At 64.4% G+C, this 57,671-nt stretch carries 48 protein-coding genes, 3 tRNA genes and 1 pseudogene (1 of these 52 running past the window's edge); 28 read left to right on the forward strand and 24 right to left on the reverse strand.

Features of this window, described 5'->3' with window-relative positions:
• Nucleotides 1-180: 180 nt before the first annotated feature.
• From ABS45_RS10725 to ABS45_RS10755, 7 genes are all read right to left on the reverse strand, one after another.
• Nucleotides 181-256: transfer RNA gene (locus tag ABS45_RS10725), tRNA-His, on the reverse strand.
• Nucleotides 257-302: 46 nt separating this feature from the next.
• Entirely contained in the window at nt 303-2,225 is a 1,923-nt protein-coding gene (locus ABS45_RS10730; protein WP_291555531.1) for a SurA N-terminal domain-containing protein, read from the reverse strand.
• A gap of 63 nt (nt 2,226-2,288) precedes the next feature.
• Nucleotides 2,289-2,364: transfer RNA gene (locus tag ABS45_RS10735), tRNA-Val, on the reverse strand.
• Nucleotides 2,365-2,379: 15 nt separating this feature from the next.
• Nucleotides 2,380-2,733: an HU family DNA-binding protein gene (locus ABS45_RS10740; protein WP_291555610.1), complete on the reverse strand. Its 354-nt coding sequence runs from the start codon at nt 2,731-2,733 to the stop codon at nt 2,380-2,382.
• Between the two features lie 146 nt (nt 2,734-2,879).
• A complete protein-coding gene (gene pgsA / locus ABS45_RS10745) occupies nt 2,880-3,446 on the reverse strand; it encodes a CDP-diacylglycerol--glycerol-3-phosphate 3-phosphatidyltransferase (protein WP_291555532.1) in 567 nt (188 codons plus the stop codon).
• 49 nt (nt 3,447-3,495) lie between these two features.
• Nucleotides 3,496-4,419, reverse strand: coding sequence for a stomatin-like protein (locus ABS45_RS10750; protein ID WP_291555533.1), 924 nt, complete (start codon nt 4,417-4,419; stop codon nt 3,496-3,498).
• Between the two features lie 32 nt (nt 4,420-4,451).
• Nucleotides 4,452-4,889: an NfeD family protein gene (locus tag ABS45_RS10755; RefSeq protein WP_291555534.1), complete on the reverse strand. Its 438-nt coding sequence runs from the start codon at nt 4,887-4,889 to the stop codon at nt 4,452-4,454.
• A gap of 142 nt (nt 4,890-5,031) precedes the next feature.
• Here ABS45_RS10755 and ABS45_RS10760 point away from each other — a divergent pair, with 142 nt between their 5' ends.
• The 14 genes from ABS45_RS10760 to ABS45_RS10825 all read left to right on the forward strand — a co-directional run bounded on the left by ABS45_RS10760 (nt 5,032) and on the right by ABS45_RS10825 (nt 20,534).
• On the forward strand, nt 5,032-7,308 hold the full coding sequence (locus ABS45_RS10760) for an arginine/lysine/ornithine decarboxylase (protein WP_291555535.1): 2,277 nt from the start codon (nt 5,032-5,034) through the stop codon (nt 7,306-7,308).
• 224 nt (nt 7,309-7,532) lie between these two features.
• A complete protein-coding gene (gene thrS / locus ABS45_RS10765) occupies nt 7,533-9,452 on the forward strand; it encodes a threonine--tRNA ligase (RefSeq protein ID WP_291555536.1) in 1,920 nt (639 codons plus the stop codon).
• Nucleotides 9,453-9,530: 78 nt separating this feature from the next.
• Complete coding sequence (gene infC, locus ABS45_RS10770) at nt 9,531-10,139, forward strand: translation initiation factor IF-3 (protein ID WP_291555537.1); 609 nt, start codon at nt 9,531-9,533, stop codon at nt 10,137-10,139.
• 180 nt (nt 10,140-10,319) lie between these two features.
• On the forward strand, nt 10,320-10,517 hold the full coding sequence (rpmI, locus tag ABS45_RS10775; protein WP_291555611.1) for a 50S ribosomal protein L35: 198 nt from the start codon (nt 10,320-10,322) through the stop codon (nt 10,515-10,517).
• An 18-nt stretch (nt 10,518-10,535) separates the two neighbouring features.
• Complete coding sequence (gene rplT, locus ABS45_RS10780; RefSeq protein ID WP_291555538.1) at nt 10,536-10,895, forward strand: 50S ribosomal protein L20; 360 nt, start codon at nt 10,536-10,538, stop codon at nt 10,893-10,895.
• Nucleotides 10,896-10,997: 102 nt separating this feature from the next.
• Nucleotides 10,998-12,071, forward strand: coding sequence for a phenylalanine--tRNA ligase subunit alpha (pheS, locus tag ABS45_RS10785; protein ID WP_291555539.1), 1,074 nt, complete (start codon nt 10,998-11,000; stop codon nt 12,069-12,071).
• 113 nt (nt 12,072-12,184) lie between these two features.
• Complete coding sequence (gene pheT, locus ABS45_RS10790; protein WP_291555540.1) at nt 12,185-14,614, forward strand: phenylalanine--tRNA ligase subunit beta; 2,430 nt, start codon at nt 12,185-12,187, stop codon at nt 14,612-14,614.
• Nucleotides 14,611-14,949 carry an integration host factor subunit alpha gene (locus ABS45_RS10795; protein ID WP_291555541.1) on the forward strand — a complete coding sequence of 113 codons (339 nt, stop codon included), beginning with the start codon at nt 14,611-14,613 and terminating at the stop codon, nt 14,947-14,949. Before pheT ends, ABS45_RS10795 begins: the two co-directional genes overlap by 4 nt.
• A gap of 85 nt (nt 14,950-15,034) precedes the next feature.
• Complete coding sequence (locus ABS45_RS10800) at nt 15,035-15,415, forward strand: MerR family transcriptional regulator (protein WP_291555542.1); 381 nt, start codon at nt 15,035-15,037, stop codon at nt 15,413-15,415.
• Between the two features lie 24 nt (nt 15,416-15,439).
• Nucleotides 15,440-15,516 (forward strand) — tRNA-Pro (locus ABS45_RS10805).
• Between the two features lie 222 nt (nt 15,517-15,738).
• The gene (phaR, locus tag ABS45_RS10810; protein WP_291555543.1) at nt 15,739-16,278 is read left to right on the forward strand and encodes a polyhydroxyalkanoate synthesis repressor PhaR; all 540 of its coding nucleotides are present in this window, start codon (nt 15,739-15,741) and stop codon (nt 16,276-16,278) included.
• Between the two features lie 104 nt (nt 16,279-16,382).
• Nucleotides 16,383-18,527: a 5-histidylcysteine sulfoxide synthase gene (gene ovoA, locus ABS45_RS10815; RefSeq protein ID WP_291555544.1), complete on the forward strand. Its 2,145-nt coding sequence runs from the start codon at nt 16,383-16,385 to the stop codon at nt 18,525-18,527.
• Nucleotides 18,528-18,780: 253 nt separating this feature from the next.
• Nucleotides 18,781-19,818: an ADP-ribosylglycohydrolase family protein gene (locus tag ABS45_RS10820; RefSeq protein WP_291555545.1), complete on the forward strand. Its 1,038-nt coding sequence runs from the start codon at nt 18,781-18,783 to the stop codon at nt 19,816-19,818.
• A gap of 17 nt (nt 19,819-19,835) precedes the next feature.
• Nucleotides 19,836-20,534 carry an FAD-dependent oxidoreductase gene (locus ABS45_RS10825; RefSeq protein WP_291555546.1) on the forward strand — a complete coding sequence of 233 codons (699 nt, stop codon included), beginning with the start codon at nt 19,836-19,838 and terminating at the stop codon, nt 20,532-20,534.
• On the opposite strand, the gene ABS45_RS10830 is transcribed toward ABS45_RS10825, so the two are convergent.
• Genes ABS45_RS10830 through ABS45_RS10860 form a run of 7 tightly spaced genes read right to left on the reverse strand, consistent with a single transcriptional unit; the run spans nt 20,528 to nt 26,652 of the window.
• Nucleotides 20,528-21,067 carry a TPM domain-containing protein gene (locus tag ABS45_RS10830; protein WP_291555547.1) on the reverse strand — a complete coding sequence of 180 codons (540 nt, stop codon included), beginning with the start codon at nt 21,065-21,067 and terminating at the stop codon, nt 20,528-20,530. The two genes, ABS45_RS10825 and ABS45_RS10830, sit on opposite strands and share 7 nt — an antisense overlap.
• A 15-nt stretch (nt 21,068-21,082) precedes the next feature.
• Entirely contained in the window at nt 21,083-21,961 is an 879-nt protein-coding gene (locus ABS45_RS10835) for a TPM domain-containing protein (RefSeq protein WP_291555548.1), read from the reverse strand.
• Between the two features lie 20 nt (nt 21,962-21,981).
• Complete coding sequence (locus tag ABS45_RS10840; RefSeq protein ID WP_291555549.1) at nt 21,982-22,587, reverse strand: LemA family protein; 606 nt, start codon at nt 22,585-22,587, stop codon at nt 21,982-21,984.
• Nucleotides 22,588-22,612: 25 nt separating this feature from the next.
• Nucleotides 22,613-23,122, reverse strand: coding sequence for an ecotin family protein (locus ABS45_RS10845; protein ID WP_291555550.1), 510 nt, complete (start codon nt 23,120-23,122; stop codon nt 22,613-22,615).
• Nucleotides 23,123-23,148: 26 nt separating this feature from the next.
• Nucleotides 23,149-23,628 (reverse strand): 2-C-methyl-D-erythritol 2,4-cyclodiphosphate synthase, encoded by a 480-nt coding sequence (ispF, locus tag ABS45_RS10850; RefSeq protein ID WP_291555612.1) that lies wholly within the window; start codon nt 23,626-23,628, stop codon nt 23,149-23,151.
• A gap of 8 nt (nt 23,629-23,636) precedes the next feature.
• Nucleotides 23,637-24,332 (reverse strand): 2-C-methyl-D-erythritol 4-phosphate cytidylyltransferase, encoded by a 696-nt coding sequence (gene ispD, locus ABS45_RS10855; RefSeq protein WP_291555551.1) that lies wholly within the window; start codon nt 24,330-24,332, stop codon nt 23,637-23,639.
• Nucleotides 24,325-26,652, reverse strand: coding sequence for a xanthine dehydrogenase family protein molybdopterin-binding subunit (locus ABS45_RS10860; RefSeq protein WP_291555552.1), 2,328 nt, complete (start codon nt 26,650-26,652; stop codon nt 24,325-24,327). Before ABS45_RS10860 ends, ispD begins: the two co-directional genes overlap by 8 nt.
• A 264-nt stretch (nt 26,653-26,916) precedes the next feature.
• Here ABS45_RS10860 and mfd point away from each other — a divergent pair, with 264 nt between their 5' ends.
• A complete protein-coding gene (mfd, locus tag ABS45_RS10865; RefSeq protein WP_291555553.1) occupies nt 26,917-30,492 on the forward strand; it encodes a transcription-repair coupling factor in 3,576 nt (1,191 codons plus the stop codon).
• A 25-nt stretch (nt 30,493-30,517) separates the two neighbouring features.
• On the opposite strand, the gene ABS45_RS10870 is transcribed toward mfd, so the two are convergent.
• The 3 genes from ABS45_RS10870 to ABS45_RS10880 all read right to left on the reverse strand — a co-directional run bounded on the left by ABS45_RS10870 (nt 30,518) and on the right by ABS45_RS10880 (nt 33,242).
• Complete coding sequence (locus tag ABS45_RS10870) at nt 30,518-31,585, reverse strand: lipocalin-like domain-containing protein (RefSeq protein WP_291555554.1); 1,068 nt, start codon at nt 31,583-31,585, stop codon at nt 30,518-30,520.
• On the reverse strand, nt 31,564-32,238 hold the full coding sequence (locus ABS45_RS10875) for a hypothetical protein (protein ID WP_291555555.1): 675 nt from the start codon (nt 32,236-32,238) through the stop codon (nt 31,564-31,566). The genes ABS45_RS10870 and ABS45_RS10875 overlap by 22 nt, the downstream gene beginning before the upstream one ends.
• 65 nt (nt 32,239-32,303) lie before the next feature.
• Nucleotides 32,304-33,242 (reverse strand): LysR family transcriptional regulator, encoded by a 939-nt coding sequence (locus ABS45_RS10880; protein WP_291555556.1) that lies wholly within the window; start codon nt 33,240-33,242, stop codon nt 32,304-32,306.
• Nucleotides 33,243-33,385: 143 nt separating this feature from the next.
• Here ABS45_RS10880 and ABS45_RS10885 point away from each other — a divergent pair, with 143 nt between their 5' ends.
• Nucleotides 33,386-33,979: an NAD(P)H-dependent oxidoreductase gene (locus ABS45_RS10885; RefSeq protein WP_291555557.1), complete on the forward strand. Its 594-nt coding sequence runs from the start codon at nt 33,386-33,388 to the stop codon at nt 33,977-33,979.
• A gap of 36 nt (nt 33,980-34,015) precedes the next feature.
• On the opposite strand, the gene ABS45_RS10890 is transcribed toward ABS45_RS10885, so the two are convergent.
• The gene (locus tag ABS45_RS10890) at nt 34,016-35,428 is read right to left on the reverse strand and encodes an MFS transporter (RefSeq protein WP_291555558.1); all 1,413 of its coding nucleotides are present in this window, start codon (nt 35,426-35,428) and stop codon (nt 34,016-34,018) included.
• Nucleotides 35,429-35,521: 93 nt separating this feature from the next.
• Between ABS45_RS10890 and ABS45_RS10895 the strand changes: the two genes are divergently transcribed.
• Nucleotides 35,522-37,978 (forward strand): Tex family protein, encoded by a 2,457-nt coding sequence (locus tag ABS45_RS10895; protein WP_291555559.1) that lies wholly within the window; start codon nt 35,522-35,524, stop codon nt 37,976-37,978.
• 16 nt (nt 37,979-37,994) lie between these two features.
• Here the strand turns inward: ABS45_RS10895 and ABS45_RS10900 are convergent.
• Together ABS45_RS10900 and ABS45_RS10905 are read right to left on the reverse strand one after the other, a co-directional pair.
• Nucleotides 37,995-38,192, reverse strand: a pseudogene (locus ABS45_RS10900) (type II toxin-antitoxin system RelE/ParE family toxin); the annotation flags it as partial.
• Nucleotides 38,193-38,294: 102 nt separating this feature from the next.
• Nucleotides 38,295-38,519 (reverse strand): addiction module protein, encoded by a 225-nt coding sequence (locus ABS45_RS10905; RefSeq protein ID WP_291555560.1) that lies wholly within the window; start codon nt 38,517-38,519, stop codon nt 38,295-38,297.
• Nucleotides 38,520-38,703: 184 nt separating this feature from the next.
• On the opposite strand from ABS45_RS10905, the gene ABS45_RS10910 reads away from it, so the two are divergent.
• Both ABS45_RS10910 and ABS45_RS10915 read left to right on the forward strand, forming a co-directional pair.
• Complete coding sequence (locus tag ABS45_RS10910; protein ID WP_291555561.1) at nt 38,704-39,813, forward strand: hypothetical protein; 1,110 nt, start codon at nt 38,704-38,706, stop codon at nt 39,811-39,813.
• Between the two features lie 11 nt (nt 39,814-39,824).
• Nucleotides 39,825-41,534 (forward strand): multicopper oxidase domain-containing protein, encoded by a 1,710-nt coding sequence (locus ABS45_RS10915; RefSeq protein WP_291555562.1) that lies wholly within the window; start codon nt 39,825-39,827, stop codon nt 41,532-41,534.
• A gap of 100 nt (nt 41,535-41,634) precedes the next feature.
• Here the strand turns inward: ABS45_RS10915 and ABS45_RS10920 are convergent, their stop codons facing one another.
• Together ABS45_RS10920 and ABS45_RS10925 are read right to left on the reverse strand one after the other, a co-directional pair.
• Nucleotides 41,635-41,802, reverse strand: a complete 168-nt coding sequence (locus tag ABS45_RS10920; protein WP_291555563.1) for a hypothetical protein — start codon at nt 41,800-41,802, stop codon at nt 41,635-41,637.
• Nucleotides 41,803-42,032: 230 nt separating this feature from the next.
• Nucleotides 42,033-43,646 (reverse strand): 4-hydroxyphenylacetate 3-hydroxylase N-terminal domain-containing protein, encoded by a 1,614-nt coding sequence (locus ABS45_RS10925; protein ID WP_291555564.1) that lies wholly within the window; start codon nt 43,644-43,646, stop codon nt 42,033-42,035.
• Nucleotides 43,647-43,717: 71 nt separating this feature from the next.
• Here ABS45_RS10925 and ABS45_RS10930 point away from each other — a divergent pair, with 71 nt between their 5' ends.
• Both ABS45_RS10930 and ABS45_RS10935 read left to right on the forward strand, forming a co-directional pair.
• A complete protein-coding gene (locus tag ABS45_RS10930) occupies nt 43,718-44,410 on the forward strand; it encodes a TetR/AcrR family transcriptional regulator (RefSeq protein ID WP_291555565.1) in 693 nt (230 codons plus the stop codon).
• Nucleotides 44,400-45,161: a class I SAM-dependent methyltransferase gene (locus tag ABS45_RS10935; protein ID WP_291555566.1), complete on the forward strand. Its 762-nt coding sequence runs from the start codon at nt 44,400-44,402 to the stop codon at nt 45,159-45,161. Before ABS45_RS10930 ends, ABS45_RS10935 begins: the two co-directional genes overlap by 11 nt.
• A 222-nt stretch (nt 45,162-45,383) precedes the next feature.
• Here the strand turns inward: ABS45_RS10935 and ABS45_RS10940 are convergent, their stop codons facing one another.
• Nucleotides 45,384-46,559 carry an acetyl-CoA C-acyltransferase gene (locus tag ABS45_RS10940; RefSeq protein WP_291555567.1) on the reverse strand — a complete coding sequence of 392 codons (1,176 nt, stop codon included), beginning with the start codon at nt 46,557-46,559 and terminating at the stop codon, nt 45,384-45,386.
• A 29-nt stretch (nt 46,560-46,588) separates the two neighbouring features.
• Nucleotides 46,589-48,688 (reverse strand): 3-hydroxyacyl-CoA dehydrogenase NAD-binding domain-containing protein, encoded by a 2,100-nt coding sequence (locus ABS45_RS10945; RefSeq protein WP_291555568.1) that lies wholly within the window; start codon nt 48,686-48,688, stop codon nt 46,589-46,591.
• A gap of 334 nt (nt 48,689-49,022) precedes the next feature.
• Between ABS45_RS10945 and glnA the strand changes: the two genes are divergently transcribed.
• The 7 genes from glnA to ABS45_RS10980 form a co-directional block, all read left to right on the forward strand.
• Nucleotides 49,023-50,438 carry a type I glutamate--ammonia ligase gene (gene glnA, locus ABS45_RS10950; RefSeq protein WP_291555569.1) on the forward strand — a complete coding sequence of 472 codons (1,416 nt, stop codon included), beginning with the start codon at nt 49,023-49,025 and terminating at the stop codon, nt 50,436-50,438.
• A 13-nt stretch (nt 50,439-50,451) separates the two neighbouring features.
• Nucleotides 50,452-51,288 carry a diaminopimelate epimerase gene (dapF, locus tag ABS45_RS10955; protein WP_291555570.1) on the forward strand — a complete coding sequence of 279 codons (837 nt, stop codon included), beginning with the start codon at nt 50,452-50,454 and terminating at the stop codon, nt 51,286-51,288.
• Between the two features lies 1 nt (nt 51,289).
• Complete coding sequence (locus tag ABS45_RS10960) at nt 51,290-52,507, forward strand: LL-diaminopimelate aminotransferase (RefSeq protein ID WP_291555571.1); 1,218 nt, start codon at nt 51,290-51,292, stop codon at nt 52,505-52,507.
• 80 nt (nt 52,508-52,587) lie between these two features.
• Nucleotides 52,588-53,676 carry a nitrogen regulation protein NR(II) gene (gene glnL / locus ABS45_RS10965; RefSeq protein WP_291555572.1) on the forward strand — a complete coding sequence of 363 codons (1,089 nt, stop codon included), beginning with the start codon at nt 52,588-52,590 and terminating at the stop codon, nt 53,674-53,676.
• Nucleotides 53,677-53,828: 152 nt separating this feature from the next.
• Nucleotides 53,829-55,256 (forward strand): nitrogen regulation protein NR(I), encoded by a 1,428-nt coding sequence (ntrC, locus tag ABS45_RS10970; protein WP_291555573.1) that lies wholly within the window; start codon nt 53,829-53,831, stop codon nt 55,254-55,256.
• Nucleotides 55,257-55,301: 45 nt separating this feature from the next.
• Nucleotides 55,302-55,970, forward strand: coding sequence for a transposase (locus tag ABS45_RS10975; protein ID WP_291555574.1), 669 nt, complete (start codon nt 55,302-55,304; stop codon nt 55,968-55,970).
• 229 nt (nt 55,971-56,199) lie between these two features.
• Nucleotides 56,200-57,671: the 5' end (the start) of a glutamate synthase-related protein gene (locus tag ABS45_RS10980; protein ID WP_291555613.1), read on the forward strand. 3,289 nt of this gene lie beyond the right edge of the window; 1,472 of the gene's 4,761 nt are visible here — the first part of the coding sequence; its start codon is at nt 56,200-56,202; its stop codon lies off the right edge, out of view.

A 57,671-nucleotide genomic window follows, 5' to 3' on the forward strand; every position in this document is an offset into this window, starting at 1 on the left:
ACCGTCCAGAAAAAAGCTAACCGAAGCCCCCACCGTGGGGCTTTTTTGTTGCTGGGGCTGGGTGGCTACACGCTGGCTACATGGTGCAAAACCCTGTACTGCTGGCTACATGGTGGCTACATGAGCCGGTAAAGAAAAAACCCCGCTACCGTTTAGATAGCAGGGTTTCCTTTGTTTGCTTGGGGTGGCTGATGGGGCTCGAACCCACGACAACAGGAATCACAATCCTGGACTCTACCAACTGAGCTACAGCCACCGTAGCCGCCGATTATATCTGGCAATTGCTGGCGAAAAACGCAGCGTTACTCCTGTTCGGATGGATTGACAGACGGCCGCGGCACCTTGATCTGCGCCTTGTAGCGTTGCTTGAGCAGATCATAGTATGCAAGGGCTTCGGCTTGGGTCCATGCTTGGGAGTACTGCTGCTGCAGCGCCTTTTGCTGGGCTTCGCCTTCAGCCTCGCGGGGCACGATGCGCTCCAGCTTCACGACGGCGTAGCCCTGCGCTCCGAGATCAACCCCAACCCAGGCCGGGAGTTTGTCCGCCGGGGCGCGCAGGACAGCATCCAGCAAACGCTGCGGCTGCTGCTGCGGCTGATCTCTTGAAACTGTGACGGCGGGTGCAAGACCGGTAGCGCTGGTTGGCGCTTGCTGCCAGGCAGCCAGCTTGGCGACACCATCCGCCTGAGCCATCTCGGCCGATTTCTGCGCCACATAGGCACTGCGCACACGATCCCTGGCCTTGTCGAACGGCAAGGTTTCCGCCGGTTGGTAAGCGGTGATTCGCCCGGCGGCAATCTCATTGCTCCCCACTTCAACGGCTTCGGTGTTGCGCTTGGCCTGCAGCGATTCGGGTGTGAAAAGTGCATCCAGAAAGCGTGGATTTGCCAGCACACCTTTGGCATCCACAGCGGGTGTACGCGTGACGCCAGTGGCGGCCTGAATCTTGAGCTTGAGTTTGTCGGCCACCGGCTGCAGGCTGTCGGGCTGCTCGTACACGATGTTGGAGAAGGTTTCAGCCACTTCGGCAAACTTGCGCTGCGCCTGCTGCTGACGCAGCTCCGCTTCCAGTTTGGGACGCACCTCATCAAAGCTTGGAATCTTGGAAGGCTTGATGTCGGTCAGCATGATGATGTGGTAGCCGAAATCGGTTTCAACCACGTCGCTGATATCGCCTTTCTTCATCGAGAACACGGCCTCTTCAAATGGCTTGACCATGGCATCGCGGGTAAAAAACCCCAAATCCCCGCCTTGCGCGGCCGAGCCCGGATCCTGCGAACTTTTCTTCGCCACCTCGGCAAAGCTGGCCGGGTCCTTGCGCACCTGCGCCAGCAGTTCCTCGGCCTTCTTCCTGGCCTTTTCGCGCTCAGCGGCAGGCGCATCCTTGGGTGCGTTGATCAGGATATGACTTGCACGTCGCTCCTCCTTGGTGCCCAGACGATTCTGGTTCTCCTTGTAGTAGGTGCGCAGGTCGTCCTCGCTGACGGTCAACCCATCCTTGATGGCGTCAATATCCAGCACCACATACTCGACAGTCGCCTCTTCTGCCTGTCGGAAAAGCGTCGGATGGTCGTTGTAGAACGTCTGCAGGTCTGCCTCATTGACGGTGACTTTGGATGCATAGCTGGCCGCATCAAAACGGGCCACCTGAATCTCACGACGCTGCAGCAAGGCATCCATGCCCAGGCTGCTTTCGGCCGGCGTGGCAAAGGCGGTGGAAGCCACGCCGCCCATCACCTGGGCCACGGCCAGATCGTTGCGCATCTGCGCTTCAAAGCCTTCTGGAGTCAGGCCCTGTGCACCCACCAGGGCGCGATAGGCCTGCGTGTCCAGGCTGCCATCGGGCTTGCGCAGCTGTGCAATCACCGGAATGCCTTGCAGCTCGCGTGCCAGCTGGGCGTCGCTCACCGTCAGATGCAGTTGGCGCGCCGCAGTAGCGAGTACGCGGTCGCGCACCAGGCGCTCAAGCATGGCATAGCGTGCCTGCGGCGAATCAAGCAGCTTGCTGTCCACGCCTGGCTGCTGGGCGCGCAAGCGATCGGCTTGTTCCCTATGGGCGTTGTCCCAATCGGTCTGTGTGATGGCCTTCCCATCCACGCTCGCAACCGTCGGGCTTTTCTCGGAAAAGTAGTTGCCGTCAATGCCAAAGAGCACAAAGGAAGGAATGATCAGCAGAAACAGCACCCCCATGACGATCTTGGAGTGCTTGCGGATGGATTCAAACATGAACTGGTCTCTTAACGGCAACAAAACAAAAGGCGAACAAGGTGTTCGCCTTCGGGTTGTGAATGGTGGGTGCTGACGGTCTCGAACCGCCGACCTACGCCGTGTAAAGGCGCCGCTCTACCAACTGAGCTAAGCACCCTTTCTCAATCGTCCATCAATTCAAAGCATCCTTCAACGCCTTGCCGGGACGGAACTTCGGCACTTTCGCGGCCTTGATTTTAATCGTTGCACCCGTGCGTGGGTTGCGACCGGTGCGTGCCGCACGCTTGCCCACGGCAAAGGTGCCAAAACCGACGAGCGAGACCGTACCGCCTTTTTTTAGCGTCTTCTTGACTGCGTCAATCGTCGACTCCAGCGCCCGCGTGGCGGCAGCCTTGGAAATGTCAGCGTGGTTTGCAATGTGCTCGATCAGTTCGGTCTTGTTCACAAGGTGCCTCTCATGGATAGAAGAAATGAAATGTCGTGTTCTGTACAGTGGCTGCAATTTGCCGCGAACTGCTCGCGGCATTTGCACGGCGCAAGGGCAACTGCGCATTGCAGCCGCTCCATTAAAGCCGCGGTGATTTCAGGTGTCAATCCGTCCCATCCCGATGCACGGCCGCGCGAATTCTAGTCGCATTTTTTCCCGTTCCGCATACCTGCGCGACACCGGCTTCATCGCGTGCGCGCGCGGATTTCCGGCAGCGCGCGCTGCAGGTAGTAGACCATCGACCACACGGTCAGTACCGCCGCGAGCCAGATCAGCCACGTACCCCAGACACCTGTATCGAACACCTCAAAAAAACGCCCGTCGTACAACAGCAAAGGAATCGCCAGCATCTGCACGGTGGTCTTGAGCTTGCCCAGCATGTGCACCGCCACGCTGCTGCTGGCGCCGATATGGGCCATCCACTCGCGCAGTGCACTGATGGCAATCTCCCGACCAATGATGATCAGCGCGACAAACACATCCACACGCCCCAGGTGCACCAACACCAGCAGCGACGCGCTGACCAGGAATTTGTCGGCCACCGGGTCCAGAAATGCGCCAAAGGCGGAAGACTGGTTGAGTTTGCGCGCCAGATAACCGTCAAGCCAGTCGGTTGCTGCAAACACCACGAACAGCACCGTTGCCGCGAGGTTGCGTTCGGCACCGCTCAACGGCATGTAGAACACCCCGACGATCAAGGGGATTGCGACGATACGCGCCCACGTCAGGAGCGTTGGAATAGTCAGAAACATCGGCCTGAACGCAGCAACGCGCAGTTAGTCACCTCTGGTGCGCATGGTGTCAGGCCCCGCCCGGGTGCTGCCCGGTCTGGATCATCTTCATGGCTGACGTGATCAAGGCAGAGACCTCGGTCATGGTGCTGGGCACGACCAGCGTCGTCGTGGCGTCCGAGGCAAGACGGCCATAGGCATCCACCGCCTTCTCAGCCACCTTGAGCTGCACCGCCTGCTCTCCGCCCGGCTGGCGAATGGCTGCCGCCACTTGCCCGATCGCTTCGGCCGTAGCAGTGGCGACGGCCATGATGGCCGCGGCCTCCCCCTCGGCATTGTTGATCTGCGACTGCTTTTCGCCTTCGGATTTGGCGATGGCCGCCTGTTTCTGTCCATCCGCCAGATTGATTTCCTCCTGGCGCTTGCCTTCGGACGTGGCAATCACCGCGCGCTTTTCGCGCTCGGCGGTAATCTGGGCCTGCATGGCCCGCAGGATCTCCGCCGGCGGCGTGAGGTCCTTGATTTCATAGCGCAGCACTTTCACGCCCCAATTGAGCGCTGCCTCGTCGATCGCCGCCACCACCTGCCCGTTGATGATGTCGCGCTCCTCAAAGGTTTTGTCCAGTTCCAGCTTGCCGATCACGCTGCGCAATGTGGTCTGCGCAAGCTGGGTGATGGCCACGACGTAATTGCTCGATCCATAGCTCGCACGCATAGGGTCGGTCACCTGGAAGTACAACACTCCATCGACCTGCAGCTGGGTGTTGTCGCGCGTGATGCAGACCTGGCTGGGCACATCCAGCGGTATCTCCTTGAGGCTGTGCTTGTAGGCCACCCTGTCGACGAAAGGAATGATGAACTTTGGCCCGGGGGCGAGCGTACCAGCGTACTTCCCCAGTCGTTCTATGACCCACGCGTTCTGCTGCGGCACGATCTTGACGGCGCGGACGATGAAGATGACGGCAATGACAAAAATGGCGATGGCGACGTACATGATTGGCTCCTCTCTTCCCTTGTTGCATTCACTCAAGCAGTGAGCGACTCCAGCAGCAGACGGCTGCCCACCAGCTCCACAACCCTGTGCGGGCCCGTCACGGGAACGGCGCCGTCGCGGTGTATTGCCGTCCAGTTGGCGCCGCGGTATTTCACCACGGCCGTTCCGTCCGCGGCCCATTCGTTCACCTGAACGGTTTCTCCCACATCCAGATTGACGCTGCGATCGGCGCGCGCAGGTGGATCTCCCGGGCGGCGGCGCTTGACCCAGTATGCCGCGAACACCGCGCCCGCGCCCACGATGGCACAGGCCACGATCTGCGTGACGCCGGACAGGCCAAGGTGGGCGGCGATGGCTCCCGCCGCAAGGCCGATGGCCAGCATCAACAGATAAAACGTTCCGCTGAGCAGTTCAATTACCACTGCCACTGCCGTCACCAGCCACCACAAGGTGGATGCACCCAAATCCATTGGACACTCCCTTTCATTGCTCGACGTGCAATGTTGTTTGCGCCACTCGATTGTGGGTCAAACAGCCGACGATCTTCGAGGCCGGCCGATTTTTCATACACTTCGCGCCGTTTTGTGGTCCCGAGCTTGCCGGAGGCAGCGCATGAAATTTCGTTTTCCGATTGTCATCATCGACGAAGATTACCGTTCCGACAACACCTCGGGACTGGGCATACGCGCGCTCGCGCAGGCCATTGAGGAAGAAGGCTTCGAGGTGCTCGGCGTCACCAGCTACGGCGATCTGACCCAGTTCGCGCAGCAGCAAAGCCGCGCCAGCGCCTTCATTCTGTCGATCGACGACGAGGAGTTCACGCTGGGCGCGGGGCAGGATCCAATCATTCACAGCCTGCGTGCCTTCATCGAGGAAGTTCGGCGCAAAAACCCGGATGTGCCGATCTACATCTACGGCGAGACCAAGACCAGCCGCCACCTGCCCAACGACATCCTGCGCGAGCTGCACGGCTTCATCCACATGTTCGAGGACACGCCGGAGTTCGTGGCGCGCCACATCATTCGCGAGGCCAAGAGCTATCTGGAAACCATCCAGCCACCGTTTTTCAAGGCGCTGCTCGACTACGCCGAGGATGGCTCGTATTCATGGCACTGCCCAGGGCATTCGGGTGGCGTCGCGTTTTTGAAGAGCCCGATCGGGCAGATGTACCACCAGTTCTACGGCGAGAACATGCTGCGCGCCGACGTGTGCAACGCGGTGGAAGAACTGGGGCAATTGCTTGATCACAACGGCGCGATCGGCGAGAGCGAGCGCAATGCGGCGCGCATCTTCAATGCCGACCATTGCTTTTTCGTGACCAACGGCACGTCCACCAGCAACAAGATCGTCTGGCACCACACCGTGGCCCCGGGCGATGTGGTCGTCGTGGATCGCAACTGTCACAAATCCATCCTGCACGCCATCATCATGACGGGCGCTGTGCCGGTGTTTTTGAAGCCCACGCGCAACCACTTCGGCATCATCGGCCCGATTCCGCAAAGCGAATTCGAGCCCGCCACCATCCAGGCCAAGATTCGCGCCAACCCGCTGCTCAAGGGCGTGGACGCGAAAAAGGTGAAACCGCGCGTGCTGACGCTCACGCAATCCACCTACGACGGCGTGCTCTACAACACCGAGACCATCAAGCAGATGCTCGACGGCTACGTGGACAACCTGCACTTCGATGAAGCATGGCTGCCGCACGCCGCGTTTCATCCGTTTTATGGCTCCTACCACGCGATGGGCAAGAAGCGCGCACGGCCGAAAAAATCCGTGGTGTATTCCACGCAGTCCATACACAAACTGCTCGCGGGCATCAGCCAGGCGAGCCACGTGCTGGTGCAAGACAGCCAGACGGCCAAGCTCGATCGGCACCTCTTCAACGAGGCCTATCTGATGCACACCTCAACCAGCCCGCAGTACAGCATCATCGCCAGCTGTGACGTGGCAGCGGCGATGATGGAGCCCCCGGGCGGCACCGCACTGGTGGAGGAGTCCATCCTGGAGGCGCTGAACTTTCGCCGCGCGATGCGCAAGGTGGAGCAGGAGTTCGGCAAGGGCGACTGGTGGTTCAAGGTCTGGGGGCCGGAGAAAATTGCCGAAGAAGGCGTGGGGCGCGCGGAGGACTGGATCATCCGCAGCGACGGCAAGGGCCGCAAGAACGGGCACCGCTGGCACGGCTTCGGTGATCTGGCAGACGGCTTCAACATGCTCGACCCGATCAAGTCGACCATCGTCACGCCGGGGCTTGACCTGGACGGAAAATTCCACAAGGTCGGCATTCCCGCGAGCATCGTCACCAAGTACCTCGCCGAGCATGGCGTGGTGGTCGAGAAAACCGGGCTCTACAGCTTCTTCATCATGTTCACCATCGGCATCACCAAGGGCCGCTGGAACACGATGCTCACCGCGCTGCAGCAGTTCAAGGACGATTACGAGAAAAACCACCCGATGTGGCGCATCCTGCCGGAGTTCTGCCAGCAGCACAAACGCTACGAGCACATGGGCCTCAAAGACCTGTGCCAGCACGTGCACGAGCTCTACGCCCGCTACAACGTGGCGCGGCTGACGACCGAGATGTACCTCTCGCCGCTCACGCCCGCGATGAAGCCCAGCGACGCGTTCGCGCACATCGCGGCGCGCAAGACAGAGCGTGTGGAGATCGATCACCTGGAAGGGCGCGTGACGACAAGCCTGATCACCCCCTACCCGCCCGGCATTCCGCTCTTGATTCCGGGCGAAGTGTTCAACCGAAAAATCGTGGATTACCTCAAATTCGCGCGCGAGTTTTCACGCTTGTGTCCGGGCTTTGAGACCGATATTCACGGCCTGGTCGAGATGGAGGATGCCGAAGGAACGATGCGCTATTACGCCGATTGCGTGGCGTAAATTCGTGACACCGGTAGAATTGGGCTCTTTACGGATTACAAGGGCGAGAAAGGCAATGTCGGTTATGACACCGCGAACTAGCACGGAGACCACCACCCGTCCTTGACGGTCATCGTTCGCGCCTGCCCGAAATCTCTCTCCCACACGAAAAGCGCGGACACCAGGTTCGCGCTTTTTTCTTTTCAAGCGCGCCCATCGCACCATAACGCCACGAAAGATTTCTCATGATCGCCATCACGCTTCCCGACGGTTCACTACGCGAATTCCCCGGCCCGGTCACCGTCGCCGAAGTGGCCGCTTCGATCGGCACGGGCCTGGCCAAGGCCGCGATCGCGGGCAAGGTGAACGACAAGGTTGTCGATACCGCGTACTCCATCGCGCAAGACAGCCGCCTGGCCATCCTCACGGCCAAGGACGCCGAGGGGCTGGAGGTGATCCGCCACTCTGCCGCCCACCTGCTGGCCTATGCAGTGAAAGAATTGTTCCCCGACGCGCAGGTGACGATAGGCCCGGTGATCGAAAACGGCTTTTATTACGACTTTTCGTACAAGCGCCCGTTCACGCCCGAAGACCTCGCGGCGATCGAAAAGCGCATGACCGAACTCGCCGCCAAGGACGAACCGGTGGTGCGCCGCGTGCTGCCGCGCGATGCGGCCGTTGAGTACTTCAAGGGCCTGGGCGAGCACTACAAGGCCGAAATCATCGCCAGCATCCCGCAGGATCAGGATGTGAGCCTGTACCGCGAGGGCGGCTTCGAAGACCTGTGCCGCGGCCCGCACGTGCCCTCGACGGGCAAGCTGAAATTCTTCAAGCTGATGAAGGTGGCTGGCGCCTATTGGCGGGGCGATCACCGCAACGAGATGCTGCAGCGCATCTACGGCACGGCCTGGGCCAGCAAGGAAGACTTGCAGCAGTACCTGACCATGCTGGAGGAAGCCGAAAAACGCGACCACCGCCGCTTGGGGCGTGAGCTCGATCTGTTTCACATCGACGAGCACTCACCCGGCACGGTGTTCTGGCATCCGCGCGGCTGGGCGATCTGGCAAGAAGTCGAGCAGTACATGCGGCGCGTCTACCGCGACAACGGCTACCAGGAGGTCAAGGGCCCACAAATTCTGGACAAGGGCCTGTGGGAGAAAACCGGCCACTGGGAAAAATACCGCGAAAACATGTTCACGACGGAGTCAGAAAAGCGCGACTACGCCTTGAAACCGATGAACTGCCCGGGCCACATCCTGATCTTCAAGCAGGGCGTGAAAAGCTACCGCGACCTGCCACTGCGCTATGGCGAATTCGGCGCTTGTCACAGAAACGAGCCGACAGGCGGGCTGCACGGCATCATGCGCGTGCGCGCCTTCACGCAGGACGATGGCCACATCTTCTGCACCGAAGATCAGATCCAGGACGAGGTGCTGGCATTCACGCGCGTGCTGCAAAAGGTCTACGCCGATTTCGGCTTCAAGGACATCATCTACAAGATCGCGACGCGCCCCGAGGCGCGCATCGGCTCTGACGAGGTCTGGGACAAGGCCGAGGCGGCGCTGATCGAAAGCCTGAAGGCCTCGGGTTGCGGCTATGAGCTCTCACCCGGCGAAGGGGCGTTTTACGGCCCGAAGATCGAATACACGCTCAAGGACGCGATCGGGCGCCAGTGGCAGTGCGGCACGATCCAGGTGGATTTTTCCATGCCTGAACGGCTGGACGCCGAATACGTCGGGGAGGACGGTGCGCGCCATCGCCCGGTGATGCTGCACCGCGCCATCGTCGGTTCGCTGGAGCGCTTCATCGGCATCCTGATCGAGCAGCACGCGGGCGCACTGCCCGTGTGGCTGGCGCCGGTACAGGTGGCAGTGCTCAACATCACCGACGCGCAAGCCGACTACTGTCGCGAAATTGCCGCAAAGCTGCAAAAAGCGTTGCCGAATCAAGGCCTTAGGGTAGTGACCGGCCTGGGTAACCAAAAGATTACGTATAAAATACGCGAGTTTGCGCTGCAAAAGCCGCCCTACATCCTCGTCGCTGGCGACAAGGAAAAGGCGGCAGGTGCAGTTGCAGTGCGCGCCCGGGGCAATGTCGATCTGGGCGTGATGTCTCTCGACGCTTTCGTCGAACGAATCGCACGGGACATCGCCGCCAAGGCCTGAATTTCATAGCCGAATCATGCTTTGACGCGCGCCAGCAGTGCGCAAGCGGCTACGCTTTTCGTAGTCAACTGAACAGAGGTGAAAACCATCGCTACTGAATACCGTGATCGCCGTCACCGCGAGGAACGCAAGCACAGGCTCAACCGTGAAATCATGGCTCCCGAGGTTCGCCTCTCGGGGCCGGACAACGAAGCCATAGGCATCGTGAGCCTGCAGGAAGCCCTGCGCATGGCCGGCGACCTGGACGTGGATCTGGTGGAGATTGCCGCCACCGCCAATCCGCCGGTCTGCCGCCTGATGGATTACGGCAAGTTCAAGTACCAGGAACAGAAGAAGGCGGCGGAGGCCAAAGCCAAGCAGACCGTCATCGACATCAAGGAAGTGAAATTCCGCCCTGGCACGGACGATGGCGACTACAACATCAAGCTGCGCAACATCCGCCGCTTTCTGGCCGATGGCGACAAGGTCAAGGTCACGCTGCGTTTTCGCGGCCGCGAGATCACGCACCAGAACCTGGGGCTGGCCCTGCTCAATCGCATCCGCGATGAGCTGGCCGACACCATCCTGGTCGAGCAGTTTCCCAAGCTTGAAGGCCGTCAGATGATCATGATGATCGCCCCGGCGCGCAAAAAACCCGCCGCCCCGGTAAAGGCACTGACTGCCAGCAGCACGACGGCTGCCGCATAAAGTTGGCAATGGAATTGAATGTGGTGCGGCAGCCTGCTGCCACGCCAACAGGCAGTGCGGTGAACGCACTGCCGCACGAGCAGCGCCGCAAGGCCTGATCGTCAAAAGTGGCTCGGGGCCTGCAAGGGTGCACAAGGTTGTGCACACGCCTCACGAGCACAAATGAAGAGGAGCATGCAAATGCCCAAAATGAAGACCAAGAGCGGCGCGAAAAAGCGTTTCCGCGTTCGTCCGGGTGGCACCGTGAAGCGGGGCCAGGCGTTCAAGCGCCACATCCTGACCAAGAAGAGCACCAAGAACAAGCGCCAGTTGCGTGGCATGGTCGGGGTGCATGACGGTGACATGGGCTCCATCGCCAAGATGTCTGTAATTCACTGACGAACAAGGAGAAAACACATGCCTCGCGTCAAACGTGGTGTTACGGCTCGCGCCCGCCATAAAAAGGTTCTCGCCCTTGCCAAGGGTTTTCGCGGTCGTCGCGGCAACGTCTTTCGCATCGCCAAACAGGCGGTGATGAAGGCGGGCCAATACGCCTACCGTGACCGCCGCAACAAGAAGCGCGTGTTCCGCCGTCTGTGGATCACCCGCATCAATGCGGCCGTGCGTGTGCAAGGGTTGACCTACAGCCAGTTCACCAACGGACTGAAGAAGGCCATGATCGAGATCGACCGCAAGATGCTGGCCGACCTCGCAGTGCACGACGAAGCTGCGTTCAGCGGCATCGTGGAGCAGGTCAAGGCCAAGCTGGCAGCCTGAGTCGGCACGCAATTGCTATTTCAAACGTAGCAATTCGCGCACTCCCCACGAGGGCCAGAGCTTGCAAAGGCACTGGCCCTCGTTTTTATTTGCGAAGTTGTCATGAACGATTTGGATACCCTGGTTGAAAGCGCCCGCACGCAATTTGCCGCCGCCAGTGCGCCCCACGATCTGGAGAACGCCAAGGCGCAATTCATCGGCAAGTCCGGTCGACTGACCGAGCTGATGAAGGGGATGGCACAGCTATCGCCCGAGGAAAAACGCACACGCGGCGCCGCCATCAACACCGCCAAACAGGCCATAGAGGCTGCCTTGAACGCACGCCGCCAGACGCTGCAGGATGCCGAGCTTGAAGCCCATCTCAAGGCCGAGGCGCTGGACGTGACGCTGCCAGGGCGTCAGCGCGGGCACGGCGGCCTGCACCCGGTGACACTCACCATGGAGCGCATCGAGGGCATCTTCGGCTCCATGGGGTTCGACGTGGCCGACGGCCCGGAGATCGAGACCGACTGGTTCAGCTTCACCTCGCTCAACAACCCGCCCAACCACCCGGCGCGCTCGATGCAGGACACCTTCTACATCGACGGCAACGGCAGCGACGGCCTGCCGCTGAACCTGCGCCCGCACACCAGCCCGATGCAGGTGCGCTATGCCCACGCCCACGTGCGCAAATACGGCAACGGCTTTGATCCGCGCTCGGGGCAGCTCTACAGTGGCCCCATGCCCGACATCCGCGTGATTGCGCCCGGGCGCACCTACCGCGTCGATTCGGACGCCACGCATTCGCCGATGTTTCACCAATGCGAAGGCCTGTGGCTGGGCGAGAACGTGAGCTTCAGTGACCTCAAAACCATTTTCACGGGTTTTTGCCGCACGTTCTTTGAGAACGACGATCTAGTGCTGCGCTTTCGCCCCAGCTTCTTCCCCTTCACTGAGCCAAGCGCCGAGATCGACATCCAGTTCCCCTCGGGGCCGCTGGCCGGCAAGTGGCTGGAAGTGGCCGGCTCGGGCCAGGTGCATCCCAACGTGGTACGCCACATGGGGCTCGATCCCGAGCGCTACATCGGTTTCGCCTTCGGCATGGGCCCGGACCGCCTGACCATGCTGCGTTACGGCGTGAATGACCTGCGGCTGTTCTTTGATGGCGATATCCGCTTTCTGTCGCAATTTCAGTAAAAAGAGAGCTGTCAGCGCCTGTCTGGCATGGATATAAAACCGTTTTGTTATTGAAAGCGTTTCACAGCAAGCGCGAAAAGCTACTCAAACAAGAGCATTCCCGAGAAAACCCCATGCAATTTCCTGAATCGTGGCTACGTGAATTCTGCAACCCGCCGCTGGACACGCAGGCGCTGGCCGATCTGCTGACCATGGCCGGCCTCGAAGTGGAAGACACCCGGCCGGTTGCCCCGCCCTTTTCCGGGATCGTCGTGGGCGAGATCAAGGATGCGCAACCACACCCCAACGCCGACCGCCTGCGCGTGTGCCAGGTGGACGTGGGCGCCGCGCAGTTGCTCAGCATCGTCTGCGGCGCGCCCAACGCGCGCGCGGGCATCCGCGTGCCCTGCGCGCTGGTTGGCGCCGAGCTGCCGCCGGGCGACGACGGCAAGCCGTTTCACATCAAGACAGGCAAGCTGCGTGGCGTGGAGAGCCACGGCATGCTGTGCTCGGCGCGTGAGCTCAAGCTCTCGGAAGACCATGCCGGCTTGCTGGAACTACCTGCCGACGCGCCGCTGGGTCAGGACATCCGCGCATACCTCCAGCTCGACGACACCCTGTTCACGCTGAAGCTCACGCCCAACCTCGGCCATGCCCTGAGCGTGCATGGCGTCGCGCGCGAAGTGGCGGCGCTGACCGGCGCGCCGCTCAAGGCGCCGCCACTGCCAACGATCGCGCCCACCAACGCCGATCGCCTTGCCGTCACGATTGAGGCTGCCGACCTCTGCGGCCGCTTCTCCGGCCGCGTGGTGCGCCACATCAACCCGCGCGCGCAAACGCCGCGGTGGATGGTCGAGCGCCTGGCGCGCTGCGGCCAGCGCAGCGTCTCGCCACTGGTGGACATCTCCAACTACGTGATGTTCGAGCTGGGGCGCCCCTCGCACATCTTCGATCTCGAAAAGATCGCAGGAGGCCTCACGGTGCGCTGGGGCAAAGCAGGAGAGCAACTCAAGCTGCTCAACGGCAACACCGTCACCGTAGATGAAAAAGTAGGCGTGATTGCCGACCGCAACGGGCTGGAGTCGCTCGCCGGCATCATGGGCGGCGACACCACCGCAGTGAGCGACGACACGCGGCATGTTTTCATCGAGGCTGCCTTTTGGTGGCCCGACGCCATTGCCGGGCGCTCGCGCCGCTTCAATTTCTCGACCGATGCGGGACACCGCTTCGAACGTGGCGTTGACCCCGCGCTGACCGTGGAGCATATCGAGCACATCACCGCGCTCGTCCTGCAAATTTGCGGCACACCGGAGACCACCTGCGGCCCCATCGTGGATGACCAGCCCGCCATGCCCCAGCCCACGCCGGTGCGCCTGCGCGTGGCGCGCGCCGCCAAGGTGATTGGCATGCCACTGACCCAGCCGCAGTGCGCCGACGCGCTCAAGCGCCTGGATCTGGCAGTCACCCAGGAAGACGGCGCCGTGAAGGTGGTGCCACCAAGCTATCGGTTTGATCTGCGCATGGAGGAAGACCTCATCGAAGAGGTTGCCCGCATCATCGGCTACCAGAACCTGCCTGCCGACGCCCCCCTGGGCCGCATCGCGCCACGGCTGCAGGCCGAAAGCCAGCGTGGCCGCTATGTGGTGCGCCGCGAAATGGCGGCACTGGACTACCAGGAAACCATCAATTTCAGCTTCGTCGAAGAACGCTGGGAGCACGAGCTCGCAGGCAACGACGCGCCGATCCGTCTGCTCAACCCCATCGCCAGCCAGATGAGCGTGATGCGCTCCACGCTGCTCGGTTCGCTGCTGCAGGCACTCAAGTTCAACCTGGACCGCAAGGCGGCACGCGTGCGCCTGTTTGAAGTCGGCCGCGTGTACCGGCGCGATGCCCGGGTGAAAGATACCGACGCCACCGTGCAAGGCTACGCCCAGCCTGTGCATATCGCCGCACTGGCCTACGGCAGCGCCAGCGCGCTTCAGTGGGGAACGAAAGAGCGCGCGGTGGATTTTTACGATGCCAAAGGCGATGTGGAGGCACTGCTGTCGCCTCTGAAGCCCAGCTTTGAAGCCACCGAACACTCGGCGATGCACCCCGGGCGCTGCGCCTGCGTACGGCTGGACGGCAAGGTCATTGGCCACGTCGGCGAGTTGCATCCGCGCTGGCGCCAATCGTGGAGCCTGGCCCAGGCCCCGATGTTGTTCGAGCTCGACTTCAACGCCGTGCTGCAGCGCAAGGTGCCCGCCTTCGCATCGGTCGCGCGACTGCAGCATGTGGAACGCGACATTGCCATCGTCGTGGCCGAGAGCATCACCCACCAGCAAGTCCTGCAGGCAGCGCAAGGCGCGCTCGCTGCCGATCTGCTGCGTTCCTGCGTGTTGTTCGATGTCTTTCGCCCACAGGCAGGCGCCTCCTCCGGCAGCCTTGCAAGTGGCGAGAAAAGTTTGGCCATCCGCCTGACGCTGGAAAGTGGCAATGCAACCCTGACCGACACCGACATCGACGCCGCCGTCCAGCAGGTAGTGCAGGCGCTGGCACAACAAACGGGAGCCCGACTGCGATGAACCAACCCGCCGCACCGTTCGAGATTGAACTCGCCGTCGAGAGCCTGGAGACACCGGCGCTCACGAAAGCGCAGCTGGCGGAATTGCTCTTCGAGCAGATCGGCCTGAACAAGCGCGAAGCCAAGGACATGGTAGACGCGTTTTTCGACCTGATCGTCGAAAGCCTGGCACGCGGCGAAGACATCAAGCTGTCCAACTTCGGCAACTTCCAGATACGCACCAAGGCTCCGCGTCCGGGGCGCAATCCGCGTACCGGCGAAGTGATCCCCATCGAAGCGCGGCGCGTGGTGACGTTTCACGCAAGCAACAAACTCAAGGAGCAGCTGCAGGAGTAAGGCAGCGTCTCATCCCGGCACTGCCCATCGATGACGGTCTGCAGTACCCTACGCAGTTTGTGGCGCATTCTTTGATCTGACCGACATGAGCTCCGTGCTGCCCGCGATCCCTGCCAAACGCTATTTCACCATTGGCGAAGTGGCCGAGCTATGCAACGTCAAAGCCCATGTGCTGCGCTATTGGGAGCAGGAGTTTTCACAGCTGCGCCCCATGAAACGCCGCGGCAACCGGCGCTACTACCAGCATCACGAGGTGCTGATGATCCGGCGTATCCGCGATTTGCTGTACGAGCAGGGTTTCACCATCAGCGGCGCGCGCAATCGGCTGCAAGAGCTGGCCCATGGTTCCACGTCAACCCAGGCTTGCGCGACGCCCGAAGCGGTTGCTTCTGCCCTGCCGCCACTAACGCCGGAGCAGATGCGCATGGAGCTCGAAGAAATCCGCAGATTGCTGCTGGAGCAGTGACAGTCACGCTACAATCCCACTCTTCGGCGTGTAGCGCAGCCTGGTAGCGCACTTGCATGGGGTGCAAGGGGTCGCGAGTTCGAATCCCGCCACGCCGACCATTTAAATCAAGGACTTGGCTTCGAAAGGGGCTAAGTCCTTTCTTCATCGCCCCTTCGAAACCTACCGTTGTTCCAACCATTGTCCCAACTCCAAACCCGGAGGGGGTTTTACAGTCTCCGCCGGGGATGGCAGTAAAACGCGATACACGGGGCTCGCCCTTAAAATCTGCTGCACTGCAATACAGCCCGCCTCCGCAGGCCATTGCATCAAGGAGACAAACGGTGCCAGACCATACCGCCCCCCAAGAATCCAAAGCCGCGCCGCGGATCATCAAAAAATACCCGAACCGGCGGCTCTACGACACATCCACGTCCACCTACATCACGCTGGCCGAAGTACGTCAGCTGGTGATTGACGGTACGCAGGTCGCGGTGCGCGACGCCAAATCGGGCGAGGACCTCACGCGTTCCATCCTGCTGCAGATCATTCTGGAGGAAGAAGCCGGCGGCGCCCCGATGTTCAGCGAAGCGGCACTCGCCAATATCATCCGCTTCTATGGCCATGCGATGCAGGGCTTCATGGGCGCCTACCTGGAAAAGAACGTGCAGATGTTCACCGAGGTCCAGGCCAAGCTCGCCGAACAGACCAAGACCATCACACCCGAGATGTGGAGCCACTTCATGAATCTGCAGTCGCCGATGATGCAGAGTCTGATGGGCAGCTACGTGGAACAGTCGCAGACGGTGTTTCAGCACATGCAGGAGCAGATGAACAAGCAGACCGAGCAAATGCTGGGGGCCTTCGGGATCAAGCAGCGTTGATGCGCCGCGGGCCGCGGGCGAATGGGAGCGAATAACCGGCCTCGGGCATCCAGCGGGCGTTGGTGTTAACCTTTTTGGCTCGCGCCACCCCTGCATGCATACCCATGAACCGAATCGACCCAGCCCTGCTCACTACGCCGCAAAGCCCCTTTTCCCTGGCCCGGCGCTTTGACCTGCGGGCCGACAGCCCTGAAGATTTCCGCCAGCGGCTGCGCCACTATTTCACCCAGACTTTTGATTGCACCGAATCGCTTTTTCGCACGCTGGCCTGCGAAGACGCGTGGTACCAGCGGCCGATCACGCTGCGCCATCCGCTGATTTTTTATTACGGTCATGTGGCGACCTTCTTCACCAACAAGCTGCTGCTCACGCGCATGATCAGCGAGCGCATCGATCCGCAGCTCGAATCCGTCTTCGCCGTCGGCGTGGACGAGATGAGCTGGGACGATCTGAACGACGCACATTACGACTGGCCCAGCATCGCCCGGGTGCAGGACTACCGCGACAAGGTACGGGCGATGGTGCTTGGCCTCATCGACCACGCGCCGCTCACGCTCCCCGTGAACTGGGACCATCCCTGGTGGGCCATCGTCATGGGGGTGGAGCATGAACGCATTCACATTGAAACCTCATCGGTACTGATGCGCCAGCACCGCCTGGATTGGGTGAAAGCGCAGCCCGACTGGCCCGCCTGCAGCGATACCGGGAAGGCGCCGCACAACACGCTGATCGATATCGCCCAGGGGCAGGTGCAGCTCGGCAAGCCGTTGGACAGCCCGCGCTATGGCTGGGACAACGAGTACGGCCACCACGAGGTGGATGTGCCGGCGTTTCAGGCCAGCCGCCTGCTGGTGAGCAACGGCGAGTTTCTGACCTTCGTGCAGGCGGGTGGCTACGCCAACAACGCGTACTGGGACGACGAAGGGCAGCGCTGGCGCGACTTTGCCAAGGCCAGCCAGCCGACCTTCTGGGTGAAGGCGGGTGCGCAGTGGCGGCTGCGCCTGCTGGCGCAGGAAATCCCCATGCCGTGGAACTGGCCGGTGGAAGTCAACTGCCTGGAGGCGCGCGCCTTTTGCCGCTGGAAGGCAGCCGAAAGCGGCCAGAGCGTGCGCCTGCCCACCGAAGACGAATGGCATCGCATCCTGTCGGCAAGCGGTTGGGAGCTGTCCCCGGCACCACCGGCGAATGCCAACCTCTACCTCGAGCACTGGGCGTCTTCGTGCCCCGTGGACCGTTTCGAGCATGGGCCGCTCTGTGATGCCGTCGGCAACGTCTGGCAGTGGACCGAAACACCAACCTACCCCTTCGAGGGCTTCAAGACCCACCCGATCTACGACGATTTCACCACGCCCACGTTTGACGACCGGCATAACCTGATCAAGGGCGGCTCCTGGATCTCCGCTGGCAACGAAGCCGAACCCGAATCACGTTACGCCTTCAGGCGTCACTTCTTCCAGCACGCCGGTTTTCGCTATGTGGTGGCGCAGGCGCCCGTCGTCCCGCTGGCCTCGCAGTATGAAACCGATGATCTGGTGACCCAGTACATGGAATTCCATTTTGGCGCCGAGTACTGGGGCGTGCCCAATTTCCCCAAGGCACTGGCGCAGATCGCCATCGAGGCCACAGGTCAGGGAGCGCACCGCCGCGCCCTGGACTTGGGTTGCGCCGTAGGGCGCGCCACCTTCGAGCTGGCCCGGCATTTCGACGAAGTCACGGGCATGGATTTTTCCGCCCGCTTCATCGACCAGGGTGTGGCTCTGGCACGCGGCGACACCGTGCGCTACACCGCAACGGAGGAAGGCGAGCTGGTGGAATACAAGGCAATCAGGCTTGCCGACCTGAGCCTTGAAGACACCGCCGCCCGCGTGCAGTTCTGGCAAGGCGACGCCTGCAACCTCAAGCCGCAGTTTTCCGGCTACGACCTGATCCTCGCGGCCAATCTGATCGACCGGCTCTACGACCCGACGCACTTTCTGCAGGTGATCCATGAGCGCCTGGTCGTCGGCGGCATCCTCATGATCACCTCGCCCTACACCTGGCTCGCCGAGCACACGCCGCGCGAGAAATGGCTGGGTGGCTACAAGAAGGACGGCGAGAGCTGGCGCACGCTCGATGCGCTCAAGGCCTTGCTCGGCGCGCACTTTGTCCTGCAAGGCGAGCCGCGGGATGTGCCCTTCGTCATCCGCGAAACCCGGCGCAAGTTCCAGCACACGCTGTCGCAGGCAACGATCTGGAAGCGCGTGCGCTGACCTTCACGCAAGCACTCGCAGCGAGTGCTGTCTTGCAGGTGCGCCAGTGCGCGCATTGCCTTGTCGCCCTATCCTGCAGCCAATACTCAGAGCTTGAGAGGAAATTGCCCATGTCCGAAAGGTGCGTCAAAACGCTGCCAATCGAGGCGCAAAACGCAGCCATAGCTCGGGCTATGGCGAGTATTTGCAACGAAGAGTGGTGGTGTTTTGGCGTGCAGGGCGGGCATGGGGGATTGCCTCTCAAGCTCTATTGATGGGAGCCCTCATCGGCGACGCGCTGGCCGTCGGGCCGCACTGGTACTACAACCTGGACGAGCTGCGCGCCGCCTACGGCCCGTGGATCAGCGACTACACCACGCCCAAGCCGGGGCGCTATCACGACGGGCTCAGGGCCGGCGATTCATCGCAGGCCGGTGTGCTGCTGGAGTTGACCATGCGTTCGCTGGCAGAACAAGGCCGCTACGACGAGCAGGACTTTTGCCAGCGACTCGATCGCGACTTCTTCCCGCTGATCGACGGCACGCCCAACAACGGGCCTGGCGGCTACACCAGCCAGTCGATCCGCGAGACTTACCGGCTGCGCGTCACGCTCGGCAAGCCCTGGGGCCAGGTCAGCGGCTGGGCCGATACCACCGAGGCGGCGGAGCGCGTCTTGGCAATCGCCGTGCGCGATGCGCGCGACCTGGGCGCGCTGGCCCGCGACGTGAGCAGCAATACCGCACTCACGCAGGCCGATGGCGTGGTCGGCGCGATGACCACCGCCTACGCGCTGGCGCTGGGCCTTATGGTGCAGGGCGAGCGCTTTGACGGCCGCATCTCCGACAAGCTGATGGCGCGCGTGCGCGCGGGTACGCTGCCGTTTCACAGCGTCACCAACGCCGGCGAAGACTCGGTGCCGCCCGGGCCGGAGCGACCGCGCCACACAGGGCAGTTTGCTTCGCCCGACGCGTTGATCGGCATGGGCCATATCGCCGCCGCCGCGCTCGACCCGGCGGTGCGCATCGAGCCGGCATGGAAAGTGTCCGAGGTCTACGGCATGCCGTGTGCGGTTTACCACCAGTTTCCTGCCGCCTACCACCTGGCGGCGCGCTTTGCCGACGATTTTGAAAGCGCGGTGCTGCATGCCGTCAACGGCGGCGGTCAGAACCAGGCGCGCGCCATTCTCACGGGCGCGCTGGTGGGCGCGATGGTGGGCCTGAGCGGCATTCCGGAGCGCTTCGTCACCGGGCTGGCGCGGCACGAAGCGCGGCTGCAACTGGCGCGGCGCATTGCGGCGCAGGCCGCGGCCTGACATACAAGAGGAACGAAATGACAACGACGTATGACGTGCGCCTGCTGCACAAGCGCGAAGTGGCCGAGCACACGATGGAGTTCACGATCGAAAAGCCCGCCGGCTTCGAGTACCGCGCCGGGCAGTTTGGCGACATCGTGCTCCCGCCCTCCACCGGGCTGGATGCGCAGCACAACAAGCACGGCTTTTCCTTTGTCAGCGCGCCGTTTGAAGACACATTGCGCATGACGACGCTGATGCGCGCCAGCAGCGCGTTCAAGCAGGCGGCGGTCAAGGTGCCCGATGGCACCATGATTCAGTTGCTGGCGTTGTGGGGCAATTTTGTGCTGCACAAGAAGGCCAGCCAGCCGGCGGTGTTCGTCACGCGCGGCATCGGCATCACGCCGGTGCGCGGCATCATCGCGCAGGCCACGCACGAGAAGGCCGAACACGCGATCACGCTGATCTATGCCAACCCCGCACCGGCGCAGGCGGCCTATCACGAGGAGTTGCTGGAACTCAGCCGTCGCAACCCGCACTTCGCCTACGTGCCGGTGTTCACCAACGCACAGGGGCCGCTGACGGCGCAGACGCTGCGATCGCACACCCACGCGCTGGGCGATGCGATCTGCTACGCCTCGGGACCGATCAGCACGGCCAGCGAATTGCGCGGCCTGCTGCTTGAGGCCGGGGCGGATGAAGACAACATCCGTACCGAGGAATTCGAGGGTTACTGAACCACCGGCTCGTCAGCCAGTTCATTGCCGGGCGGCAGCACGTCGTCCGGCACGCGCGGAAAGTGCGCGACCAGCAGCGCCGAGACCTCCCCCAGCGCCTGCGTCAGGCCGTCTTCAAATCGGTCCGCGTGCAGCGCACCGCTCAGGCGCGCGAGCATCGCATCCCACTCGGGCTGAGGCACTTGCCGGGCCAGCGCGCGGTCGGCGACGATTTCGATGGCGCGCTCGGCCAGCAACAGGTAGATGAGCACGCCGTTGTTGCCCTCGGTATCCCATATGCGCAGCTTGGAGAACATCATCAGCGCACGCGAGCGCACCACGTGAGGCAGGCTCTGGCGATGCCAGAGGTGGCGCCACAAATAGCTCACGGGCAGGCTGGCCTCGACGCACAGTCGCACCTGCCCGGTGTGGCGCGCCTCGCTGGCGGCCACGCGCGCGGCCAGGCGCTGGCGCATGGCGGGCGGCACGACACGCCGCGCATCGGCCTCGTCAAGCCAGGCGTGGCGCAGCCAGCGTTTGAAATGGGTCCACATGCGTTGCTGCCCCCGTCACCAACTGCCGCTGGCGCCGCCGCCGCCAAAATCGCCACCGCCACCCGAGCTGAAACCGCCGGAGCTGAAACCGCCCGAGCTGCCGCCAAAGCCGCCACCACGTGATCGGCCCGAGCCGCCGCGTTCGATCATCGCGGCCAGCAGGGCGTAGACCATCGCCATCAGACCGATGACGAGCGCCACGATCATCGTCATGCCCCAGATTCCCCATGCCAGCGCCCCCACCACGGTGCCTATCCCCAGCGCCGCGAGCTTGCGCCCCAGGATCAGGCTGGCGATCTGGCTCAGCACCGGAATGGCGATGAGCGCCGGAATGATGAGGTCGAACACGTCATCGGGCGTCGTGCCCGGACCGCCGTCGTTCACTTCGGGCAGGGGCTCACCGCGGATACGTGCGGCCAGTTGGTCGACCGCGGCATCCAGCCCGCCGGCAAAATCACCCCGGCGAAACGCTGGGGTCATCACGTCGCTGATGATGCGCCCGGCCGCGATGTCGGGCACCGCGCCTTCCAGCGCCTTGGCGACTTCGATGCGCATGCGATGATCGTCCTTGGCCACGACGACGATCAGGCCATCGCCCACATCGCTGCGGCCAAGCTTCCAGGCATTGCCGATGCGGTTGGCATAGGCGGCGATGTCCTCGGGCGCGGTGGTCGGCACGATCAGCACCACCACCTGCGAGCCCATGTCGCGTTCGAGTTGCGCGAGCTTTTCTTCCAGAGCGCCCTGCTGCGCAGCATCCAGCGTCGCCGTCTGGTCGATCACACGGCCAGTGAGCTCGGGTACCGGCAGCAAGCCCTGCGCCCAAGCACCCGCCAGCAATCCAACCATCAAAAAGATAGCTGCAATCGCTTTGCGCACAAGCGCCAGAGCCATTTTTTATCTCAAAATTTTGCTTACTTGCTCTTCCCGGTGCCGAAGTCCACCTTGGGTGGCTTGCTGATTTCGGCTTCATTGGCAACGCTGAAATTTTCCTTGGGTGCGTAGCCGAAGACCTTGGCCGTGAGGTTGGTCGGGAACTCGCGCGCCAGCACGTTGTAGGCCTTCACTGCCTCGATATAGCGCCCGCGCGCGACGGCGATGCGGTTCTCCGTGCCTTCCAGCGCCACGCGCAGATCGGCAAAGGCCTTGTTGGCCTTGAGGTCCGGATAGCGCTCCACCGTCACCATCAGGCGGCTGAGCGCGCTGCCGAGTTCGCCCTGCGCCGCCTGGTACTTGGCAAACGCCTGCGGGTCGTTCAAGAGCTCGGGCGTGACCTGAATGCTGCTCGCCTTGGCGCGCGCCGCTATCACCTTGGTGAGCGTGTCCTGCTCAAAATTCGCCTCGCCCTTGACGGTGGCGACGAGGTTGTCGATCAGGTCAGCGCGGCGCTGGTACTGGTTGACCACTTCGCTCCAGGCGGATTTGGTCGACTCATCCAGGCGCTGAAAATCGTTGTAGCCACAGCCCATCAGCAGGCTGGTCATCACGACCGCCACCATCAGTTGCAAAAAGCGCTTCATCACGGTTTCCTGAAAATGGGGGTACTCAACGCGGCATGACGCCCTGCACCGCGCCCGCCTGCCAGACGCGCCAGCGCAGCTCAAAGCCGTCGGGCACGAACACCACCACCGGCAGCTTGCTGTTGTAGCGCACGAGCAGCGGCTCGGCCTGCACAAAGCCGGGCTTGGCGCTGTTCGGCGGGCACATCATCATGGTCGAAAGCACCCGCCCCTGACTGCTGAACACCCAGTAGGCATAGCCCCAGCCCTGCACATCGCGCGTCTCGAACCGGCCATCCATGCCGCGGGTGTTGCAATCGACCGGCATCGTCTTGCCGGCGATGAGCTCCAGCTTGTGGTCATTTTCATCGGGCAGTTGGGGCAGCTCGATGACATGGCGCTGGTGGCCCGCCAGCGTGGTCGGGAAGGCCTTGAGCTCCTTGGCAGCCGCCGGGTTGGAGGAAGAAGACATGGGTGGCTGGGCGCAGGCAGCGAGCGCCAGTGCACACACGGGCAGCAACAGCGCCAGGCGCCGATTTTCAAAACGGGTTTTCATGGGGAAGCGAATGTAGCAGGCAGCGTTCAGCCTGCGGTCAGCAGCGCCACCGCACGCGCCTGCATCGCCAGGCCCTGCCCGACCGGACCCAGGCGCTCGGCGGTCTTGGCCTTGACGCTCACGCAGTCGATCTGCAGCCCCAGCGCTTGGGCGATGCAGTCGCGCATCGCGGGGATATGCGGCGCAAGGCGCGGCGCCTGGGCGATCACGGTGCTGTCGACATTGGCGATCTGCCAGCCCTGGGCGCGCACGGCCTGCGCCGCCGCAGTCAGCAGCACGCGCGAATCGACGCCCTTCCAGCGCGCATCGGTGTCGGGGAAATGGCTGCCGATGTCACCCAGCGCCGCAGCGCCAAGCAGGGCATCGGTGATGGCATGCAACAACACATCGGCATCCGAATGTCCGAGCAGCCCTGCCGCGTGCTCGATGCGCACACCACCGATCACCAGTGCCCGGCCGGGCACCAGCGCATGAATGTCCCAGCCTTCGCCTATGCGCATCCGCATCGCATCGCTCATGGTGCACGGCTCCTCAAAATGCTCTCCGCCAAGGCGAAATCCTCAGGGTAGGTCACCTTCAGATTGAGGGCGCTGCCGCGCACCAGCAGTGGCTGGCAGCTGGCCAGCTCCATTGCACTGGCTTCGTCGGTAATCCCTGCAAAACCAGCCGCCGCATGGGCCCCCAGCGCAGCGTGCAGTGGACCCAGCCGAAACATCTGTGGCGTCTGCGCCAGCCATTTGCCCTCGCGCGCCAGGGTCTGAACCGCCCGCCCGCCCTGCGCCAGCTTGAGCGTGTCGGGCAAGGGCAGCGCCAGCAGCCCGCCTTCACCCTTTGCAAGGCAATCATCGATCAGTGCATCGACCAGCGCGGGCGTGACCAGGCAACGCGCCGCATCGTGCACCAGCACCCAATCGGTGTCGGCGGCGCCGCTGGCGCGCAGATGTGCCAAGCCGTTGAAGACACTCTCGGCGCGGGTGGCGCCGCCACAATGCGTCGTTTCCACGCCCGGCTGAGCGCCCAGCGTCGCGTCACCCGGGGCCAGCACCACCAGCACCCGGCTGATCCGCGCCACCGCCGCGAGCGCCGCCAGCGTGTGCTGCACCAGCATGCGCCCGGCGATTGACTGGTACTGCTTGGGTTGCTCCGTGCCCGCGCGCGCACCGCTGCCGGCGCAGGGCACCAAGGCCATGAGGCGCGCTGGTTCAGGCATGGAGCAAGGACCACAGCCGAGCGGCGCTGAGCGGCATCTGCAGCTTTGGCGCCGCATCCGCCCGGCCATTGCGCGCAAGCGCATCGGCGATCGCGTTGACCACGCAAGGCGTCGCGCCTATGGTGCCCAGCTCGCCCACGCCCTTGACGCCCAGCAGGTTGTTGGCGCAGGGGGTGGACTCGTCCATTTCCATGTGGAAGTCGCAGGCAAAGTCCTGCGCACGCGGCGCGCAGTAATCCATCAGACTGCCAGTGAGCAGCTGCCCGGTCTCGCCGTCGTACACCAGGCGCTCCATCAGTGCCTGGCCTATGCCCTGCACCGCGCCACCCACCAGCTGCCCGCGCACGATGGTGGGGTTCACCACACGGCCGATATCGTTCACGCCGGTATAAGCAACGACCTCCACCGTGCCGGTCTGCGGGTCAATCTCCACCTCGCTCACATGGGCGCCGTTGGGCCAGGTCGGCCCGGCCACGGTGTGGGTGTGTTCGACGTAGATATGGCGGCCCGCCTGCTTGCCCGCCAGTGCAAACAGATCAATGCCACGATCGGTGCCGGCGACGGTGAAACGCGCGGCCTCGTAGCGGATATCGGCCTCCGACACTTCAAGTTCCGTGGCAGCGAGTTTTCTGGCCTCGTCCACCGTGCGGCGTGCACCCGTGAGCATGGCTGAGCCACCGGTAAACAGGGAGCGCGAGCCCGCCGTGCCAAAGCCGTTGCCGCGATCGGTGTCGCCCAGCACCACGCGCACCTGCTCGATGGGAACATCAAACGCATCAACCACCAGCTGCGCCAGCGAGGTGGCGATGCCCTGACCCATCTGGTTCACGGCCGAATACACCTCGATCACGCCGCCGGCCTGCACGTCGACAGTGACGCGCTCCTCGAACGCATTACCCCCGGTCCATTCCAGAAACGTGGCGATGCCCAGCCCGCGCCACAACCCACGCGCCCTGGACTGCTCCGCGCGCGCCTCGAACCCCGCCCAGTCGGCCAGCGGCAGCGCCTGGTCCAGCACATGCTCGAAGCGCCCGGTATCGTAGGTCTGCCCCATGGGGTTGGTGTAGGGCATCTGCTGCGGCCGGATGAAATTGCGCCGGCGCAGTTGCACCCGGTCGATGCCCGTCTGGCGCGCGGCCTCGTCCATCAGACGTTCGATGTTGAAGATCGCCTCGGGCCGACCCGCGCCGCGATAGGCACCGGTGGGTGCCTGGTGGGTCAGTACGGCACGAAAGTGAAAATCAATCACCGGCACGTGATAGACGCTGGTCTGCACCCAAGGGCCGATCAGCAACTGGATGACGACACCCGTTGTCAGCGCGTACGCACCCACATTGGCATGCGAATGCACGCGCAGCGCGAGGATGGCGCCATCGGCATCCAGCGCCAGCTCGGCATGCGCCTGCAGATCGCGCCCGTGCATGGATGAGAGGAACTCCTCACTGCGGTCCGCCGCCCAGCGCACCGCACCACCCGTGGCGCGCGCCGCCCAGGCGATCACCGCATCCTCGGGGTAGGAGCCGGTCTTCATCCCGAAGCCTCCGCCCACGTCGCCCACGCGCACGCGCACCATCTCGGGTGCCAGGCCGAGGGTGCGTGCCACATTGGCGCGCACCGCCGTCGGCATCTGCGAGGAGATGTGCATGTCCAGCCGCGCCGCCGTCGCATCCCAGGCGGCGCGCACGCTGCGCGGCTCCAGCGTCAGCGCGGCCACGCGCTGGTGCGTCAGATCCAGATTGACCACATGCGCCGCGCTTGCAAATGCCGCAGCTGCGGCTTGCGCGTCGCCATGGCGAGCCTCGCAGGCAATGTTGTCCGGCGCCTGCGGCGTCACCATCGCTGCTGCGCCCAGGGCCTGCTGCAGCGTGGCCGCGGCGGGCAATGGCTCGTAGTCCACCAACACGGCCTCTGCCGCGTCGCGCGCCTGCTGCTGCGTATCGGCCACCACCACCGCCCAAGCCTCGCCGACGAAGCGCACCGTATCCACGGCCAGCGGATAGCGCTGCGGCGTGGCACAGGCCGTGCCATCCGCACGCTGAAATGGCGCTCCGATCTGCATCGCAGGCACGCCCGCGGCTTTCAGATCCGCGCCGCTGAAAACCCCGCGCACACCGGGCATGGCGCGCGCCTGTGCGGCATCCACGCTGCGAATGAGCGCATGCGCATGGGGTGAGCGCACGAACACCGCCCAGCCATCGCCCGGCCGTTCAAGATCGTCAACATAGTGGCCGCGACCTTGCAGCAATGCCGCATCTTCGACGCGCTGCACGGCGCGCCCGCTGCCAAAGCGCGTCGCAATGGGCGAAGTGGAATCAGTCATAAGGTGAATGTGCAGCCCTCACGGGCCACCAATGCAGATGCAATGCCCTGACTATAGGGTGTCAGGCAGCCTGCCGCAGGCCGTGCGCCGCGCGATGGCCATCGACCGCGCCAAAAACTGCATGTTTGATAGCTGCGCGCGCTTATGGGTAAAGCGCAATTCCGGTTTTTCATTCAAAACCGGCACTCCTGTCCACTGGCCTAAAATGGCGCACCCACACCCCCCGTCCTCACCGCCGGGGGTTTTTGCCGTTTTCAGCCCGTCATGCAACTCCCTACCCTCGCCGCCGGCAAACGCTTCACCCTCCCCCGCCCCGTCGGCAGTGCCGATGCCCTGCTGCTGGCGCGCCTGGCCGAGCGCGCGGCCAGCGGCAAGCAGCTCACCGCCATCGTCTGCGCCGATGCCTTCGACGCGCGCCGCCTGCTCGATGAGATCGCCTTCTTCGGGCCCGAGCTGCGCTGCGCGCTCTTCCCCGACTGGGAGACGCTGCCCTACGACCACTTCTCGCCGCATCAGGACCTGATCAGCGAGCGCCTCTCGACGCTGTGGCGCATCAACCAGGGCGAGGTGGACGTGGTGCTGGTGCCCGCAACCACCGCGCTGTACCGCCTGGCACCACCCGCATTCCTCGCGGGCTACACCTTTCATTTCAAGAGCGGGCAAAAGCTCAACGAGGCCAAACTCAAGGCGCAGTTGACGCTGGCCGGCTATCAGCACGTGGCGCAGGTCGTGGCGCATGGCGAATACGCGGTACGCGGCGGGCTGATTGACCTGTTTCCCATGGGCTCCGCGCAGCCGCTGCGCGTGGATTTGTTTGACGACGAGATCGACTCGATCCGCACCTTCGACCCCGACACGCAGCGCAGCCTCTACCCCGTGCCCGAAGTGCGGCTGCTGCCCGGGCGCGAGTTCCCGATGGACGAGGAGGCGCGCACGCGTTTCAGAAACCGCTGGCGCGAGCTGCTCGAGGGCGACCCGACCAAGAGCCGCATCTACAAGGACATGGGCGCGGGCCTGGCCACGGCCGGCATCGAGTACTACCTGCCGCTGTTCTTCGAGCAGACCGCCACCGTCTTCGACTACCTGGGCGAGGCCGCGACGCTGGTGCTGCACGGCGATCTGGAAGCGGCGTTTCAGCGCTTTTGGCAAGACACGCGCGAGCGCCACCGGCTGCTGGCGGGTGACCCAGAACACCCCGCGCTGCCGCCGGAGGCGCTGTTTCTCACGGCCGAGCAGTTCTATGGCCAGGCCAAGGCGCATGCGCAACTGGCGCTGCGGTCTGCTGGCGACGCGGACTTGCTCCCTCGCCCCTCTGGGGAGAGGGGCCTGGAGGCAGCACCAGCACTGGTGGATACGGGGGCAGCCCCCACCCCTGCCCTCCCTCAGCGGGGGAGGGAGATCAACACGGAATTCGCGCCGTTGCCGGATCTGACCGCCGTGCGCGGCGCCGAAGACCCGATTGCCAAGCTGCACGCCCACATCGCCCGCACACCACACCGCGTGCTGCTGCTCGCCGAGAGCGATGGTCGGCGCGAGAGCCTGCTGGACTTCCTGCGCGCCAGCCACCTGAACCCGCCCGCCTTCGATTCGCTCGAAGAATTCCTCGACGCGCGCGGCGAGCGCGTGGGCATCGCCACCTCGATGCTGGCTTCAGGTTTTGCCTGGCAAGAGGAAGGCATCGACTTCGTGACCGAAACCGAGCTGTTCGCCGCCACCGGTGGCGGCGCGCGCAGGCGCAGAAAGCAGGAGCAGACCAGCGATCTGGAATCCATGATCAAGGACCTCGCCGAGCTGCAAATCGGCGACCCGGTCGTCCATGCCCAGCACGGCATCGGCCGCTACCGGGGTCTCATCAACATGGACATGGGGCAAAAAAACCCCGACGGCAGCCCGGCATTGCAGGAATTTCTGCATCTGGAATACGCCGACAAGGCCGTGCTCTACGTGCCGGTGAGCCAGTTGCAGCAGATCAGCCGCTACAGCGGCATTGCACAGGACGATGCGCCGCTGCACAAACTCGGCGGTCATCAATGGGAAAAGGCCAAACGCAAGGCGGCGGAACAGGTGCGCGATACCGCCGCCGAGCTGCTCAACATCTACGCCCGCCGCGCCGCGCGCGAGGGCTTTGCCTTCCGCTTTTCACCGCAGGACTACGAGGCTTTCGTTGCCGACTTCGGTTTCGAGGAAACCGCCGACCAGAACGCCGCGATCCACGCCGTGATCCAGGACATGATCAGCCCGCGCCCGATGGACCGCCTGGTCTGCGGCGACGTGGGTTTCGGCAAGACCGAGGTCGCCTTGCGCGCGGCCTTCATCGCGGTGACCGACGGCAAGCAAGTCGCCCTGCTGGCCCCCACCACGCTGCTCGCCGAGCAGCACTATCAAACGCTGGTGGACCGCTTCGCGCGCTGGCCGGTCAAGGTGGCGCAGGTCAGCCGCTTTGCCTCGGGCAAGGAAGCGGCGGCGGCGCTCAAGGGCCTGGCCGAAGGCACGGTGGACATCGTCGTCGGCACGCACAAGCTGCTCTCGCCCTCGACGAAATTCAAGAACCTGGGGCTGCTCATCATCGACGAGGAACATCGCTTCGGCGTGCGCCACAAGGAGGCGATGAAGGCGCTGCGTGCCGAGGTCGATGTGCTCACCCTCACCGCGACGCCAATCCCGCGCACCATGGGCATGGCACTCGAAGGTCTGCGTGATCTGTCGGTGATCGCCACCGCGCCGCAGCGGCGCCTGGCGATCAAGACCTTTTTGCGCGAGGAAAACCAGGGCGTGATCCGCGAGGCGGTGCTGCGCGAATTGAAGCGCGGCGGGCAGGTGTACTTCCTGCACAACGAGGTCGAGACCATAGAAGAGCGCCGCGCACGCCTGCAAGAGGTGCTGCCCGAAGCGCGCATTGCCGTCGCCCACGGCCAGATGCCCGAGCGGCAACTGGAGCACGTGATGCGCGACTTCATCGCCCAGCGCACCAACGTGCTGCTGTGCTCGACCATCATCGAGACCGGCATCGACGTGCCCACGGCCAACACCATCCTGATCAGCCGCGCCGACAAGTTCGGCCTGGCGCAACTGCACCAGTTGCGCGGCCGCGTCGGGCGCAGCCACCACCAGGCCTATGCCTACCTGATGGTGCCGGACGTCAAGGGCCTCAAGGGCCACGCGGTGCAGCGCCTGGAAGCCATCCAGCAGATGGAGGAACTGGGCAGCGGCTTTTATCTGGCGATGCACGACCTGGAAATCCGCGGCGCCGGCGAGGTGCTGGGCGAAAACCAGTCCGGCAACATGATCGAGGTCGGTTTTCAGCTCTACAACGAGATGCTGAGCGAGGCGGTGCGCAGCCTGAAAGCCGGCAAGGAGCCCGACCTGCTCGCCCCGATGCAGGCGACGACCGACATCAACCTGCACGCCCCGGCGCTCTTGCCCAGCACCTATTGCGCCGACGTGCACACGCGTCTTTCGCTGTACAAGAAGCTGGCCACCGCGCGCACCGCCGATCAGATCGACACGCTGCTCGAAGAAATCGTTGACCGCTTCGGCAAGCTGCCCGCGCAGACGCAAACCCTCATCGATACCCACCGCCTGCGCGTGCTCTGCGAGCCCTATGGCATCACCAAGGTGGATGCGGCGCCGGGCGTGATCAACATCACTTTCATCCCGCAGCCGCCTATCGACGCCATGGCCATCATCCGGCTGGTGCAGAAAAACCGCGACATCAAGCTGGCGGGCAACGAGAAGCTGCGCATCGAGCGCACCTTGCTCGAACCCGATCAGCGCGCGCAGATGGTGCGCGACGTGCTGCGCAGCCTGGGGCAGCCGCAGCGCGAAGCCGTGGCCGCCTGAGGCCGCTGCGTGGCAGGGCGAGGGCCTACAAACCCTTGCACTGCCCCATTTCCTGCTCAAGCTGTGCCGCATTGGCCAGCAGCATCTCGCCGCACTGCTTGGCCTGTGCCTCGCCAAGCTTGCGCCGCTCCAGCAAACCCAGCATCGCCGGTGTCGCCGGAATGCCCGCCAGTTTGAGCATCTGCGCCCTGCCGTCGGCGTAGCCTGTCGATTCAAGAAAGCCCCGGCCCACGTCCTCGCCCTGGGCGTTTTGCAGGTACACCGCGCCCTCGGAATACTGCAAGCCCATGGCAAACCAGCCCTGCTGCCCGGTCTTGACGATGGGCACCATCTGCACCACGCGGCGCTCGGCAGGCACCGGCGCATCAGCGTCGAAGACGATGTTGACGTGGTCGGGATACCAGGTGTGGGTCACGTCATAGGGCGGGTAGCTCACGCTGCTGCGTATCCATTGGCTCACTTCGATGTGGCCCTTGACGGCGCGTTTGCTGCCGTCCTTGTCGATGAACAGGCCGTTCATAGCCGCCGTCATCGTGCCCAGCGGGTTGGCGCCGGTTTGCTCATAAAACCCGGCGTTCTCAGCCGTGTGCAGCGCGGCCAACCCCATTTCGGTGTTGTCGTCGAATTGCAGCATCATCCAGTCCCACCCACCCGGCCCCGGTGCCTTGGCCAGCTCCATCGTGCGTGTGAAGGCGCGCACCAGCTCGTTGCGCGGGTTGCCGTCGGGCAGCATGCCGGTGCCGTACTGGTGGTCATACCAGAACTTGCCACTCGCCAAGTCGACCTTCTTGCCGTCGATCTCGACCCAACTGCCATCGGTCACGCGCAGATTGGGCACCGAGTAGTACAAGGTACCGACGCCGCCGCAGGCCGGGCTCAGGCCGTCGGCGCCATTGAGCACATAGCCCTTGGTCTGGCTCAGGCCCAGGTTGAGCGCCAGCTCCACCGGCTTGTCGCCCGCCTCGTCCAGCCCCCAGGCGCGCAAATCGATGGGAAACAGGCTGTCCTTCTGACGCGAGCGCATGTGGTTCTTGCCCTGCTCGTAGTTGAACGGTGCCTCGCTGAAGTTGATCAGGCCCGTGGTGCCTGCCACCACATAGGGCTTGCGCGGTAGTGGCGCCCGTCGGCGCGGCTCACCGCCAGATGCATCTCCAGCACCTGGTTTTCCAGATCCGACAAACTCGCCGCCTTGGCCATCGCCGGCGGCAGCAGCGCGTAGTGCCAGAACATCATCTGCACGCCGAATTCCTCGCCATCCTGTGCGTAGGCGCTGCCGACGAAGAAATGCCAGCCGACCTGGAATTGATTTTGCGGCGCATCGTCCCTGGGGAAGGAGAACTGGATCGCCTTGGGAGTCTCTTGATACCCGCGCGAGCTGGTCGGCCCGAGCATCAAATCCATCGCATAGGCTTGCTGCCCCGAAAGGCTGCCGGCAAAACCTTTGAGCGCCTTGTGCCGGTCGGTGTAGTCGGGTGAACAGCTGTCGGGGTTGGCGATCAAATCATCCAGGAAAGCCTGGGTGCGGCTGCCGCGCGCATCGGGCAGGTTCTTGGCGCTGTAGAGTTTTTGCACGACCTCGGCGGGCATCTTGGCTTCGTCATAGCTCTTCTGCCACAGCACCCGGGCGACGTTTTCCTGCGTGTCCTTGGGCAGGATATTGATGTCCGAGGTCGATGAGCCGCCGCAAGAAACGAGTAGGAACAGCAACGAGGCACATACCGCAGCAGCCAGATGGCTTTTCTTCATGGCGACCCCTTTTGTAACTTTTCCAAACAGAGATCAAGTGTAGGGGGCTTTCCTGTGAATGCGCTTCACATTCCGCCGATCTTCGGCTGGGTCTCGCATGAACCGCCCATATGCGACGGCATCACCTCGCCCAGGAAGTCCAGAAAGCTGCGCACCGCCGGCGACATGCCCCGGCGCGAGGCAAACACCGCATGCACGATGGCGCGCGGCTGGCTCCATTCGGTTAACAGGCGCACCAGGCGGCCGTCGCGCAGCTCGGGGGCGACCATGTAGTCCGGCAGCCAGCCCATGCCGGTGCCGGCCATCGCGGCAAACTTGAGCGAGAGCAGATCATCGATCACGCAGCGCGGCGTGATCTCCAGCGTCTGCGCCTTGCCCTGCGGGTTGATCAAGCGCACGCTCACCCGCCCGTCACCCGCGGACGGCATCAGTACATCCATGTGCGCCAGGTCTTCCAGCACCTTGGGTGTGCCTTGGCGCCGCAGCTGCCCCGGGCTGGCCACCAGCACCTGGCAAACCTCATCCAGGCGTTTGACCACCATAGAGCCGCTGTCTTCCAGCGAGGCACGCACGCGCAGCGCCACATCCACGCCCTCTTCCACCAGGTTCACGACGCGGTTGGTCACCTGCATTTCCAGCCGCACCTCGGGGTAGCGATCCAGATAAAACGGCAGTTGCTGCGCCAGCACCGTTTGCGCCAGCGTCACCGGGCAGGTCACGCGCACCGTGCCGCGCGGCACGGCCTGCACCTGCGCCACCGCATCGGCCGCCGCCTGGGCCGATTCGCGCACCGCCGTGCAATGCGCGAGGAAAGCCTGCCCCGCGTCGGTCAGCGAGAGCGTGCGCGTGGTGCGCTGCAACAAACGCACACCGAGCTGCGCCTCCAACTCCGAGATGCGCCGCGACAGGCGCGACTTGGGGATACCCAGCGCCCTTCCTGCGGCCGCAAAACTGCCACGCTCCGCCACCTCGGCAAAGTACAGCATGTCGTTCAAATCGTGCATGGTTCTATTTTCAGGACAATCAAACGCAAATACCACTATCAATAATGCATAGGCCCACGTTTGATAATACTGTCCATGCAAGTTCCCGGGTTAACCCGATGGCTTGTACATCCCATCACAGCCGCCATTCGAAGGAGAAACACATGAACAAGGTCAAGCTCGCCATCGTCTACTACAGCGCCTATGGCACCAACCACGCCATGGCGGAAATCGCCGAGCAGGCAGCCAAGGCGCTGGGCGCTGAAGTGCGCCTGCGCAAGGTGCAGGAAACCGCGCCGCAAGCCGTCATCGATACCATCGCGCCGTGGAAGGAGTTCCAGCAAAAGACGGCAAATGTCGCCGTGGCAACGCCGGACGATCTGGTCTGGGCCAACGCCATGCTGTTCAGCGCCCCCACGCGTTTTGGCACCGTGGCCAGCCAGGTGCGGGCGTTCATCGACACGCTGGGACCGATCTGGCAGCAGGGCCATCTGAACCGCAAGCCCGTCAGCATGATGACCAGCGCGCAGAACCTGCACGGCGGTCAGGAGACCACCACCACCGGTATGTACACCACCTTCGCCCACTGGGGCTCCATCATCGTGCCGCCGGGCTTTACCGACGGCGTGATGTTCAAGGGCCGCGGCAACCCCTACGGCGCCAGCAACACCATGGGCGCGGTGGACGATGAGGTCAAGGACATCATCACCTACCAGACCAGGCGCCTGGTGGAAGTGGCCGGCAAGCTGGCCGCGTAAATCGGCACAGCCGCCGGCTGCAGCGGGGCGTGGTGATCACCACGCCCCCTTGTGTTCCGGCACTCTGGGCACCAGCACCAGCAGCGCGGTCGCCACCACCACCGCGGCCACCACATAAATCCAGGCCTGCGCCATGCCCGGGTCGTCCACGGCAGCCAGCACCGCGGTGGCGAGCGAGACGAGCAAGATCGTGCCCCCCTGCATGAACATCGAGCGGATCGCCGCCAGCGACGAGGCGTTTTCCGGTGCCAGTTGCAGGCCGGCGTTGCGGCTGGCCGGGTTGGTGATGCCCATGCCCACGCCCACCAGCACCGCCGAACCTGCCAGCCACCCATAGGGCGACGCGCCCGCCTGTGGCGGCACTGCCAGCAGCAGCAAGCCGGCTGCGACACACAAGCCGCCCAGCGCGATCGGCCCGCGATACCCGGTGCGCCGTATCACCACCACCGCCAGCACCGAAAACACCACCGAAGCCAGTCCCTGCGCCACCAGCAGCGTGCCCGAGGACAGCGCGCTGATGCCGTAGCGGTTGGTGGCGTACAGCGGTGCCAGCGCAATCGCCCCCACCGGCAGCCCGCCGATCAGCACGTTCACCAGGTTCACCACGCCAAAATCCGGCCCGAACAGCAGGCGCGGCGCAATGAAGGGCTGAGCCGAGCGGTGCAGATGCCGTACGAAGGCCCAGCCCGCCAGCACCGCCACCAAGAGCGGCACCCAGACCTGCGGTGCAATGAAGCCCACACCGCGCTCGCCCAGATAGTTCACCCCCAGCATGCCACCCAGCACGCAGGCTGCCATCAGGCTCATGCCGACGATGTCCAGCGGCTCATCACTGCGATGGTTCTTGCGGTCGTGCGGAATCAAGCGCCACGCGGCCAGCATGATCGCGATGCCGATAGGCACGTTCACCAGAAACACGCCGCGCCAGTGCCAGTACTCGACAAACAGCCCGCCAAAGATCGGCCCCACCATCGCGCCAATCGGGAAGATGCTGCCAAACAGGCTCACCGCCCGGTCGCGCGCACTGCCGAAGTGATCGACGATGATGCCCGTCGCTGATGGCGTAAAACCCGCGCCACCAGCCGCCTGTACTACGCGAAGCGCTATCAATAAATAGATATCGTTGACCATCCCGCAGGCCAGCGAAGCGAGCGTGAACACCAGCACCGACACCAGAAACACCCGCCGCCTGCCATAGCGCTCGCTGAGTTTGCCGGTGATCGGCACCGCGACCACGAACCCGAGCGCATACGCCGTCAGCGTCCAGCCCGCCCAGTTGATCGTGGTGTTCAGGCCCAGTTGCATCGCGTGCAGCGCGGTGGCAACGATGGTCGAATCGAGCGACATCATCAGCAGCGCCAGCGCAATCACGATGAAGATGCGCACCCGCGGCACCTCGCTTGCCATGTCAGGTGTGGTGGCCGCCTGCGCTTTGTCTTCTTCTTGCATCGCCGGAGTGTGCCCGAGCGCGGCCCACCGTGCCTGCCGCGCGGGCATCCCATGGCAAACTTGCCGGTTTTCCCGGTTTCTCTCTCTTCTCCCATGCAACCAATCCTGCGGCAGATCGCCGCTGAAATCCACGCCTCCGAATCCCAGGTCAAGGCGGCTGTCGAGCTGCTCGACGGCGGCGCCACCGTGCCCTTCGTCGCCCGCTATCGCAAGGAGGTGACGGGCGGGCTGGACGACGCCCAGCTGCGCGAACTGGAGACGCGCCTGACCTATCTGCGCGAGCTCACTGAACGCCGCGCCGCCATCCTCAAGAGCGTCGAAGAGCAAGGCAAGCTCACGCCCGAGTTGCGCGCCGCCATCGAGGCCGCGCCAACCAAGCAGGAACTTGAAGATCTCTACCTGCCCTACAAGCCGCGCCGGCGCACGAAGGGCCAGATCGCGCGTGAATTCGGCATGGCGCCCCTGGCGGATGCGCTGTTTACCGATCCGGCGCTGGATCCGCCCACCGCCGCCCTGCCCTATGTAAAAGCAGAAAAAGGCGAAGGCGGTGAAGATTTCACCAGCGTGCAAGCGGTGCTCGACGGCGTGCGCGACATCCTTTCCGAGCGCTGGGCCGAGGATGCGGCGCTGGTGCAAAACCTGCGCGAATGGCTCTGGGGTGAGGGCTTGCTGCAAAGCCAGCTCGTCGCCGGCAAGAACGAGGCCGACCCCGAGGTCGCCAAATTCCGTGATTACTTCGATTACGACGAACCCATCGCCCGCGTGCCCAGCCACCGCGCGCTGGCGGTGTTTCGCGGGCGGCAGTTGGAAATTCTGGATGCCAAGCTGGTGCTGCCTGAGGTTCTCTCTCCCTCCCCCTCTGGGGGAGGGCCGGGGTGGGGGCCAGCGAAGGCGGCGCCTTCAGCGGGCCAGCCCCCATCCCCGCCTTCCCCCAACGGGGGAAGGAGTCACGCACCCAGCCTCGCCGAAGGTCGCATCGCGCTGCACCTGGGCTGGAGCCACCAGGGCCGCCCTGCCGATGACCTGCTGCGCAAATGCGTCGCCTGGACCTGGCGCGTCAAGCTCAGCCTGTCACTGGAACGCGACCTGTTCGCGCGCCTGCGGGAAAGCGCAGAAGCCGTGGCCATCAAGGTCTTTGCCGACAACCTGCGCGATCTGCTGCTGGCCGCGCCCGCCGGGCCCAAGGTGGTGATGGGGCTCGACCCCGGCATCCGCACTGGCGTCAAGGTGGCGGTGGTGGACCAGACGGGCAAGCTGCTGGAAACCGCCACCGTCTACCCGCACGAGCCGCGGCGCGATTGGGACGGCAGCTTGGCCACCCTGGGCCGCCTGGCGCAAAAGCACGGCGTACAGCTGATTGCCATCGGCAACGGCACCGCCAGCCGCGAGACCGACAAGCTGGCGGGCGAGTTGATTCATTTGATGCAAAAAATGCCTCCAGCGCAAGCGGGACATGCGTCAGAAGCTATACAAAAAGTAGTTGTCAGTGAGGCTGGCGCCTCGGTCTACTCTGCCAGTGAGTACGCATCACAAGAGCTGCCTGACGTGGATGTGAGCCTGCGCGGCGCGGCCAGCATTGCGCGCCGCCTGCAAGACCCGCTGGCCGAGCTGGTGAAGATCGACCCCAAGAGCATAGGCGTGGGCCAGTACCAGCACGACGTGAACCAGAGCCAGCTCGCGCACCAGCTCGGCGCGGTGGTCGAGGATTGCGTCAACGGCGTGGGCGTGGACCTGAACACCGCCAGCGTGCCGCTGCTCTCGCGTGTCTCCGGCCTCACCGCCACCACCGCCCGCGCCATCGTGCGCTGGCGCGAGCAGCACGGCGCCTTCGCCAGCCGCCAGCAGTTGCTCAAGGTCACGGGTCTTGGCCCCAAGACCTTCGAGCAATCCGCCGGCTTCCTGCGCATCCGCGATGGCGAAAACCCTCTGGACGTGACCGGCGTGCACCCGGAGACCTATCCGGTGGTCGAGCAGATCATCGCGCGCACGGGCAAACCGATCGAGCAGATCATGGGCCGCGCCGAGCTGCTCAAGGGTTTGAAACCCGAACAGTTCATCACGCCACAGTTCGGTGCCATCACCATCAAGGACATCTTGCAAGAGCTGGAAAAACCCGGTCGTGATCCGCGCCCGGATTTTCAGGTGGCACGCTTCAGCGAAGGCGTGAACGAGATCACCGACCTCAAGCAAGGCATGGTGCTGGAGGGCACGGTGAGCAACGTCGCCCAGTTTGGCGCCTTCGTCGATCTGGGCGTGCACCAGGATGGTCTGGTGCATGTGAGCCAGCTTGCCAATCGCTTCGTGAGTGACGCACGCGAAATCGTCAAGACCGGCCAGGTCGTCAAGGTCAAGGTACTGGAAGTAGACGTGGCGCGGGGGCGCATCAGCCTGACGATGAAACTCGATGCGGCTCCCGTGCGGCGCGACGCGCCGCGCGAGAACCGCTATGAAGCAGCGGGGCGCGGGCAACAACGCCACGCACCACGCGATGTCCAGGCGCCTTCGGCCATGGCTGCGGCGTTTGAGAAGTTCAAGGGGCTGCGGGATTGACGGCCACTTGCCGAGGTTACAGGCTCCTGCCTCGCTCGCGCCAATATCCCGGCCGCCGACTCTGATGGGCGACGGCCAGCACCAGAATTTCCTGATCGGTGGTCACGTAGATGATGGAATACGGAAAGCGCCGCATGACCAGGCGCCGCTTGTCACGCAACCACCTTCCTCCGAGCAGGGGGTGTTGCAGCAGCAGTGCCATGGCGCGTTCAAATTCGCCAAGAAAAAACCTGAGCCATCAAGGCGCCAGCGCGATCCCGGTAGTACTCGGCAGCTTCCCGCAGATCGGCTGCTGCCTCCGGGTGCAGCGAATACATCACTGGTATTCGGCTTTCAACTGCGCCAGTGTTTCCGCTCCCGGGAGAGGCGATGCCACCGCACTGACCAACTCCACATGGCGTCGCTCGACTTCCGCTGCCCAAGCGGTCTCGACGTCAGGATCAGTGTCCAGGCTCGCGATCAGCTTCTCGACCAAGCGGGCACGCTCGATGGCAGGCAGGTTCAGAGCCTGAGCCTGCAGCGCTTCTACGGTCTGTGACATGGCTTGCACCTCCAGGGAATGACTTCCATATGGCGTGCAGTTTACGAGTGTCGCGCGTTTCACTGTGCCGGTGTTTGCTCAGGTCCGTCACCATCGGTCGTCCCGCGCTGCATCGGCAAGGCCAAAAACCATCGTCTGTTTCTTCCTGATCACTGTTTCTACGGTACAAACAGCGACACCAAACATGACAGGAGGCTCCATGGGCATCACCCAGCTCGCTGCCGGACGGGATCGTTCGGTCGTGCTCACCAACAAGGGCGAGGCATGGGCCTGGGGCGCCTTGCGCACTTGGGACGCCAGCGCGCCGACAAACCTGCAGCCACCCGAAGGCGAGGTATGCAGCAGCGATCCGGCACTCGTGGGCCACAACCGCTACGCCCAGCCACATGCCTTGCTGCTCAATGCGGCAACCCCTTTTGCCCTGATCGCCGAAAGCCACACGCAAATCCTGGCGGTGTGCCGCGCAGGCAATGCCTTTGCCTGCAAGCCCGTGGTCGATCCGAGACGCGGCGCAATCCACCAGCGGCTGGCTGGCCTGCCTGCTTCCATCGCACAACTGGCAGCCACCGCCAGCGTTGGCCTGGCGCTGGATGGCAAGGGAACGGTATGGTCCTGGGGACCCTCGAACCACGGTCAACTTGGACGCGCTGCACAGGCCTGGCTTGCGGGGCCAGGTGCCGTCACGGGCTTGCCCGCCATCGCCCGGCTCGCCGCTGGCAATGCCCACGCTCTTGCGCTGGATTGCCAAGGCGCCGTCTGGGCCTGGGGCGCGAATGCCGCCGGTCAGCTGGGCAACGGAACGCTGACGGAAAACAGGGAACCCACCCAGATAACACTCCCTAAACCCATAGCGCAGATTGCTGCCGGAGACACCCACAGCCTTGCGCTCGATGCCAGTGGCCAGCTGTGGGCCTGGGGCTCCAACCAGCACGGCCAGACGGGGCTGGCGGGCAGCGCCTACTACACACAACCGCAACGCGTGCCACTGGATTTTCCGCTGGCATATCTCGATGGCGGCATGTTCTACACCGCAGCGCTCTCCTCTCAGGGCGAGGTGTTTGCGTGGGGTTGGAACGGGCTGGGGCAGACAGGACACAGCACAAATACCTCAACGCACCAGCCTGCCCGTATTTCCGGGCTCAAGCACATGACCCTGCTGGCCGCAGGTAGCGGCCACCTGCTGGCCAGCGACGGCCAGCGCGTGTTCGCCTGGGGTGACAACCGCAGCGCCACCTGCGGCACATCGGCAGCCCAATCCTGCATCCGCTCCCCCAGACCGATCACGCTTGCGTGAGGAAGACCGCCATGCGCACCACCACACCCTCTCTGCAAGACCCCGACCGCCGCAACGTTCTGCGCTGGGCTGCCGGCCTTTGTGCTGGCTACGCCGTCACCCAGATCAGCGCATGCAGCGCCTCGGGCACGCCAGACACCCTGCCCGAACCCACCAACCTCAAGGCCAGCAGCGGCCTGCTGGAGCTCACGCTCACCGCCAGCTACGCCCCGCGAGATCTGATGGCCACCACCGATCCCCAAGCCGCGTGGCCCGGCCAGGCCAGCCGCATCCAGACCAGCCTGCGCAGCTACAACGGCGCCAGCCCTGCGCCCACGCTGCACCTGAACCAGGGCGACACGCTGCGCGTGAAACTGGTCAACGATTTGCCGACAAACATTGCAGGTCAGTCGTCGCTCGGCTACCTGAACTACCAGAACAGCACCAACCTGCACTTTCATGGTCTGCACGTGGATCCGAAAGAAATCCGCCCCGGCGTCTTTGGCGACTACGTGGTGGACACCGCCGAGGCGGGCGTTCGACCCGGCAGCAGCCGCCAGCACGAGATCACGCTCCCCCTGGATCACACCAACGGCATCTACTGGTACCACCCCCACCTGCACGGCGCCACCAACATCCAGGTGAACAACGGCATGTTCGGCGCCATCATCGTGCATGACGCCAAGGACCGCTTCGCGCAGTCGCCCGACATCCGCGAGCGCGTGATCTTCGTGCACAAGATGAACCTCAACGCCAAGGGCCGATCCGACACCTTCTACGACGCGATGGTCTACACGCCCACGGCCTTCATGCTCAATGGCGCCTACCAGCCCACCATCGTGATGCGCCCCGGCGAGGTGCAGAACTGGCACTTCATCAACAGCGATTCCTTCTACCCCTTCAACCCGGTGCTCGACGAGCACACGCTGTGGCACTACGCGCGCGACGGCAATGTGTTTGCCAAGAAATTCCGTTCCATCAACCTTGAAACCTCCACGCAGTATCAAGGCACCCAATGGCCCGGCAACCTCATGTACCCGGGCAACCGCCACTCCGTCATCGTGCAAGCCAGCAGCACGCCGGGCACCTACTTCCTGCGCTCGATGAAGGCACCGTCGAGCGACCGCGACAGCGAAGAAATCGTTGCCCGCATCGTCGTGGAAGGCGAGCCCATGAGCACCGCTCTGCCGCGCGCGCAAGACCTGCCCGTGTATGCCGAGCACCGCCCCATCACCAATGAAGAGCTTGCCAGCGGGGGTGGCCAGACTCGCAACCTGGTGCTGGCCGTGCTGCGCAAGGGCCATCCGCGGCTGGCCAGCCCCATTCCCGCTGGCGAGGAATGGTTCATTCCGCCCGAAGACGGCAAGAACGACAACGCCGACTTTGCCTTTACCGCGGGCATTGCCGGGCAAGGCCTGGCACCGGTTCAGTCCTCGCTCTCCGTCACCCAGACGGTGGCGCTGGGCGCGGTGGAAGAGTGGACGATCCAGAGCATGAACTTCTACCCGCATCCGTTTCACATCCACGTGAACGACGCCTGGGTGGTGAAGGTCAACGGCGAGGCAGTCGAGCCCTACTGGACGGACACCATCCCCATCCTCTGGGGCGGCTCAAGCGACAAGCCCACCTCCATCACCTTTCGCATGCGCTTTACCGATTTCACCGGCAAGTTCGTCTGGCATTGCCACGCGCTGGACCATGAAGACATGGGCATGATGGAGCTGGTCGAAGTGGTCGCCTGAACGAAACAGGCGCTGCAAACAGAACGGGCGCCTCGTCGGCGCCCGTCTTGCTTCATTGCTTGCCGAACCTCCCTACCATCCAGGTCATGGTGCGTCCGATTCAGGCCGCGTCACATCGGTGTTCAAGGTAGCCTGAGCCACAGCCCATCAGTTCCATCAGCGCATGCTGCAGGTGCTCGGCCTCAAGGGTTTCCGGCTGGCCATCGCCACCCAGCGCCTGCTCGCGCTCTGCATACGCACGCACCGCGTCGATCATGGTGTGCGCCATATGGTCGGCATCCACTTCGCCGCGCAAAGAACCGTGGCGCGACCGCCACCGCCTCGCCAATCGCCGAACGCATGCGGGCTATCTGCCCGCTTCCGGAATCCGCTGTCATTGCACACCGTCCTCACATCGCTTGAGTACCGAGGCATTGTGCGCCGCATCGGCGCTCACCCGCAGCGCAGCCACAAAACCTGCGAAGGCCGCGGTGTCTTGCGCCGCCGAGACCCCGGATATCAATGTCGATTGCGCTGCACCGTGAGCGGCGCCATGATGCCCTGCCCTGGTGCCGTGCAGCCGTTGTCGCAGCACTTGCCAGGTTCGCGATTTTTCGTGATCGGTCGGTTGGCATCGTGCACCACGCCGCGCTCCAGCAGGCGCTCGACCAGTTCCACCTTGCTGCCCACGGGGTAGTTGCGCCAGATCTCCTGCTTCATCGCCGCCGGCGAGCCTCCGCCGTGCAGGCTGATGAGCGAGTACCAGCCGCCCTGATAGGAGGCGGTGAGGTCCTCGATGAGGCGCGCGGCCTCGATGCGCTTGTCGTAGGGCACGGCCGGGTTGGCGCGCAGTACGTCCGCCAGCTTCGCCGCCGTCTCGGGATTGTGGTCCTCATCGGGCCCCGGCAGCGCCACGATCAGGCCGCCCGAGACCTCGTGCGCCAGGCGGTGCATGTCGTAGATCTGCGTGGCCAGCAGCAGCTTGCCAATGTTGGCGAACACCGGCTCGGGCATGAAGGTTTGGCTGTATTTGTCGGGGGCGGCATAGACGCTTGCCGCCACGCCGCAGGCATAAAAGCCCTCGACAATCTTGATGAGCTCCACCATGGGCTCGCGCAGGCTGCTGACCTTGCCGAGGTCGGGCACGCCATTGGCCTCGCACATCAGCGCGCCCGCGCCGATCAACAGGTCACCAAAACCCGCGCGCGCCGCAATGCAGCTGTGGCGGTGGTGCGTGGCATAGCTGTAGGTGAGGATGTGGCTGCGCTCCCAATCGTTGGCATAGAACACCCGCTCCCACGGCACGAAGACTTCCTCGAACAGCACCACGGCCGTGGACTGACCGTATCTGCGCGAGAACAGCGGTGCGCCGTGCTCGGGCTGCTCGCCCGGGCGCCCCGCCACGCGCGAGACGATGGTGATGCCCGGGGCATCCACCGGCACGGCACAACACACCGCAAACGCTGCGTCCTGCGGGCCCATGTTGCGGCTCGGCATGACCAGCAGCTCGTGCATGTAGGGCGCGCCGGTGACGATAGCCTTGGCACCGCTGATCCAGATGCCCTTGCCGTCCTGGCGTACCACATGCACATAGGCATCCGGGTTGGCCTGCTCGTGCGGCTTCTTCGTTCGATCGCCCTTGGCATCGGTCATCGCGATGCCAATGGCCAGATCGTTGTCCTGCGCATGCACCAGGTAGTTGCGAAAGCGGTCCCCCGCCTCATGGGTGCCGGTGGCGTCATCGATCGCCGCGCAGGCCTGCGCCAGGCCGTTGAGCCCGTCGTGCGCCAGATAGCGCTGGGCGCAGCCCGTTTCCTGGCACAGCACGCGCACCGCCTCAAGCTTGTTGAGCAGGTCACCCGCGGCTTCGTTCACATGCAGCATGCGCGGCACCACCTTGCCACGACTGGTCTGCGTCGCCAGCGCGATCGGCGCCAGCTCCTCGCGCAGCGCAAAGTCGTAGGTGTAGGCCAGTGCATTGACGCCCGGCGCGAGCTGCGGCGCATCGGCCACGCTCTCGATCCGCCGGCCATCGACGAAAACACGAGGCGCAAGCCGCCTGAGCGACTCGCGGTAGGCGTCGCCGGACATCAGCGGCACGCGCGTTGGCAAAGGAGCTTCAGTGGTTTCCATTCCATTCTCCAAACAATTTCGTCATTATTTGAACGGTGTTCAATTATTTTGTCAACGCTATGATGAAGTGCATGACCGCCACCAAGGAGCGCGCCGCCGCCACGCCCGCCGATACGCCGCGCGCCGCGCGCCGCCGCAAGCGGGCCGACGTGCGCCAGGAGCTGGTGCTGCAGGCTGCGCGCTCGGCATTCTTCGAACTCGGCATGGAAAAGGCCAGCCTGCGCGAGATCGCGCGGCGCGCCGGCTACACCCCCGGCGCGCTTTACAGCTACTTTCCCAGCAAGGAACACCTCTATGGCGCGCTGCTCGGCGAATCGCTCGAACGCCTGAACGCGCAGGTGGCGCAGGCGCTCATCACGGAATCTGGCCATGGCGCGCATCTGCGCGCCGCCGCCAGCGCCTTCTTCGAGTTCTACCACGCCAATCCGCGCGATCTCGACCTGGGGTTCTACCTCTTTCAGGGTATGGCGCCGCGTGGCCTCACACCCGAGCTGAACACCCGTCTCAACCTGCGCCTGCGCGATGCGCTGCTGCCGTGCCATGCTGCGCTGCAAGGCCTGGGGATGGACGACGCCACCGCCACCCGCGAGGTAACGGCCTTGTTCGCGCACATCGTCGGCCTGCTGGTGCTGCGCCACACCGGGCGCATACGCATGTTCGGACCATCGTCGCGGGAACTGTTCGCCCTCTATCTTGCACAGCTGCTCGAGCGCGCGCACGCGAGAGACGAAGACCATCCCGCAGGAGTCGTCCATGGTGCATGACCACGCATCCCCCAGCCGCAACTGGTTCGACCAGGGCGGCGCCGCCTATGCGCACTTTCGGCCCGAGTACCCGGATGCGCTGGCGCACTGGCTTGCCGCCGAGTCGCCAGACCGCACGCTGGCGGTCGACGTGGGCTGCGGCAACGGGCAATTGACGCTGCAACTGGCGCGGCACTTCGACCGGGTGCTGGGACTGGACCCGAGCGCCGAGCAGCTTGCCCACGCTACGGCGCACCCGCGCGTGGCCTACGCCCGAGCCCCGGCCGAGCAGCTGCCGGCAGAGGACGGCAGCGTCAGCCTCGTCACCGCCGCCCAGGCCGCACACTGGTTCGACCTGCCGCGCTTCTACGCCGAAGTGCGGCGCATCGGCAAGCCCGGCGCCGGGCTGGCCCTCATCAGCTACGGCGTGCTGCGGCTGGACGACCCGCTGGACCAGCGCTTTCAGCAGTTTTACGCCAGCGAGATCGGCCCCTTCTGGCCAGCGCAGCGCAGGCTGGTCGACAGCGGCTACGCCAGCCTGCCCTTTCCCTTTGAGGAAAAACAGGCGCCCGCGCTGGAAATCCGCAAGCACTGGCAACTGCCAGAACTGCTGGGCTACATCGGCACCTGGTCGGCGGTGCGCAGCGCGCGCGAGGCCGGGCACGAGGCGCTGTTGCAGCGCTTTGCCATCGACCTGGCGGGGCTCTGGGGCGACCCGGCGCAGCGTCGGCAAGTGTGCTGGCCGCTGCACATGCGCTGGGGGACCCTGTGAACAGCCCATCGGCAGAGGCCTGCAGCGCCTGAAGATCAGCGTTCTGCGCGTGCATGCCCCATCCCCACCTTCACCCAGGGAGGGAAGGAGTTTGAGATTCGTCGCAAATCCGACGTTTTTGGCCTTTATCGCCCGCCCACCATGCGTTGGCAGCTATCGCAATAAAAGCAAAACTCCCGCAAACCCTATGGACTTGCAGGGGTTGGATCGCCGGCTGCCGGCTCAGAGCACTTCAAACACCCCCGCGGCGCCCATGCCGCCGCCGATGCACATCGTGACGCACACGCGCTTGGCACCGCGGCGCTTGCCTTCGATGAGCGCATGACCGGTCAGGCGCTGGCCGGTCACGCCGTAGGGGTGGCCGACGGCAATCGCGCCGCCGTTGACGTTCAGGCGGTCGGCCGGGATGCCAAGCTTGTCGCGGCAATAGATTACCTGCACGGCGAAGGCTTCGTTCAGCTCCCACAGGTCGATGTCGCCTATCCCCAGGCCCAGCTTTTTCAGCACCTTGGGAATGGCAAACACCGGACCAATACCCATCTCGTCAGGCTCGCAGCCCGCCACCGCAAAGCCGAGGAAACGCCCCAGCGGTTTCAGGTTCTTGCGGCTGGCGTAGTCTTCGCTCACCACCACGCAGGCACCGGCGCCGTCGCTGAACTGGCTGGCATTGCCGGCCGACACCAAGCCACCGGGCAAGGCCGGCTTGATGCCGCTGATGCCCGCTGCCGTCGTGCCCTCGCGCAGGCCCTCATCCTTGCTGACGGTGACCTGCTTGGTGATCAGCCCCAGCGTCTTGTCGGCGATGCCGGCGGTGACGGTGATAGGCACCATCTCCGCATCAAACAGCCCCTGCGCCTGCGCCGCGCAGGCCTTTTGCTGGCTGGCGGCGCCATATTCGTCCATCGCCTCGCGGCCAATGCCGTAGCGCTTGGCCACCTGCTCGGCGGTCTGCAGCATGCTCCAGTAGATCTCGGGCTTTTTCTTCTGCAGCGCCGGATCGAAGATCATGTGCATGTTCATCTCCTGCTGCACGCAGGAGATGCTCTCCACGCCACCGGCCACGTAGACCTCACCCTCGCCGGCGATGATGCGCTGGCTGGCCAGCGCAATGGTTTGCAGGCCCGAGGAGCAGAAGCGGTTCACCGTCATGCCGGCGGTGGTGACGGGCAAATCGGCCATCAGCGCGATCTGGCGCGCGATGTTCATGCCGGTCGCGCCCTCGGGGTTGGCGCAACCCATGATCACGTCTTCCACTTCGGCGGCCTCGATGCCCGCGCGCTCGACGGCGGCGCGCACCACATGGCCGCCGAGCGTGGCGCCATGGGTCATGTTGAAAGCGCCCTTCCAGCTCTTGGCAAGCGGCGTGCGGGCGGTGGAAACAATCACTGCGGAGGTCATTGCGGTATTCCTTGTGCGTTACGGTGCATTCAAGCGAAGGTCTTGCCGTCGGCGGCGAGTTTGGCCAGCAGCGGCGCCGGCTGCCAGAACGCGGCGTCGTCGAGCGGGTTGCGCGCAAAGCGCTGCATCGCCTGCACCACGTTGAACAGCCCCAGTTCGTTGGCATAGTTGAGCGGCCCGCCACGGTGCACCGGAAAGCCGTAGCCGAAGATGTAGACCACGTCGATGTCGCTGGCCTTGTTGGCAATGCCTTCTTCGAGGATGCGCGCGGCCTCGTTGACCAGGCTGAACACCAGGCGCTGCACGATCTCCTCATCGGCGATCTTGCGCGGCGTGATGCCCAGCGCCTGGCGGTGCTCGGCAATCATCTGCTCGACCTCGGTGTTCGGGATGGCGTCGCGCTTGCCGGCCACATAGTCGTACCAGCCCTTGCCCACCTTCTGGCCGAAACGGCCCTTCTCGCACAGCAGATCGGCGGTCTTGCTGTATTTCATGTTCGGCTTTTCGACATAGCGGCGCTTTCGGATCGCCCAGCCGATGTCGTTGCCCGCCAGATCCCCCATGCGAAACGGTCCCATGGCAAAGCCGAACTTCTCGATCGCCTTGTCCACCTGGCTGGGCGTGCAGCCTTCATCCAGCAGAAAGCCGGCCTGGCGACCGTACTGCTCGATCATGCGGTTGCCGATGAAGCCATCGCACACGCCGGCGACCACCGCGGTCTTGCGGATCTTCTTGGCCACCGCCATCACCGTGGCCAGCACGTCCTTGGCGGTCTTCTCGCCGCGCACCACTTCGAGCAGCTTCATCACGTTGGCCGGGCTGAAGAAGTGCAGGCCCACCACGTCCTGCGGGCGGGCGGTGAAGCCGGCGATCTTGTTCACGTCCAGCGTCGAAGTGTTGCTCGCCAGGATGGCGCCGGGCTTGGCCACGGCATCCAGCTGCCTGAACACCTTTTCCTTCACGCCGATGTCCTCGAACACCGCCTCGATGATCAGGTCCGCATCCTTCAGGTCGTCGTAGCTGAGCGTGGTCTTGAGCAGCGCCATGCGCTCCTCATACTTTTCCTGCTTGAGCTTGCCCTTCTTGACCTGCGCCTCGTAGTTGCGGCTCATCACCGCCACGCCGTGGTTGATCGCCTCCTGCTTCATCTCCAGGATGGTCACGGGAAGGCCGGCATTCAGAAAGTTCATCGCAATGCCGCCGCCCATGGTGCCGGCGCCGATCACGGCCACGCGGGCGATGGCGCGCTGCGGCGTATCCGAAGGCACGTCGGGAATCTTGCTGGCGGCGCGCTCGGCGACAAAGAGATGGCGCAGCGCGCGCGACTCGCTGGTCCACATCAGGTTGATGAAATGCTGGCGTTCAAACGCCATGCCATCGGCAAACTTCTTCTTCGTCGCCGCCTCCACCGCATCGACGCATTGCAGCGGCGCGGGGAAGTTCTTCGCCATGCCGCGCACCATGTTGCGCGCGAACTGGAAGTAGGCATCGCCCTTGGGGTGCTTGCACGGCAGATCGCGCACCAGCGGCAGCGGCCGCGCATCGGCCACGCTGCGCGCGAACGCCAGCGCCTCGTCCATCAGCGATTCGGGCGACGACGCCATCTTGTCGAACAGCTTCTGGCCGGGCAGCATGGCCAGCATCTCGCTCTTGACCGGCTCGCCGCTGACGATCATGTTGAGCGCCGCCTCCACGCCCAGCACGCGCGGCAGGCGCTGGGTGCCGCCTGCGCCGGGAATCAGCCCCAGCTTGACCTCGGGCAGCGCAATCTTGGTGCCCGGCGCCGCGATGCGATAGTGGCAGCCGAGCGAAAGCTCCAGCCCGCCACCCATGGCCACGCTGTGGATGGCCGCCACCACCGGCTTGCTGCAGTGCTCGACGGCCAGGATCACCGAAAGCAGGTTGGGCTCCTGGATTGCCTTGGGCGTGCCGAACTCCTTGATGTCGGCCCCGCCCGAAAACGCCTTGCCAGCGCCGGTCAGCACGATGGCCTTGACGCCGGCATCCGCCTGCGCCTTGGCAAGACCGGCGACGATGCCCTGGCGCGTGGCCAGGCCCAGGCCGTTGACCGGGGGGTTGTCGAGCGTGATTACGGCCACATCGCCGTGCACCTGATAGCTTGCCGTCATGCTGTCTTCCTTGGTAAAACGTAAAAAAGTACGACCGTGCTTTTTCTCAAGTCTACGTGCGCACCCTTGCGCAGTTTGTCTCGCGCGGGACAAAGAAGCAAACCATTGGTCAATTTGATAGCTGACAGTGCATGGTGGGTATGCGCAAACGGCCTTTTTCTCTCAAAATTTCGGCGGTGAGGCCGATACGGTGGTGCACGCACCGATTCGGTGCATTCGCTCCCCATCGTGGTGCAAACCATCAACGGCGTTTGCCTTGTCTCCTCGAGAAGCCAGGCTGGCACGGTTTCTGCAATAGCACGGCGTACACCTCACGCTCCAAGGGAGTTTCACCATGACCAAGAACGTATCCGACGTAATGAAAATGGTGGCCGACAAGGCCGTCAAGTTTGTGGATCTGCGCTTCACCGATACACGCGGCAAGGAGCAGCACGTGACCGTGCCGGTTTCGCATTTCAATGAAGACAAGTTCAGCGCCGGACATGCGTTCGATGGCTCGTCCATCGCCGGCTGGAAAGGCATCGAGGCTTCGGACATGCTGTTGATGCCCGACCCGGCCACCGCCAACATCGACCCCTTCTTTGAAGAACCCACGCTCATCCTGCAGTGCGACGTGCACGACCCGCTGGACGGCAAGCCCTACGAGCGCGATCCGCGCTCGCTCGCGCACCGCGCCGAGGCTTACCTGAAAGCCAGCGGCCTGGGCGACACCGCCTACTTCGGCCCCGAGCCCGAGTTCTTCGTCTTCGACAGCGTGCGCTGGCAGGCTGACATGTCCGGCTGCTTCGTCAAGATCGAGTCCGAAGAAGCGGCCTGGAGTAGCGCCACCGAATATGCCCACGGCAACAGCGGCCACCGCCCCGCCGTCAAGGGCGGCTACTTTCCGGTGCCGCCGGTCGATGCCACGCAGGACATGCGCTCCGAGATGTGCCTGCTGCTGGAAGCGCTGGGCGTGCCGGTCGAAGTGCACCACCACGAGGTGGCGACGGCCGGGCAGATGGAACTGGGCACCAAGTTTTCCACCTTGGTGCAGCGCGCCGACTGGCTGCAACTGCAGAAGTACGTGATCCAGAACGTCGCGCACCGCCACGGCAAGACGGCCACCTTCATGCCCAAGCCCATCGTGGGCGACAACGGCAGCGGCATGCATGTACACCAATCGATCTGGAAGGACGGCAAGAACCTGTTTGCGGGCGACGGCTATGCGGGTCTGTCGGACTTCGCGCTGTACTACATCGGCGGCATCATCAAGCACGCCCGCGCGCTCAACGCCATCACCAACCCCGGCACCAACAGCTACAAGCGCCTGGTGCCGCACTTCGAGGCGCCGGTCAAGCTCGCCTACAGCGCGCGCAACCGCTCGGCCTCGATCCGCATCCCCTATGTGGCCAACCCCAAGGGGCGGCGCATCGAGGCGCGCTTTCCCGACCCCCTGATGAACCCCTACATGGGCTTTGCAGCGCTGATGATGGCCGGCCTTGACGGCGTGGAAAACAGGATCCATCCCGGCGAGGCGGCGACCAAGGACCTCTACCACCTGCCGCCCGAGGAAGACGCCAAGATCCCCACCGTCTGCCACAGCCTGGAGCAGGCGCTGGATTACCTGGACGAAGACCGCGCCTTTCTCACGCGCGGCGGCGTGTTCTCGGATGCGCTGATCGACGCCTACATGGAACTCAAGATGGGCGAGCTCACGCGCTATCGCATGACCACGCACCCGATCGAGTTCGACATGTACTACAGCCTCTGAAGCGAGCCGGGACATGCGCTTCACCAAGATGCACGGCATCGGCAACGATTACGTGTACATCAACACCTTCGAAGAGACGGTGACGGACCCGTCGGCGCTCGCGGTGGCGATGAGCCGCCCGCACTTCGGCATAGGCGCCGATGGGCTGGTGCTGATCGGCCCTGCGAGCGAAGCCGACTTCAGCATGCGCATGTTCAACGCCGATGGCTCCGAAGGCGAGATGTGCGGCAATGCCGTGCGCTGCATCGCCAAGTACGTCTACGAACGCGGCCTGACGCGGCAATCGCGGGTGCGGCTGGCGACCGCCAGCGGCATCAAGACGCTGGAGCTGCAGATCGATGCCGGGCGCGTGCGTCAGGTCACCGTCGATCTGGGCGAGCCGCAGCTCGCGCCCGCAGCCATCCCGGTGAACCTGCCCGGCGCCAGGGTGCTCAACCATCCGATCAACGTGCGCGGACAGACCCTGCACATGAGCTGCGTTGGCATGGGCAACCCGCACGCGGTGATCTTCGTCGATGATCCGGCGCAGTTCGACGTGCATGGCATAGGCCGGCAGATCGAGCACGATGCGCTGTTCCCCAAGCGCACCAATGTCGAATTCGTGCACGTGCTGGCGCCCGACCAGATCGAAATGCGCGTCTGGGAACGCGGCAGCGGCGAGACCCTCGCCTGCGGCACCGGCGCCGCGGCGGCGCTGGTGGCCGCCGTGCTCAATGGCTTGACAGAGCGCAGTGCGCGCGTGAAGCTTTGCGGCGGCGAACTGCAAGTCACCTGGAACCCCGACGACAACCATATTTACCAGAGCGGCCCGGCAGCGTTCGTCTTCGACGGCACCTGGCTTGACAACTGACATGCACCTCAATACCCACCTCATCCACATGCCCGGCAACTACCTGTTTGCCGAGATCGCGCGCCGCGTGAACGCCTACGCGCCCCAGGCACCGCGCCCCCTCATCCGCCTGGGCATAGGCGACGTGACCCAACCGCTGACGCCGACCATCGCACGGGCCATGGCCGACGCCGCGCTCGAAATGGGCACGCCCGACGGCTTTCATGGCTACCCGCCCGACCAGGGCTACGACTTTTTGCGCCAGGCCATCCTGGATGTCGACTATGCGCCGCTGGGCGTGAAGCTGGCGCTGGACGACGTTTTCATCACCGACGGCGCCAAGACCGATACTTCGGCGCTGCAGGAGCTGCTGGCAGCCGACGCACGCGTGGCGCTCACCGACCCGGTCTACCCGGTGTATGTCGATTCCAACGCCATGGCAGGGCGCCTCGGAAATTATGAAAACGATAGCTGGAGTCGCTTGACCACCCTGCCCTGCAACGCAGAAAATGCCTTCGTCCCCGAGCTGCCAAGCACGCCGGTGGACATGCTTTATCTGTGCTACCCGAACAACCCGACCGGCACCGTGCTCACACGCGCGCAGCTCAAGCGCTTCGTCGACTGGGCGCTCAAGACGCAAACGCTGATCCTGTTCGACGCCGCGTACAAGGCCTACATCACGGACGACACCATCCCGCGCTCGATCTACGAGATCGAGGGTGCAGAGAAGATCGCCATCGAGTGCTGCTCGTTCTCCAAGTCCGCCGGCTTCACCGGCACGCGCTGCGCCTACACCGTGATCCCGCAGGCCCTGACGGCGCAGGTGGACGGCCGCGCGGTGTCGCTCAACGCGCTGTGGCGCCGGCGCGTGGCAAGCCGCCAGAACGGGGTGTCCTACCCCGTCCAGCGCGCGGCCGCGGCCGCGCTTTCCCCGCAGGGCCGACGCGAGGTGGCCGACCAGGTGCGCGCCTACATGGACAACGCACGCCAGATCGTCACGGCGCTCAGCGGCGCGGGTCTGCAGGTGTTCGGCGGCGTGCATGCGCCCTACGTCTGGCTGCAAATTCCCGGCGGGCAAAGCGCCTGGGATTTCTTCGATCGGCTGCTGCACGAAGCCCAGGTGGTCGGCACGCCCGGCTCGGGCTTCGGCCCCTCGGGCGAAGGCTATCTGCGCCTGACCGCCTTCAACACGGCGCAAGCCACGCGCGAGGCACTGGAGCGCATCCTGGCCATCCTCTGATCCCCCGCCTGGCAGCGCAAGCCGGTGGGTGCTCCGGAGATGTCCTCGACAACGCTGGGTGACAATCCATCCCGCACACCATGGCTCTCGCGCCCGATCCCCACGCCCAGGAGGCCTATGACCGGCTTGCCACGCTGGTGGCGCTGGTGCGTGCGGACGGCAGCTGCCTGATGGTGAACATGGCGCTCGAAAACACCTTGTGCCTGCCGCGCAGCCGCCTGGTGCACGGCCAGGCCGCGCACTGGTTCAACGAACCCGCACTGCTGCACGACGCGCTGCGCCGCGTGGTCCAGGAGGGTGGCGTCGTCAGCCGCTTTGCCGCCAGCCTGTGCTGCGTGCCGCCGGGGCCGCAAGCGCTTGCGGTGCACGTGACGGTCAGCCCATTCGTGCACGCCAGCCAGACCTGCGCACTGGTGGAGATGACCGAGCTGGAGCAGCAGTCGCGGCTCGATCGCGAGCAGCGCGCACGCGAGCTCGCGACGGCCCACAAGGAGCTGCTGCGCAACCTGGCCCATGAGGTCAAGAACCCGCTGGGCGGCATCCGCGGCGCCGCCCAGCTGCTGGCGCTGGACCATCCCGATGGCAGCGCCGGCGAATACGCAGGGGTGATCGTGCGCGAGGTGGATCGCCTGCAGGCGCTGGTCGACCGGCTGCTCGCGCCGCACCAGGCCGCGCCCGCGTGGGCCGTGGTGAACATCCACGAGGTTTGCGAGCATGTGCGCACGCTGGTGCTGGCCGAGTTTGCGCGCGGCCTCGAGATCCAGCGCGACTACGACGCCTCGCTGCCCGAGCTGCGCGCCGACCGCGAGCAGCTCATCCAGGCCCTGCTCAACATCGTGCGCAACGCGGCGCAGGCACTTGCCGAGCGCATCCGGCAAGGCGACGCCCGCATCGTGCTGCGCACCCGCATAGCGCACCAGGCCACGCTGGCCGGACGGCGCCACCGGCTGGCGCTGGAGCTGGAAGTGGAAGACAACGGCCCCGGCGTGCCGCCTGCGCTGCGCGAGCGCATCTTCCAGCCGCTGGTCACTGGCCGCCCCGAAGGCACCGGCCTGGGCCTGACCCTGACGCAAACCCTGGTGCAGCAGCAAGGCGGCAGCATTGCCTGCGAGAGCAGACCCGGCGCCACCCGCTTCACCATGGTGCTGCCGCTGCCTGAGAAATCCTGAGAGCTTGAGAGGCAATCCCCCATGCCCGCCCTGCACGCCAAAACACCACCACTCTTCGTTGCAAATACTCGCCATAGCCCGAGCTATGGCTGCGTTTTTGACGCACCTTTCGGGCACGGGCAATTTCCTCTCAAGCTCTGAGTCACCCACGCATGCCACGCTCCACTGCGCCCCTCATTTGGATCGTCGACGACGACGCTTCCATCCGCTTCGTGCTCCAGCGCGCGCTGGAGCGTGAGCAACTGCCGGTGCGCGCCTTCAGCAGCGCACCCGAAGTGCTCGCCGCGCTCGACCCGGGTGCTTTGCCGCAGGTGCTGGTGAGCGACATCCGCATGCCCGGCGGCGACGGTCTGGCACTGCTGGCCGAAATCAAGCGCCGCCACCCTCGCATCGCGGTCATCATCATGACCGCCTACACCGACCTGGACAGCGCCGTCGGCGCACTGCAAAGCGGCGCCTTCGAATACCTGCCCAAGCCCTTTGACCTCACCCTGGCGGTGGAGCTGATCCGCCGCGCCGCCGCAGAGTCCCAGGCGCACGACAGTCCGGGCAGCGAGAGCGCCGCCCTGCCACAGATGCTCGGCCAGGCGCCGGCGATGCAGGATGTGTTTCGCGCCATTGGCCGGCTCAGTGCCAGCCACGCCACCGTCTTGATCACCGGAGAGAGCGGTACCGGCAAGGAACTGGTGGCGCATGCGCTGCACCGCCACAGCCCGCGCGCCAGCGGCCCTTTCATCGCCATCAACACCGCCGCAGTGCCGCGCGATCTGCTCGAAAGCGAGCTCTTCGGCCACGAGCGTGGTGCCTTCACCGGTGCACAGACGCTGCGGCGCGGCCGCTTTGAGCAGGCCGCGGGCGGCACGCTGTTTCTTGACGAAATCGGTGACATGCCACTGGAGCTGCAGACGCGCCTGCTGCGCGTGCTCAGCGACGGACAGTTCTACCGTGTCGGCGGTCAGGAGCCCCTGCAGGCCAGTGCGCGCGTGATTGCCGCCACCCACCAGAATCTGGAGGAGCGCGTGCGCCAGGGCCGCTTTCGCGAAGACCTGTACCACCGCCTGAACGTGATCCGCCTGCGCCTGCCAGCGCTGCGCGAACGCCGCGAGGACATTCCCGCGCTGGCACGCCATTTTCTGGTGCGCAGCGCGCAGGAGCTGGGCATGGAGCCCAAACGCCTCACCGACGCGGCGCGCGATCGGTTGGCGGACTACGCCTTCCCTGGCAACGTGCGTGAGCTGGAAAACCTCTGCCGCTGGCTGACGGTGATGGCACCGGCGCAGGTCATCACGCCGCAAGACCTGCCGCCGCAGGGCGAAACCGAAGGCGCAGCACCCGGCCCGGCCGTCGCCAGTACCGGCAGTGCGCCCGACTGGCGCGCGCTGCTGGAGCGCGATGCGCGCCGCCGCCTGCAGGCCGGCGACACGGACGTCTGGCAGCGCCTGAGTGAACAGTTTGAAGCACAGCTGCTGCGCACTGCCCTCGCCGTCGCGGGCGGGCGCCGCGCCGAAGCCGCGCACCAGCTCGGCATTGGGCGCAACACCATCACGCGCAAGATCCAGGAGCTGGGGCTCGATGACTGATCTTTGCCCGAGCACAAGGCACACGGCATAAGCCCCGCACCCGCCATGGCCAGACTGCCCCGCCTCGTCATCCCCGGCCACGCGCACCTGCTGATTCAGCGTGCGATCGACCGTCAACCCATCTTCGAGGACGCGCAAGACCTGGAGCTCCTCACCGAAGTACTGCGCCTGGCACTGGTGGACGAGCAGGTACAGCTGCATGCCTACGCGCTGCGCACGCAGGAACTGCTGCTGCTGGCCACCCCGGCGCAGCCGCAATCGCTCGCGCGCCTGATGCAAACCATAGGCCGGCGCTACGTCGGTGCCTTCAACCGCAAGCACGGGCGCAGCGGCACGCTCTGGAACGGCCGCTTTCACGCCGCCCCGGTGGAGCCCGGCGAACCCCTGCTGGCGACCATGGCCTGGATGGAGCAGGAGGGCGAGCCCGGCGCTGCCAGCAGTGCCGCGCACCACCTGGGCAGCTGCCGCGACCCGCTGGTCACCGATCCACCCGCCTACTGGAGCCTGGGCAACACCCCATTTGCCCGCGAAGCCGCCTGGCGCGAGCGCCTGAGCCACGGCAGCAGCAGCGCACAGGATGCCCGCCTGCGCCGCGCCGCGCGCGGCGGCTGGGCGCTGGGCTCGGCGGGCTTCATCTCGGTTGCAGGCGCCAGCGGCCGCCCTGCCGCACCACGCGCACCAGGCCGGCCGGCGCGTTGCAACGCAAGCCATTGACAGGCGTTCACAGGCATTAGCTTGTGCAAGTCATTGAATCAATTGTTTTTTGATATGTCCCCAATTTTTGAAAATATTGGTTTTATCAGAATTATTAATGGTCTGACCCCTATTTATTTTGATTGAAGACCTTCTCGGCAAGTGTTAATCTATGCCTGTTTTGCATACTTTGATGCAAATTGACATGAGGTCTGCCTTGAACCACTCAGCCACCCCTTCTGCCGAGGAAATCCGTGCAGCTGCAGCCACCGGGCTGTACGACCCGCGTTTCGAGCACGATGCCTGCGGCGTCGGCTTCGTGGCCCATATCAAGGGCGCGAAGAGCCATGACATCGTCACCCAGGCGCTCAAGATCCTGGAGCACCTGAACCACCGCGGCGCCGTCGGCGCCGATCCCTTGATGGGTGATGGCGCGGGCATCCTGCTGCAAATCCCCGACAGCCTGTACCGCGCCGACATGGCCGTGCAAGGCGTGGAGCTGCCACCCCTGGGCGAATATGGCGTAGGCATGGTCTTCCTGCCCAAGGAGCACGCCAGCCGCCTCGCCTGCGAGGAAGAGCTTGAGCGCGCCATCGCCGCCGAGGGCCAGGTGCTGCTGGGCTGGCGCGACGTGCCGGTCGATCGCGAACTGCCGATGTCGCCCACGGTGCGCGCCAAGGAACCGGTGATCCGCCAGGTCTTCATCGGCCGTGGCAGCGACGTGATCGTGCAGGACGCGCTGGAGCGCAAGCTCTACGTCATCCGCAAGACCGCCAGCGCCGCCATCGAGCGCCTGGAGCTCAAATACAGCAAGGAATACTACGTTCCGAGCATGAGCAGCCGCACCGTGATCTACAAGGGGCTGCTGCTGGCGCACCAAGTGGGCGCGTATTACCTTGACTTGCAAGATGAGCGCTGCGTCTCGGCGCTGGGCCTGGTGCACCAGCGCTTTTCGACCAACACCTTTCCCGAGTGGCCGCTGGCCCACCCCTACCGCTACGTCGCGCACAACGGCGAAATCAACACCGTGCGCGGCAACTACAACTGGATGCGCGCGCGCGAAGGCGTGATGAGCTCCCCGGTGCTGGGCGCCGACCTGCAAAAGCTCTACCCGATCAGCTTCCCGCACCAGTCCGACACCGCCGTGTTCGACAACTGCCTGGAGCTGCTGACCATGGCTGGCTACCCGCTGGCGCAGGCCATGATGATGATGATCCCCGAGCCCTGGGAGCAGCACACCACGATGGACCCGCGTCGGCGCGCGTTCTATGAGTACCACGCCTCCATGCTGGAGCCCTGGGACGGGCCGGCCGCCATCGTCTTCACCGACGGGCGCCAGATCGGCGCCACGCTGGACCGCAACGGCCTGCGCCCGGCGCGCTACTGCGTGACCGACGATGACTTGGTGGTGATGGCCTCCGAATCCGGCGTGCTGCCGATTCCTGAGCACAAGATCGTCAAAAAGTGGCGCCTGCAGCCGGGCAAGATGTTCCTCATCGACCTGGATCAGGGCCGCATGATCGACGACGAAGAGCTCAAGGCGGGTCTTGCCAACGCCAAGCCCTACAAGCGCTGGATCGACAACCTGTGCGTGCGCCTGGACGACGTGGTGCAGCCGGTGGCCGGTGCCGACGCGCACGAGTTGCCGATGGCCGCAACCGATCCGCAGACCGCCGGTGACGCCAGCACCTCGCCCGACCTGCTCGACCTGCAGCAAGCCTT

Origin of the sequence: Comamonas sp. SCN 65-56 (genome assembly GCF_001724135.1) — a bacterium.
In the GTDB taxonomy this organism is placed as follows: Bacteria; Pseudomonadota; Gammaproteobacteria; order Burkholderiales; family Burkholderiaceae_C; genus Comamonas_C.

Bases quoted from the DNA above. Each gene is read 5' to 3' on its own strand.
- ABS45_RS10730 (WP_291555531.1), bottom strand. From the start codon at position 2,225: ATGTTTGAATCCATCCGCAAGCACTCCAAGATCGTCATGGGGGTGCTG.
- ABS45_RS10740 (WP_291555610.1), bottom strand. From the start codon at position 2,733: ATGCCGCGAGCAGTTCGCGGCAAATTGCAGCCACTGTACAGAACACGA.
- pgsA (WP_291555532.1), bottom strand. From the start codon at position 3,446: ATGTTTCTGACTATTCCAACGCTCCTGACGTGGGCGCGTATCGTCGCA.
- ABS45_RS10750 (WP_291555533.1), bottom strand. From the start codon at position 4,419: ATGTACGTCGCCATCGCCATTTTTGTCATTGCCGTCATCTTCATCGTC.
- ABS45_RS10755 (WP_291555534.1), bottom strand. From the start codon at position 4,889: ATGGATTTGGGTGCATCCACCTTGTGGTGGCTGGTGACGGCAGTGGCA.
- ABS45_RS10760 (WP_291555535.1), top strand. From the start codon at position 5,032: ATGAAATTTCGTTTTCCGATTGTCATCATCGACGAAGATTACCGTTCC.
- thrS (WP_291555536.1), top strand. From the start codon at position 7,533: ATGATCGCCATCACGCTTCCCGACGGTTCACTACGCGAATTCCCCGGC.
- rpmI (WP_291555611.1), top strand. From the start codon at position 10,320: ATGCCCAAAATGAAGACCAAGAGCGGCGCGAAAAAGCGTTTCCGCGTT.
- rplT (WP_291555538.1), top strand. From the start codon at position 10,536: ATGCCTCGCGTCAAACGTGGTGTTACGGCTCGCGCCCGCCATAAAAAG.
- pheS (WP_291555539.1), top strand. From the start codon at position 10,998: ATGAACGATTTGGATACCCTGGTTGAAAGCGCCCGCACGCAATTTGCC.
- pheT (WP_291555540.1), top strand. From the start codon at position 12,185: ATGCAATTTCCTGAATCGTGGCTACGTGAATTCTGCAACCCGCCGCTG.
- ABS45_RS10795 (WP_291555541.1), top strand. From the start codon at position 14,611: ATGAACCAACCCGCCGCACCGTTCGAGATTGAACTCGCCGTCGAGAGC.
- ABS45_RS10800 (WP_291555542.1), top strand. From the start codon at position 15,035: ATGAGCTCCGTGCTGCCCGCGATCCCTGCCAAACGCTATTTCACCATT.
- ovoA (WP_291555544.1), top strand. From the start codon at position 16,383: ATGAACCGAATCGACCCAGCCCTGCTCACTACGCCGCAAAGCCCCTTT.
- ABS45_RS10820 (WP_291555545.1), top strand. From the start codon at position 18,781: ATGGGAGCCCTCATCGGCGACGCGCTGGCCGTCGGGCCGCACTGGTAC.
- ABS45_RS10825 (WP_291555546.1), top strand. From the start codon at position 19,836: ATGACAACGACGTATGACGTGCGCCTGCTGCACAAGCGCGAAGTGGCC.
- ABS45_RS10830 (WP_291555547.1), bottom strand. From the start codon at position 21,067: ATGTGGACCCATTTCAAACGCTGGCTGCGCCACGCCTGGCTTGACGAG.
- ABS45_RS10835 (WP_291555548.1), bottom strand. From the start codon at position 21,961: ATGGCTCTGGCGCTTGTGCGCAAAGCGATTGCAGCTATCTTTTTGATG.
- ABS45_RS10840 (WP_291555549.1), bottom strand. From the start codon at position 22,587: ATGAAGCGCTTTTTGCAACTGATGGTGGCGGTCGTGATGACCAGCCTG.
- ABS45_RS10845 (WP_291555550.1), bottom strand. From the start codon at position 23,122: ATGAAAACCCGTTTTGAAAATCGGCGCCTGGCGCTGTTGCTGCCCGTG.
- ispF (WP_291555612.1), bottom strand. From the start codon at position 23,628: ATGCGGATGCGCATAGGCGAAGGCTGGGACATTCATGCGCTGGTGCCC.
- ispD (WP_291555551.1), bottom strand. From the start codon at position 24,332: ATGCCTGAACCAGCGCGCCTCATGGCCTTGGTGCCCTGCGCCGGCAGC.
- ABS45_RS10860 (WP_291555552.1), bottom strand. From the start codon at position 26,652: ATGACTGATTCCACTTCGCCCATTGCGACGCGCTTTGGCAGCGGGCGC.
- mfd (WP_291555553.1), top strand. From the start codon at position 26,917: ATGCAACTCCCTACCCTCGCCGCCGGCAAACGCTTCACCCTCCCCCGC.
- ABS45_RS10875 (WP_291555555.1), bottom strand. From the start codon at position 32,238: ATGAAGAAAAGCCATCTGGCTGCTGCGGTATGTGCCTCGTTGCTGTTC.
- ABS45_RS10880 (WP_291555556.1), bottom strand. From the start codon at position 33,242: ATGCACGATTTGAACGACATGCTGTACTTTGCCGAGGTGGCGGAGCGT.
- ABS45_RS10885 (WP_291555557.1), top strand. From the start codon at position 33,386: ATGAACAAGGTCAAGCTCGCCATCGTCTACTACAGCGCCTATGGCACC.
- ABS45_RS10890 (WP_291555558.1), bottom strand. From the start codon at position 35,428: ATGCAAGAAGAAGACAAAGCGCAGGCGGCCACCACACCTGACATGGCA.
- ABS45_RS10895 (WP_291555559.1), top strand. From the start codon at position 35,522: ATGCAACCAATCCTGCGGCAGATCGCCGCTGAAATCCACGCCTCCGAA.
- ABS45_RS10905 (WP_291555560.1), bottom strand. From the start codon at position 38,519: ATGTCACAGACCGTAGAAGCGCTGCAGGCTCAGGCTCTGAACCTGCCT.
- ABS45_RS10910 (WP_291555561.1), top strand. From the start codon at position 38,704: ATGACAGGAGGCTCCATGGGCATCACCCAGCTCGCTGCCGGACGGGAT.
- ABS45_RS10915 (WP_291555562.1), top strand. From the start codon at position 39,825: ATGCGCACCACCACACCCTCTCTGCAAGACCCCGACCGCCGCAACGTT.
- ABS45_RS10920 (WP_291555563.1), bottom strand. From the start codon at position 41,802: ATGGCGCACACCATGATCGACGCGGTGCGTGCGTATGCAGAGCGCGAG.
- ABS45_RS10925 (WP_291555564.1), bottom strand. From the start codon at position 43,646: ATGGAAACCACTGAAGCTCCTTTGCCAACGCGCGTGCCGCTGATGTCC.
- ABS45_RS10930 (WP_291555565.1), top strand. From the start codon at position 43,718: ATGACCGCCACCAAGGAGCGCGCCGCCGCCACGCCCGCCGATACGCCG.
- ABS45_RS10935 (WP_291555566.1), top strand. From the start codon at position 44,400: ATGGTGCATGACCACGCATCCCCCAGCCGCAACTGGTTCGACCAGGGC.
- ABS45_RS10940 (WP_291555567.1), bottom strand. From the start codon at position 46,559: ATGACCTCCGCAGTGATTGTTTCCACCGCCCGCACGCCGCTTGCCAAG.
- ABS45_RS10945 (WP_291555568.1), bottom strand. From the start codon at position 48,688: ATGACGGCAAGCTATCAGGTGCACGGCGATGTGGCCGTAATCACGCTC.
- glnA (WP_291555569.1), top strand. From the start codon at position 49,023: ATGACCAAGAACGTATCCGACGTAATGAAAATGGTGGCCGACAAGGCC.
- dapF (WP_291555570.1), top strand. From the start codon at position 50,452: ATGCGCTTCACCAAGATGCACGGCATCGGCAACGATTACGTGTACATC.
- ABS45_RS10960 (WP_291555571.1), top strand. From the start codon at position 51,290: ATGCACCTCAATACCCACCTCATCCACATGCCCGGCAACTACCTGTTT.
- glnL (WP_291555572.1), top strand. From the start codon at position 52,588: ATGGCTCTCGCGCCCGATCCCCACGCCCAGGAGGCCTATGACCGGCTT.
- ntrC (WP_291555573.1), top strand. From the start codon at position 53,829: ATGCCACGCTCCACTGCGCCCCTCATTTGGATCGTCGACGACGACGCT.
- ABS45_RS10975 (WP_291555574.1), top strand. From the start codon at position 55,302: ATGGCCAGACTGCCCCGCCTCGTCATCCCCGGCCACGCGCACCTGCTG.